58 protein-coding genes and 1 tRNA gene (1 of these 59 running past the window's edge) are annotated in these 54,201 nt (G+C 64.1%); 31 read left to right on the top strand and 28 right to left on the bottom strand.

Going from position 1 to position 54,201, the window contains the following annotated elements:
- Positions 1-761, bottom strand: partial view of a diaminopimelate epimerase gene (dapF, locus tag OEZ71_RS17780; RefSeq protein WP_263741393.1) — the 5' portion only. The gene continues 79 nt to the left of window position 1, outside the view; only the first 761 of its 840 coding nucleotides appear in the window; it begins with the start codon at positions 759-761; its stop codon lies off the left edge, out of view.
- A 97-nt stretch (positions 762-858) separates the two neighbouring features.
- Here dapF and OEZ71_RS17775 point away from each other — a divergent pair.
- Positions 859-934, top strand: a tRNA-Lys gene (locus OEZ71_RS17775).
- A gap of 144 nt (positions 935-1,078) precedes the next feature.
- Here the strand turns inward: OEZ71_RS17775 and OEZ71_RS17770 are convergent.
- Both OEZ71_RS17770 and OEZ71_RS17765 read right to left on the bottom strand, forming a co-directional pair.
- Positions 1,079-1,561 carry a methylated-DNA--[protein]-cysteine S-methyltransferase gene (locus OEZ71_RS17770; RefSeq protein WP_263741392.1) on the bottom strand — a complete coding sequence of 161 codons (483 nt, stop codon included), beginning with the start codon at positions 1,559-1,561 and terminating at the stop codon, positions 1,079-1,081.
- 187 nt (positions 1,562-1,748) lie between these two features.
- Positions 1,749-2,342, bottom strand: coding sequence for an NAD(P)H-dependent oxidoreductase (locus OEZ71_RS17765; protein ID WP_263741391.1), 594 nt, complete (start codon positions 2,340-2,342; stop codon positions 1,749-1,751).
- A gap of 99 nt (positions 2,343-2,441) precedes the next feature.
- Here OEZ71_RS17765 and OEZ71_RS17760 point away from each other — a divergent pair, with 99 nt between their 5' ends.
- Positions 2,442-3,032: a TetR/AcrR family transcriptional regulator gene (locus OEZ71_RS17760; protein ID WP_263741390.1), complete on the top strand. Its 591-nt coding sequence runs from the start codon at positions 2,442-2,444 to the stop codon at positions 3,030-3,032.
- 55 nt (positions 3,033-3,087) lie between these two features.
- Here OEZ71_RS17760 and ileS read toward each other — a convergent pair whose 3' ends face one another.
- Complete coding sequence (ileS, locus tag OEZ71_RS17755; RefSeq protein ID WP_263741389.1) at positions 3,088-5,991, bottom strand: isoleucine--tRNA ligase; 2,904 nt, start codon at positions 5,989-5,991, stop codon at positions 3,088-3,090.
- A gap of 175 nt (positions 5,992-6,166) precedes the next feature.
- Between ileS and OEZ71_RS17750 the strand changes: the two genes are divergently transcribed.
- The gene (locus OEZ71_RS17750) at positions 6,167-6,805 is read left to right on the top strand and encodes an MSMEG_1061 family FMN-dependent PPOX-type flavoprotein (RefSeq protein ID WP_263741388.1); all 639 of its coding nucleotides are present in this window, start codon (positions 6,167-6,169) and stop codon (positions 6,803-6,805) included.
- A 30-nt stretch (positions 6,806-6,835) separates the two neighbouring features.
- Here the strand turns inward: OEZ71_RS17750 and OEZ71_RS17745 are convergent, their stop codons facing one another.
- Positions 6,836-7,708, bottom strand: coding sequence for an NAD(P)-dependent oxidoreductase (locus OEZ71_RS17745; RefSeq protein WP_263741387.1), 873 nt, complete (start codon positions 7,706-7,708; stop codon positions 6,836-6,838).
- A 167-nt stretch (positions 7,709-7,875) separates the two neighbouring features.
- Here OEZ71_RS17745 and OEZ71_RS17740 point away from each other — a divergent pair, with 167 nt between their 5' ends.
- Positions 7,876-8,283: a group III truncated hemoglobin gene (locus OEZ71_RS17740; protein ID WP_263741386.1), complete on the top strand. Its 408-nt coding sequence runs from the start codon at positions 7,876-7,878 to the stop codon at positions 8,281-8,283.
- Between the two features lie 68 nt (positions 8,284-8,351).
- On the opposite strand, the gene OEZ71_RS17735 is transcribed toward OEZ71_RS17740, so the two are convergent.
- The 3 genes from OEZ71_RS17735 to OEZ71_RS17725 all read right to left on the bottom strand — a co-directional run bounded on the left by OEZ71_RS17735 (position 8,352) and on the right by OEZ71_RS17725 (position 9,497).
- Entirely contained in the window at positions 8,352-8,702 is a 351-nt protein-coding gene (locus tag OEZ71_RS17735; protein ID WP_263741385.1) for a cupredoxin domain-containing protein, read from the bottom strand.
- Positions 8,690-9,211, bottom strand: a complete 522-nt coding sequence (locus OEZ71_RS17730; protein WP_263741384.1) for a DUF4142 domain-containing protein — start codon at positions 9,209-9,211, stop codon at positions 8,690-8,692. The genes OEZ71_RS17735 and OEZ71_RS17730 overlap by 13 nt, the downstream gene beginning before the upstream one ends.
- 85 nt (positions 9,212-9,296) lie before the next feature.
- A complete protein-coding gene (locus OEZ71_RS17725; protein ID WP_263741383.1) occupies positions 9,297-9,497 on the bottom strand; it encodes a hypothetical protein in 201 nt (66 codons plus the stop codon).
- Between the two features lie 227 nt (positions 9,498-9,724).
- On the opposite strand from OEZ71_RS17725, the gene OEZ71_RS17720 reads away from it, so the two are divergent.
- Positions 9,725-10,291 carry a TetR/AcrR family transcriptional regulator gene (locus OEZ71_RS17720; RefSeq protein ID WP_263741382.1) on the top strand — a complete coding sequence of 189 codons (567 nt, stop codon included), beginning with the start codon at positions 9,725-9,727 and terminating at the stop codon, positions 10,289-10,291.
- 5 nt (positions 10,292-10,296) lie between these two features.
- Here OEZ71_RS17720 and OEZ71_RS17715 read toward each other — a convergent pair whose 3' ends face one another.
- Positions 10,297-11,223 carry an AraC family transcriptional regulator gene (locus OEZ71_RS17715; RefSeq protein WP_263741381.1) on the bottom strand — a complete coding sequence of 309 codons (927 nt, stop codon included), beginning with the start codon at positions 11,221-11,223 and terminating at the stop codon, positions 10,297-10,299.
- 86 nt (positions 11,224-11,309) lie between these two features.
- The gene (locus OEZ71_RS17710; RefSeq protein ID WP_263741380.1) at positions 11,310-12,260 is read right to left on the bottom strand and encodes a LysR family transcriptional regulator; all 951 of its coding nucleotides are present in this window, start codon (positions 12,258-12,260) and stop codon (positions 11,310-11,312) included.
- Between the two features lie 122 nt (positions 12,261-12,382).
- Here OEZ71_RS17710 and OEZ71_RS17705 point away from each other — a divergent pair, with 122 nt between their 5' ends.
- Complete coding sequence (locus tag OEZ71_RS17705; RefSeq protein ID WP_263741379.1) at positions 12,383-13,618, top strand: urate hydroxylase PuuD; 1,236 nt, start codon at positions 12,383-12,385, stop codon at positions 13,616-13,618.
- A 12-nt stretch (positions 13,619-13,630) separates the two neighbouring features.
- On the opposite strand, the gene OEZ71_RS17700 is transcribed toward OEZ71_RS17705, so the two are convergent.
- On the bottom strand, positions 13,631-14,518 hold the full coding sequence (locus OEZ71_RS17700) for a LysR family transcriptional regulator (protein WP_263741378.1): 888 nt from the start codon (positions 14,516-14,518) through the stop codon (positions 13,631-13,633).
- A gap of 91 nt (positions 14,519-14,609) precedes the next feature.
- Between OEZ71_RS17700 and OEZ71_RS17695 the strand changes: the two genes are divergently transcribed.
- Positions 14,610-14,825, top strand: coding sequence for a hypothetical protein (locus tag OEZ71_RS17695; RefSeq protein ID WP_263741377.1), 216 nt, complete (start codon positions 14,610-14,612; stop codon positions 14,823-14,825).
- A gap of 81 nt (positions 14,826-14,906) precedes the next feature.
- Here OEZ71_RS17695 and OEZ71_RS17690 read toward each other — a convergent pair whose 3' ends face one another.
- From OEZ71_RS17690 to OEZ71_RS17680, 3 genes are read right to left on the bottom strand one after another with little or no spacing between them, the layout of a single operon-like run.
- A complete protein-coding gene (locus tag OEZ71_RS17690) occupies positions 14,907-15,884 on the bottom strand; it encodes an aldose epimerase family protein (protein WP_263741376.1) in 978 nt (325 codons plus the stop codon).
- Positions 15,881-16,681 carry a phytanoyl-CoA dioxygenase family protein gene (locus OEZ71_RS17685; protein ID WP_263741375.1) on the bottom strand — a complete coding sequence of 267 codons (801 nt, stop codon included), beginning with the start codon at positions 16,679-16,681 and terminating at the stop codon, positions 15,881-15,883. The genes OEZ71_RS17690 and OEZ71_RS17685 overlap by 4 nt, the downstream gene beginning before the upstream one ends.
- A gap of 47 nt (positions 16,682-16,728) precedes the next feature.
- A complete protein-coding gene (locus OEZ71_RS17680; protein ID WP_263741374.1) occupies positions 16,729-17,439 on the bottom strand; it encodes a GntR family transcriptional regulator in 711 nt (236 codons plus the stop codon).
- 62 nt (positions 17,440-17,501) lie between these two features.
- Between OEZ71_RS17680 and OEZ71_RS17675 the strand changes: the two genes are divergently transcribed.
- A complete protein-coding gene (locus OEZ71_RS17675; RefSeq protein ID WP_263741373.1) occupies positions 17,502-18,047 on the top strand; it encodes a HutD/Ves family protein in 546 nt (181 codons plus the stop codon).
- Here the strand turns inward: OEZ71_RS17675 and OEZ71_RS17670 are convergent.
- Positions 18,044-19,402, bottom strand: a complete 1,359-nt coding sequence (locus OEZ71_RS17670; RefSeq protein ID WP_263741372.1) for a formimidoylglutamate deiminase — start codon at positions 19,400-19,402, stop codon at positions 18,044-18,046. The two genes, OEZ71_RS17675 and OEZ71_RS17670, sit on opposite strands and share 4 nt — an antisense overlap.
- 84 nt (positions 19,403-19,486) lie before the next feature.
- Here OEZ71_RS17670 and hutI point away from each other — a divergent pair, with 84 nt between their 5' ends.
- The 12 genes from hutI (at position 19,487) to OEZ71_RS17610 (ending at position 31,490) form a co-directional block, all read left to right on the top strand.
- The gene (gene hutI / locus OEZ71_RS17665; RefSeq protein ID WP_412175649.1) at positions 19,487-20,710 is read left to right on the top strand and encodes an imidazolonepropionase; all 1,224 of its coding nucleotides are present in this window, start codon (positions 19,487-19,489) and stop codon (positions 20,708-20,710) included.
- The gene (gene hutH, locus OEZ71_RS17660; protein WP_263741371.1) at positions 20,691-22,229 is read left to right on the top strand and encodes a histidine ammonia-lyase; all 1,539 of its coding nucleotides are present in this window, start codon (positions 20,691-20,693) and stop codon (positions 22,227-22,229) included. The genes hutI and hutH overlap by 20 nt, the downstream gene beginning before the upstream one ends.
- A complete protein-coding gene (gene hutG / locus OEZ71_RS17655; RefSeq protein ID WP_263741370.1) occupies positions 22,226-23,029 on the top strand; it encodes an N-formylglutamate deformylase in 804 nt (267 codons plus the stop codon). Before hutH ends, hutG begins: the two co-directional genes overlap by 4 nt.
- Positions 23,030-23,039: 10 nt before the next feature.
- The gene (gene hutU / locus OEZ71_RS17650) at positions 23,040-24,728 is read left to right on the top strand and encodes a urocanate hydratase (RefSeq protein WP_263741369.1); all 1,689 of its coding nucleotides are present in this window, start codon (positions 23,040-23,042) and stop codon (positions 24,726-24,728) included.
- Positions 24,729-24,927: 199 nt separating this feature from the next.
- Positions 24,928-26,193, top strand: coding sequence for a 3-deoxy-D-manno-octulosonic acid transferase (locus OEZ71_RS17645; RefSeq protein ID WP_263741368.1), 1,266 nt, complete (start codon positions 24,928-24,930; stop codon positions 26,191-26,193).
- Positions 26,178-27,149, top strand: a complete 972-nt coding sequence (locus OEZ71_RS17640; protein WP_263741367.1) for a threonine dehydratase — start codon at positions 26,178-26,180, stop codon at positions 27,147-27,149. Before OEZ71_RS17645 ends, OEZ71_RS17640 begins: the two co-directional genes overlap by 16 nt.
- Before the next feature lie 114 nt (positions 27,150-27,263).
- A complete protein-coding gene (locus OEZ71_RS17635; protein ID WP_263741366.1) occupies positions 27,264-27,740 on the top strand; it encodes an NUDIX hydrolase in 477 nt (158 codons plus the stop codon).
- 50 nt (positions 27,741-27,790) lie between these two features.
- Positions 27,791-28,222, top strand: a complete 432-nt coding sequence (locus OEZ71_RS17630) for a DUF1178 family protein (RefSeq protein WP_263741365.1) — start codon at positions 27,791-27,793, stop codon at positions 28,220-28,222.
- Positions 28,223-28,309: 87 nt separating this feature from the next.
- On the top strand, positions 28,310-28,951 hold the full coding sequence (locus OEZ71_RS17625) for an SDR family oxidoreductase (RefSeq protein WP_263741364.1): 642 nt from the start codon (positions 28,310-28,312) through the stop codon (positions 28,949-28,951).
- 26 nt (positions 28,952-28,977) lie between these two features.
- Positions 28,978-29,352, top strand: coding sequence for a YybH family protein (locus tag OEZ71_RS17620; RefSeq protein ID WP_263741363.1), 375 nt, complete (start codon positions 28,978-28,980; stop codon positions 29,350-29,352).
- A gap of 85 nt (positions 29,353-29,437) precedes the next feature.
- Positions 29,438-30,694 (top strand): aspartate kinase, encoded by a 1,257-nt coding sequence (locus tag OEZ71_RS17615; RefSeq protein ID WP_263741362.1) that lies wholly within the window; start codon positions 29,438-29,440, stop codon positions 30,692-30,694.
- A 106-nt stretch (positions 30,695-30,800) separates the two neighbouring features.
- Positions 30,801-31,490, top strand: coding sequence for an NAD(P)-dependent oxidoreductase (locus OEZ71_RS17610; protein ID WP_263741361.1), 690 nt, complete (start codon positions 30,801-30,803; stop codon positions 31,488-31,490).
- A 131-nt stretch (positions 31,491-31,621) separates the two neighbouring features.
- On the opposite strand, the gene OEZ71_RS17605 is transcribed toward OEZ71_RS17610, so the two are convergent.
- The gene (locus OEZ71_RS17605; RefSeq protein WP_263741360.1) at positions 31,622-32,026 is read right to left on the bottom strand and encodes an ester cyclase; all 405 of its coding nucleotides are present in this window, start codon (positions 32,024-32,026) and stop codon (positions 31,622-31,624) included.
- A gap of 221 nt (positions 32,027-32,247) precedes the next feature.
- Here OEZ71_RS17605 and OEZ71_RS17600 point away from each other — a divergent pair, with 221 nt between their 5' ends.
- Entirely contained in the window at positions 32,248-33,123 is an 876-nt protein-coding gene (locus OEZ71_RS17600) for a LysR family transcriptional regulator (RefSeq protein ID WP_263741359.1), read from the top strand.
- An 87-nt stretch (positions 33,124-33,210) separates the two neighbouring features.
- Positions 33,211-35,457, top strand: coding sequence for a phosphoenolpyruvate--protein phosphotransferase (ptsP, locus tag OEZ71_RS17595; RefSeq protein ID WP_263741358.1), 2,247 nt, complete (start codon positions 33,211-33,213; stop codon positions 35,455-35,457).
- 60 nt (positions 35,458-35,517) lie between these two features.
- Here the strand turns inward: ptsP and OEZ71_RS17590 are convergent, their stop codons facing one another.
- Positions 35,518-35,976 (bottom strand): SPW repeat domain-containing protein, encoded by a 459-nt coding sequence (locus tag OEZ71_RS17590; protein WP_412175648.1) that lies wholly within the window; start codon positions 35,974-35,976, stop codon positions 35,518-35,520.
- Positions 35,977-36,128: 152 nt separating this feature from the next.
- Here OEZ71_RS17590 and OEZ71_RS17585 point away from each other — a divergent pair, with 152 nt between their 5' ends.
- Genes OEZ71_RS17585 through OEZ71_RS17570 form a run of 4 tightly spaced genes read left to right on the top strand, consistent with a single transcriptional unit; the run spans position 36,129 to position 39,776 of the window.
- Positions 36,129-36,773: a CerR family C-terminal domain-containing protein gene (locus OEZ71_RS17585; protein WP_263741357.1), complete on the top strand. Its 645-nt coding sequence runs from the start codon at positions 36,129-36,131 to the stop codon at positions 36,771-36,773.
- Positions 36,770-37,720: an HlyD family secretion protein gene (locus OEZ71_RS17580; protein WP_263741356.1), complete on the top strand. Its 951-nt coding sequence runs from the start codon at positions 36,770-36,772 to the stop codon at positions 37,718-37,720. The genes OEZ71_RS17585 and OEZ71_RS17580 overlap by 4 nt, the downstream gene beginning before the upstream one ends.
- Positions 37,717-38,643, top strand: coding sequence for an ABC transporter ATP-binding protein (locus tag OEZ71_RS17575; protein WP_263741355.1), 927 nt, complete (start codon positions 37,717-37,719; stop codon positions 38,641-38,643). Before OEZ71_RS17580 ends, OEZ71_RS17575 begins: the two co-directional genes overlap by 4 nt.
- A complete protein-coding gene (locus OEZ71_RS17570; RefSeq protein WP_263741354.1) occupies positions 38,640-39,776 on the top strand; it encodes an ABC transporter permease in 1,137 nt (378 codons plus the stop codon). Before OEZ71_RS17575 ends, OEZ71_RS17570 begins: the two co-directional genes overlap by 4 nt.
- A 227-nt stretch (positions 39,777-40,003) precedes the next feature.
- Here the strand turns inward: OEZ71_RS17570 and OEZ71_RS17565 are convergent, their stop codons facing one another.
- The 3 genes from OEZ71_RS17565 to argH are packed head-to-tail and all read right to left on the bottom strand — an operon-like array spanning position 40,004 to position 41,687.
- The gene (locus OEZ71_RS17565) at positions 40,004-40,144 is read right to left on the bottom strand and encodes an argininosuccinate lyase (RefSeq protein WP_263741353.1); all 141 of its coding nucleotides are present in this window, start codon (positions 40,142-40,144) and stop codon (positions 40,004-40,006) included.
- Positions 40,141-40,299 carry a hypothetical protein gene (locus OEZ71_RS17560; RefSeq protein ID WP_263741352.1) on the bottom strand — a complete coding sequence of 53 codons (159 nt, stop codon included), beginning with the start codon at positions 40,297-40,299 and terminating at the stop codon, positions 40,141-40,143. Before OEZ71_RS17560 ends, OEZ71_RS17565 begins: the two co-directional genes overlap by 4 nt.
- The gene (gene argH, locus OEZ71_RS17555) at positions 40,296-41,687 is read right to left on the bottom strand and encodes an argininosuccinate lyase (protein ID WP_263741351.1); all 1,392 of its coding nucleotides are present in this window, start codon (positions 41,685-41,687) and stop codon (positions 40,296-40,298) included. Before argH ends, OEZ71_RS17560 begins: the two co-directional genes overlap by 4 nt.
- A 22-nt stretch (positions 41,688-41,709) precedes the next feature.
- On the opposite strand from argH, the gene OEZ71_RS17550 reads away from it, so the two are divergent.
- Positions 41,710-42,267: a TlpA family protein disulfide reductase gene (locus tag OEZ71_RS17550; RefSeq protein WP_263741350.1), complete on the top strand. Its 558-nt coding sequence runs from the start codon at positions 41,710-41,712 to the stop codon at positions 42,265-42,267.
- An 83-nt stretch (positions 42,268-42,350) separates the two neighbouring features.
- On the opposite strand, the gene OEZ71_RS17545 is transcribed toward OEZ71_RS17550, so the two are convergent.
- Positions 42,351-42,920 carry a DNA-3-methyladenine glycosylase I gene (locus tag OEZ71_RS17545; protein WP_263741349.1) on the bottom strand — a complete coding sequence of 190 codons (570 nt, stop codon included), beginning with the start codon at positions 42,918-42,920 and terminating at the stop codon, positions 42,351-42,353.
- A 97-nt stretch (positions 42,921-43,017) separates the two neighbouring features.
- Here OEZ71_RS17545 and OEZ71_RS17540 point away from each other — a divergent pair, with 97 nt between their 5' ends.
- The 3 genes from OEZ71_RS17540 to phbB all read left to right on the top strand — a co-directional run bounded on the left by OEZ71_RS17540 (position 43,018) and on the right by phbB (position 46,068).
- The gene (locus OEZ71_RS17540; RefSeq protein WP_263741348.1) at positions 43,018-43,857 is read left to right on the top strand and encodes an EAL domain-containing protein; all 840 of its coding nucleotides are present in this window, start codon (positions 43,018-43,020) and stop codon (positions 43,855-43,857) included.
- A 206-nt stretch (positions 43,858-44,063) separates the two neighbouring features.
- Positions 44,064-45,239, top strand: coding sequence for an acetyl-CoA C-acetyltransferase (locus tag OEZ71_RS17535; protein ID WP_263741347.1), 1,176 nt, complete (start codon positions 44,064-44,066; stop codon positions 45,237-45,239).
- A gap of 106 nt (positions 45,240-45,345) precedes the next feature.
- On the top strand, positions 45,346-46,068 hold the full coding sequence (phbB, locus tag OEZ71_RS17530) for an acetoacetyl-CoA reductase (RefSeq protein WP_263741346.1): 723 nt from the start codon (positions 45,346-45,348) through the stop codon (positions 46,066-46,068).
- A 153-nt stretch (positions 46,069-46,221) separates the two neighbouring features.
- Here the strand turns inward: phbB and OEZ71_RS17525 are convergent, their stop codons facing one another.
- The 3 genes from OEZ71_RS17525 to OEZ71_RS17515 all read right to left on the bottom strand — a co-directional run bounded on the left by OEZ71_RS17525 (position 46,222) and on the right by OEZ71_RS17515 (position 47,490).
- Positions 46,222-46,389: a YdcH family protein gene (locus OEZ71_RS17525; RefSeq protein ID WP_263741345.1), complete on the bottom strand. Its 168-nt coding sequence runs from the start codon at positions 46,387-46,389 to the stop codon at positions 46,222-46,224.
- 122 nt (positions 46,390-46,511) lie between these two features.
- Complete coding sequence (locus tag OEZ71_RS17520; RefSeq protein ID WP_263741344.1) at positions 46,512-47,273, bottom strand: tRNA1(Val) (adenine(37)-N6)-methyltransferase; 762 nt, start codon at positions 47,271-47,273, stop codon at positions 46,512-46,514.
- A 1-nt stretch (position 47,274) separates the two neighbouring features.
- Complete coding sequence (locus OEZ71_RS17515; RefSeq protein ID WP_263741343.1) at positions 47,275-47,490, bottom strand: putative signal transducing protein; 216 nt, start codon at positions 47,488-47,490, stop codon at positions 47,275-47,277.
- A gap of 55 nt (positions 47,491-47,545) precedes the next feature.
- Here OEZ71_RS17515 and OEZ71_RS17510 point away from each other — a divergent pair, with 55 nt between their 5' ends.
- Positions 47,546-48,547: a polyprenyl synthetase family protein gene (locus tag OEZ71_RS17510; RefSeq protein WP_263741342.1), complete on the top strand. Its 1,002-nt coding sequence runs from the start codon at positions 47,546-47,548 to the stop codon at positions 48,545-48,547.
- On the opposite strand, the gene OEZ71_RS17505 is transcribed toward OEZ71_RS17510, so the two are convergent.
- From OEZ71_RS17505 to OEZ71_RS17490, 4 genes are all read right to left on the bottom strand, one after another.
- Positions 48,540-49,382 carry a 4-(cytidine 5'-diphospho)-2-C-methyl-D-erythritol kinase gene (locus OEZ71_RS17505; protein WP_263741341.1) on the bottom strand — a complete coding sequence of 281 codons (843 nt, stop codon included), beginning with the start codon at positions 49,380-49,382 and terminating at the stop codon, positions 48,540-48,542. The genes OEZ71_RS17510 and OEZ71_RS17505 overlap by 8 nt on opposite strands.
- Positions 49,372-51,081 carry a tetratricopeptide repeat protein gene (locus OEZ71_RS17500; protein WP_263741340.1) on the bottom strand — a complete coding sequence of 570 codons (1,710 nt, stop codon included), beginning with the start codon at positions 51,079-51,081 and terminating at the stop codon, positions 49,372-49,374. Before OEZ71_RS17500 ends, OEZ71_RS17505 begins: the two co-directional genes overlap by 11 nt.
- A gap of 107 nt (positions 51,082-51,188) precedes the next feature.
- The gene (locus OEZ71_RS17495; protein WP_263741339.1) at positions 51,189-52,838 is read right to left on the bottom strand and encodes an electron transfer flavoprotein-ubiquinone oxidoreductase; all 1,650 of its coding nucleotides are present in this window, start codon (positions 52,836-52,838) and stop codon (positions 51,189-51,191) included.
- A gap of 213 nt (positions 52,839-53,051) precedes the next feature.
- Positions 53,052-54,053 carry a phosphatase PAP2 family protein gene (locus OEZ71_RS17490; protein ID WP_263741338.1) on the bottom strand — a complete coding sequence of 334 codons (1,002 nt, stop codon included), beginning with the start codon at positions 54,051-54,053 and terminating at the stop codon, positions 53,052-53,054.
- Positions 54,054-54,201 lie beyond the last annotated feature (148 nt).

The following is a 54,201-nucleotide window of genomic DNA, read 5'->3' as shown; positions in this document are numbered from 1 at the left end:
TCCTCGCGCCAGTCGATCTCCAGCGTGCCGCCATCGAGATCGAGAACGACATGCCGCCCGGTCAGGCCGCGCAGATGCGCCGCAACGGCCGTGGCGCAGGCGCCGGACCCACAGGCCAGCGTGATCCCCGCACCGCGCTCCCACACCCGCATGCGCAGGCGGTCGGGGCCGGTCAGGCTCGCATATTCGACATTCGTCGCCTTCGGAAACAGCGGATGGTGTTCCATCGCCGCACCGTCTTTCGGCAGATCTACTGCCTCGGCATCGGCGACAAAGAAGACGCAATGCGGGTTGCCCATACCGACAGCCGCCGGATCGCCCGGGATCGGCAGGTGCATCAGGTCGACCTCATACGAAAGCGGCACAGCCTGCCAGTCGAGAATCGGCGCCCCCATATTGACGCTGACCAATCCGTCGGCCCGACGCACGGCACCAAGCGTCCCGCGTTCGGTCACGAAGCTGACGTCATCCCGACCGAGACCCGCCATCACGTGATCGGCCACGCAGCGCGAGGCATTGCCGCAGGCGCCCGCCCGGCTACCATCCGAATTCCAGAAATCGAGCGCGAAATCGGCGCCCTCCGCATCGCGGATTTCGGCCAGTTGGTCGAATCCGACGCCCCGATGGCGGTCGCCAAGTGCCGCAGCCAGCGCGGCCGTAGTCACAGGGGAACGCCCCCGCGAGTCGATGACCACGAAGTCATTGCCGGCGCCGTGCATCTTCCTGAATGCGAGGCCGTCAGAGGGGCGATTATCTTTCATGGCGTGCCATATACGCCCGGGCAAAGGTTTTTGCCAGTGGCGCTTGCTTTTGCTCTTGACCACCATTTGCGAGCTTCCTAAAGAGGCGCCCTGTGATGGGCCCGTAGCTCAGTTGGTAGAGCAACTGACTTTTAATCAGTGGGTCACAGGTTCGAATCCTGTCGGGCTCACCACTTTCTCCGATCAAACATGCCCGGGTCGTTTGATCGACATACGCCGATTGGATGCCGGGCCTGAACCGACAGGCTGCAACAAGCTCTGGCATACCTGCGGAAAGGGCTTCCGGCACGCAAGTTCCGGATTGAAGGGACGTGCAATCAGAGCAGCAGCGACGCAGCCCCTTCGTGCCGGAGCAACGCGACCTTTGTCTCAACCCCTCCCGGAGCGGAAAACCCGCCGAGTCCGGCTGCGCCGAGAATGCGGTGGCAGGGCACGATAATCGGGATCGGATTGGCGCCGCAGGCCTGCCCGATGGCCTGCGCCGGCAGGCCCAGGTCCTTCGCCAGATCGCCATAGGTCCGCGTCTCGCCGATCGGAATTGCGCACATGGCACGCTGGACATCTCCGGTCAGACCCGGGGCAAAGGCGATCGGCAGATCAAAGGTCTTACGCTTGTGGTCGAAATATTCGGCTAGTTGACGGCAGGCCTCATCGAGAAGCGTCGACTGGCCCTCATCCTCCAACTGCCCTCCCCAGTCCAGCCGCGAAAGCGCACCGTCGGTTTCCGTGAGGACCATCCGGCCAAGCGGACTGTCGAATACCTTCCTATGGATCAATCCGCCCTCTCCGTCGGTCCGCATGCTCTGCAGTTCATCGCCGCCAGTACCTTGATCGAAGGCGATGCTCGGCGCGGGCCACGATAGAGCACGACGCGGGCGGAATCGATGGGGGGGAACCGATCCGCTGGGGAAAACTCCCGCACCCTTCTGGGATCGTGCTCCGCGACAACCTGCTGCTGGGTTCGAATTCCGGGAGGAGGCATCGCCCTTAGGCAGCCCGCGCGCCCAGACCTTCCACCGCCCGCGCCCAGCGTCCCACGGCTCCTTCGCCCGGATGGCTCGCACCCGCGAACCAGGTGAACCGCGCCGGGCGAATGCCGACAAACCCAAGGACCTGACCGCGCAGCTGATGGATCAGCGCATTGCGGTATTTCAGCCGCTGGAACCAGCCCGGCGTGTCCGAGGTCACGATGACCCGTGCGCTGCGCCCGTTCAGCAGCGGCGCCGGCATGCCGATCATGTTTGTCACGCGCGTATCGAAGGTGGTGCCCGGCAGGAACGTCCGGTCGATCAGCCCCTTGAGCTTCGCCGGCAGACTGCCCCACCACATCGGCATCGTCAGAACGAAATGATCGGACCATGTCAGGTCCTGCATCACGTCTTCCAGCACCGGCTCCAGCGGCTTCCAGTCCTTGAAATTGCCCTGACCGAAATCGGCATCGAACTCCATGTCGCTCAGATGGGCTATCCTGACCTCATGGCCCGCGGCCTGCGCCGCATTTGCATAGGCCTCGGCGAAGCCGCGCGACAGCGAGGTCGCGGCAGGGTGCCCGTCGAGTATGAAGATCCGTTTCGCTTGCATGATGCTCTCCTTAAATTGACCACGGTCATCTTTATGGAAATAATTGACCGTGGTCAATATTAAATTTGACCACGGTCAGAACTTGCGCTAGACAGCCTCATGGCACGCGCCGTTCAGAAGCGAACCCTTGAGACCCGCGCGCGGCTGATCGCGGCGGCGGAAGGCGTCATTGCCGAGGTCGGGTATGAGGCGATGCGGGTCGAGGAAGTGGTGCTGCGCGCCGGTGTCGCCAAGGGCACGTTCTTTGCCCATTTCCGTGACAAGGAGGCTTTGCTCGAACTCCTGATCGGCGCCCGGATCGACACCGAGTTGGACCGGATCGAGGCGCTGCCCGCACCCGCTGATATCCCCGCGATTGTCCGGGCGCTGATGCCGCTGGTCGCGGTGATGATTTCCGAACGTTATGTCTTTGACCTGATCCTGCGCTATTCCGGCGCGGCAGGTGTGGCCGAGATCGGTCCCATTGCACAGACCTTCGCCCGCACCGATCAGGTTCTGGGAGAATGGCTGGCGCGCGGTCCCTTCCGCAGGGACGTCACGCCCGCGCTGCTCTCATCGGGCGTTCAGGCCTTCCTGATCCATGTGATCGCCCTGCATTTCTGCGCACTCCACCAGAAGCAGACCTTGCAGGAAATGCTGATGGAGCTTTTGCAGGCATGGCTGTTGCCGGGCGGGCGCATAAAGAATTAAGCGGGCCCGACCCGTCGGACCCGCTCGTGTCGCTTGTGGGCCGGTTCCGCTGTACTCAGCCCAGCGCGCTGTCACAGCGGGCGCAGGTGCCCTGATGTACGTGGCTGCCGACATCGGGCAGGATCTTCCAGCAGCGCTGACATTTGTCTCCGTCCGCCGTCTCGAACACGACGCCGACGCCTGGCACTTCGGGCAGGCGGAACGCCTCGCCGGGGGCCGGATCTGCGGTCAGGCTGATGCCCGAGGTGATGCAGATATCGGCGAAGGGGACCGATTGCAGGGCCTTCAGCGTTTCCTCATCCTCGACATGCACCACAGGGGCCGCTTCCAGCGAGGCACCGATGACCTTGGCCGTGCGCTGCACCTCCAGCGCCGCCGTCACCACCCGGCGGACGCGGCGGATCTTCTCCCATTTCTGGGCGAGCGGTTCATCCAGCCAGTCGCCGGGCGTCTCGGGCATATCCTCAAGATGGACCGAGGACGCATCGCCGGGGAAGCGCGACAGCCACACGTCTTCCATCGTGAAGACGAGAATAGGCGCAAGCCATGTCGTCAGCCGGTGGAAGAGAAGGTCCAGCACCGTGCGCGCCGACCGGCGCGTCAGGCTGCCTTCGGCATCGCAGTAAAGCGCATCCTTGCGGATGTCGAAATAGATGGCCGAGAGGTCCACCGTGCAGAAGGTGAAGAGGGTCTGGAACACACCCTGGAAGTCGTATTTCGCGTACCCTTTGCGAACGGTGTGGTCCAACTCGGCCAGCCGGTGCAGCACCCAGCGTTCCAGTTCCGGCATGTCGGCAGGCGCGACCTTTTCAGCGTCGCTGAAACCGGCGAGGTTGCCCAGAAGGAAGCGCATCGTATTGCGCAGGCGGCGATAGCTGTCCGCCGTCCCTTTCAGGATTTCCTTCCCGATGCGCAGGTCGACCGTATAATCCGACTGCGCCACCCAGAGGCGCAGGATATCAGCGCCGTATTCGTCGATGACCTCTTGCGGCGCGACGGTATTGCCCAAGGACTTGGACATCTTCATGCCCTTCTCGTCGAGCGTGAAGCCGTGGGTCAGGACGCCATGATAGGGCGCGCGGCCCTTGGTGCCGCAGGCTTGCAGCATCGAGGAATGGAACCAGCCGCGATGCTGGTCGGTGCCCTCAAGGTAAAGATCGGCAATGCCGTCCTCGGTCCCGTCCGCACGGTCGCGCAGCACGAAGGCGTGGGTGGAGCCTGAATCGAACCACACATCCAGAACGTCGAAGACCTGATCATAGGCCTCGGGGTCGTAGTCGTTACCCAGAACCCGCGCCTTGAACCCGTCCTTGTACCAGACATCCGCGCCCTCTTCCTCGAAGGCCGCGACGATGCGGGCATTGACGGCCGGATCGCGCAGCAGGAAGTCTGCGTCGGTCGGCTTCGCGCCCTTCTTTACGAAGCACGTCAGCGGCACACCCCAGGCGCGCTGGCGCGACAGCACCCAGTCGGGCCGCGCCTCGATCATCGAGTGCAGCCGGTTGCGCCCGGTCTTCGGCGTCCAGGTGACAAGCTCGTCGATCGACTTGAGCGCGCGGGTGCGGATCGTGTCGCCGTAGTCGCCCATGCCGTCGTCGAGCTTTTCGTCGATGGCGACGAACCATTGCGGCGTGTTGCGGTAGATCAGCGGCGCCTTGGAGCGCCAGCTATGGGGATAGCTGTGCTTGACCTTGCCCTTGGCAAAGAGCTTACCCGCCCAAGCGAGGTTCTTGATCACCGAGACATTGGCCGGGCCTTCCTTGCCATCGGCATTGATGATCGCCTCACCGCCGAAGATGGGCAGGTCCTTACGATAGGAGCCATCCTCCATGACGTTGTAGGTCATGGGCAGGCCGTATTTGAGGCCAAGCTGATAGTCGTCGTCGCCATGGCTCGGGGCGGTGTGGACAAAGCCCGTCCCCGCCTCATCGGTGACATGGTCTCCGGGCAGCATGGGGACGTCGTAATCCCATTCGCCGTTGGCGTTTTCGACGCCACGGAGGGGGTGGGCAAGCGTCAGCGCGCCAAGTTCCTCGGCAGTCACGTCGCGGAGTTTCTCGAACTCCTCCACCCGCGCGGACGTGAAGATCGAGGCTGCAAGAGTGTCGGCCACGATGACTTTCTCGCCCGCCTGCGCCGACGCGTTGTCGCTGACTGCCCCGACCTGATAAAGGCCATAGGCGATCTCGGGATTGAATGCGACAGCGCGGTTCTGCGGGATGGTCCACGGGGTCGTGGTCCAGATGACCACCGGCACGCCATTCAAGTCACCTTCTGACACCACCGGAAACCGCACCCAGATCGTGTGGCTGGTATGGTCGTGATACTCGACCTCGGCCTCGGCGAGCGCGGTCTTCTCGACCGGCGACCACATAACGGGTTTGGAGCCCTGATAGAGCGTGCCATTCATCAGGAACTTCAGGAACTCGCCCGCGATGACCGCCTCGGCGTGGTAGTCCATCGTCAGGTACGGGTCGGGCCAGTTGCCGGTCACGCCCAGCCGTTTGAACTCCTCACGCTGGACGTCGATCCAGCCCTCGGCGAATTTGCGGCATTCCTGGCGGAAGGCGACGATGTCCACGTCGTCCTTGTTCAGGCCCTTCGTGCGGTACTGCTCTTCGATCTTCCACTCGATCGGCAGGCCGTGGCAATCCCAGCCCGGCACATAGCGGGCATCCTTGCCCATCATCTGCTGCGAGCGGACGACCATGTCCTTAAGCACTTTGTTCAGCGCGTGGCCGATATGAAGATGACCGTTGGCATAGGGCGGGCCGTCATGCAGCGTGAAGGGTGCGCGGCCCTCTTTTTCGCGCAGCCGGTCATAGATGCCGATCTTTTCCCAGCGGGCCAGCCATTCCGGCTCTCGCTGCGGAAGGCCCGCACGCATCGGAAACTCGGTTTCGGGCAGGAAAACGGTGTTACGGTAGTCGGGGGTCGTGTCTGTCGTATCGGCGCACATTTCTGGCGGTCCTTCGGAAGGTCAATCCTGATCGAGGGGCGGTGCGAAATCTCGAACACCTTTGCCCGGCGTCTCTTCTCAGAGCGCCGGGTTCGTAATTCGTATCCCGTGGTGCAGACACATCATGCGCCCGTGCTATAATTCCCATACGCCCGGAGGTAAAGGAGGTGTCCGCATGGCCCCTTACGAACCCACAGACGTCATCACGAGCGTGGACGAGGTCCGGGCGGTCATCCCCGACGAATTCGCATCGCAGACCGGCAAGATCATCGACCATATCGACCCGCTCGTGCGGGCATGGATCGAGCGTTCACCCTTCGTGACGATCGGCACCCATGACAGCCACGGCCGCGCCGATGTTGCACCCAAGGGGGACCCGGCGGGCTTCGTGAAGGTCGTGGACGAAAAGACACTCGCGATTCCCGACCGGCCGGGAAACCACCGCTTTGACACGTTTCAGAACATCATTGAAACGGGCCGCATCGCGCTGATGTTCATGGTGCCGAACCGTCGGGAGGTGGTGCGGGTCAACGGTTCCGCCCGGATCGTGCGGGACCTTGCCCTGCGCGAAACGATGGCGATCAACGGGCGGGTGCCGGAATTCGCGATCCTCGTCGGGGTGGAGGAGGCGTTCTATCATTGCGGCAAGGCTGTGATCCGCTCGGGTCTGTGGCAACCGGACAAGGCAGTATCGGTAGAAGGGCTTCCGACCTATGCCGAGGCGCTGATTGAACACGCGAAACTGGATCGGTCACTGAACGATATGGAAGCGGCAATGCGTGGCAACGAGGAAAACCGCCTTTACGACGAGTGAAGGCGGCGGTTCGGAATCGGTCGTTGGAGTTCAGTCAGGGCCGTCTTTGTCGAGAACATCAATAACAGCGGTCAGCGCCTTGTCCTCCAGCCCCGCGGCCATGCCCTTGTGAGCCATGTCGACGAAAAGACGCGGCAATTCATCGCGGGCGCCAAGCGCCTCAAAACTCGACAGCACATCCTCCAAGGCCGCGGCATAGGTGCGCATCGTGGCGGGCGGGTCGTCGTACTTTGCGCCCGGCGCGGTTGTCGCGAAGTAGTCGTAATAGGGCTTCATCATGCCCATCGAGATTGGCACCAGATCGGAAAACATCTGCATCGTAATGCCCGCCTTCTTGCAGGCCAGCGCGCCATAGATCATGCCCCACATGAAGCCCTGCCGCACGGTGAAGAGGGCCGCAAACAAAGCCGCGAGCGTGCCCGCCTGATCACCCACATGGACCGACGCACCACCCATGGTCTTGATGATCGGGCCATGCGCTTTCCACTGCGCCTCGGTGCCGACCACCGACAGCACGGTCTCTTCGCCACCGATCATGTGCGGGTATGCGTTGATGATGCCCACCATCCATTCGGCACCCGCGCCTTCAAGGAACCGCGCCAGTTCCTCGGCTTCCTCCGCACCGCCGGTCGACAGTTCGATGATTGTCCTGCCCGGCAGTGCGTTCGAGGCGTTTCGCAACACGTCGATGGTCTGGGGATGCGACTTCACGCAGGTGATGGTGACCGGGCTCGCCGCGATGGCATCGGCAGCGGTTTCGGCGACGACTGCGCCATCCGCCCCAAGCGGCGCCGCCTTTTCCGGGCTTCGGTTCCAGACCGTGACCGACCGGCCCGCCTTCATCTGCGCGCGCGCCAGCGCCGATCCCATCGCCCCCAATCCGATGACCGAAATATCCGTCATGGCTTCCCCCTCCCACATTGGCATCCGCATTTCCCCTTCGGGCATGCTAGCCGGTCATCCTCACATCTCCAAACGGACGGGCCTTGAGCCTCATTCCGGACGGCGCGGCATCGCGTCGCTTGCATCGCCCCTTCCCGTGCCGCAAGGATCGGACGAAAGGAGCCGCGATGACCACTTTGCCCCCGCGTTTCGAGGTGACACCGGAGGAAATCGACCGCGTTGTCGCGACCTTCTATGCGGCGATCCGTGAACATCCCGGGCTCGGCCCCGTCTTTGCCGCCCATGTCACCGACTGGCCCGCGCATGAGGCAAAGATCGCAGGCTTCTGGCGCAACGCGATCCTTTACGAGCGGAGCTATGATGGTAATCCGCTGGAGGTTCATCAGCGGGCCGGCAATGTCCGGCCCGGCATGTTCGATCCCTGGCTCGGGCTCTTCGATTCCGTGCTGAAGCGCGAACTCCGTCCCGAGACGGCGGCGGCATGGTCCGCCCTCGCCCACCGGATCGGGCGCGGCCTGCGTTACGGCGTCGTCGAACGCGAAACCCTGCCGGGCGGCGTCCCGAAGCTGCGGTGACAGTTTCTGGTCTCGGCTTGTCTGGGGCGATCTGATCCCGCCCATTGCCGGGCGGGATATTCCGTAGGTTACGCGGGTTCCACCACAACTTCGGCGATCATGTTCGGATGAAAGCGGCAAAAGACCGCATAGGTTCCGGGTGCGTCGTAGGTGACATCCGAACTTTCACCCTTGGCGATCCGGCCAGTGTCCCATCCGCCTGCCTTGTCAGTCGCCGTATGTGGCGCGATGTCGTGGTTGGTCCAGCGCACCGTATCGCCTGCCCGGATTTCCAGCCGGCACGGAACAAAGGCGAAACCCTCAATCCCGGCCTCGACAAGATGCGGCCCGTCATGGGCCCGCACCACCAGCGGCGCCACCAGCCCGGCCCCCATCAGGAGGCCGAACCGGCGTCGGGTTGCGCCGCTCACGACGCGCATTGCAGACCTGCGACCATGTCTTCGGCATGGCCTTCATGCACCTTGAAGGTGACAAGTGCATCCGAAAGAAGCGCCTTCAGCGGCTCAACCGTCGCCCAGGGAATGAACTTGCCCTCGACCGTCTGGTTGACGACCTGATGATAGCCAAGCTCATTCGCGGCATAGGCGCAGTCGAACTCATTGCCCGAAAGCGCCATGAACTCGGCCCGCTTGGCGGCGGCACCTTCGACCAGCGCGCGGCTCAGGTCGTTATCCTCGGGCGTGACGTTCAGCTCGGTGATCAGCGCCACGGCCGCGTCGTTCACCGCCGTGTGGTCGCGGATCATGGTTTCGGCAAAGGCACGAACCGCGTCGTTTTCCGATACCGCAAGCGCGAGGTGGGCATAGCGGATATCGAGCTGCCCGGCCGTGTAAGCGGTATGGGCAATCTGAAGGTCGTTCATCTGGTCTTGGGCAAAAGCCGGGGTGGCCGCCGCAAGCGCGACGGCAATCATGGTCTGACGGATCATCGTGATCTCCTGAAGTTGGGTTTCTCTGTCACGGGACTTGCTGCAACCCGTGACAGAGAAACCCTGAGCGCCTTGGGACCCTCGATCAAGGGGACGGGGAGAATGCGGGACCCGAGGCAAACACTCCGGGACGATCCGCAAAAGCAGTTGCCGAAGTATGGGGAGAACCGGCCGAAGCCGGGCGCGAAAACAGAATAATGGAGGCCAACGATTCGACGATGACGAACAGGGCGACGACGACGACCACGTCGACGAGACTTTTCCGGAAAAACGATCTGAAGCGCATCATGCACTCTCCAGCGAGAGGGTTGATCAGTTTCCAACCTTTAGAACTTAAGATACAGCTCGGTATCGTTACTGTTAATGATACAGATCTGTATCGAAGTCAACTATTCTCTCTTTTGTGTGTATTTGCCTGAAAATTATTGAATTTTTTCCCATGCCGATAGATTATTAACTGCAAACCTGCCGCCGAACCGGTAGAAACGAATCTGTAGCGATAGAGGGAAAGACGTGAAGCGAAGCGGCATTCGGGCCCACATCCTGTCCGTTGCGGGCGAACTCTTCAACCGCAACGGCTGTCACGCCACAGGGATCGACCAGATCGTGGCGGAGACGGGCGTCGCGAAGACAACGCTTTACCGCCACTTCAAGTCGAAAGAGGACCTGATCGTCGCCGTACTCGACGCATTCGACGAAGAGGAACGGGACGCGCTCCGCACCCGCGCCGAGGCCACCAATGGCACGCCTCAGGACAAGATCCTCGCGACCTTCGACCTCCTTGGCGAATGGATTAAGGCCGACACGTTCTTCGGCTGCCCGTTCGTTGCCGCCGCTGCCGAATATCCCGAAACCGGTGGCGTGATGAACCCGGTTTTCCAGCACGCGGCGACCCACAAACGGCTGGTAGCCGCGTTCTACGAAGACCTTGCCCGCGCGGCAAAGGTAACCAATCCAAAGGATGTCGGCCAGAAACTGCAGATCCTGTTCGAGGGCGCCATGGCCACCGCCCATGTCTCGCGCGACCAGAATGCCGCCGAGAAGGCGAAGGAAATCGCGGCGCTGTTGCTGGCGAACTGAGCCCGTCAGGCGGCCCGGCGGCGATATTCGGTCGGCGCCAACCCAAACTTTCCGGCGAAAGCACGTGTGAATGCGGCGGGTGAGGAATAGCCCGCCTTGCCCGCGATTTCCTGCACTGTGGACTGCGAGCGTTCCAGCAGCGCCAGCGCCTTTTGCAAACGCCAATCGGACAGATAGGTCATAGGCCCGACACCGACGAGTTGGCTGAACCTCTCGGCGAAACGCGAGCGTGACATGGCGACCTCCGAGGCGAGGCTTTCCGCCGTCCAGCCCTTGTCCGGGTCGCGGTGGATCAGTTCCAGCGCCCGGCCGATCTGGCGGTCACGGAACGCCTCCATCAGCCCCATGAGTTCGGGCGACTGGCCGATCCCCGCCCGCAGCACCTCGATGAAAACGATCTCTGACAGGCGGGTGATCGCCGCCTCCGATCCCAGCCGGTCGGCAAAGGCGCGGCGCGCGGCCAGCCGCAGCATCTCATCCAGAAGCGGTTCCCTGAGCCGCATCGCGGCGGTGATAACGATGTGGTCGGGCAGCGCCCGCAGGATCGGGTGATCGGCACGTTCGCGAAAGTTAAAATGGCCGCAAAGCATCTGGGTCGAAGCCGAAGGATCGCCATCGCCCACGCGCAGAACCCCCTGCCCGTCATAGCCCACGGCCTCCAGCACCGTTTCCAGTTCCGGCGCCTGCCGCCCCGGCGCGTCGGCCAGCACATGAGGCCAGCCCTTGGGAATCATGACCAGATCTCCGGGACCGAGCGACAATTCCGCCCCGCAGGCGGTCGTCACGTGCAGTTGCCCCTGCATCACCAGATGGAACCGCGCGGCCGAGCCGAACTCCGGCACCCTGACCGCCCAGGGACCGGTGAAGTCGGTCCGGAAATAAAGGGCACCGCGCAGGTCGAGCGTGTCGAGAATGTCGTCGAGAATGTCCATCGTGCCCTCCGGGATTGTCCCGGTCTTTGGGACAGCACGTAGAGTTCACCGGAGTGAACACGCGGGCAACCGGGTTTTGGGCAGTTTCACGCGGGTTTGACCGAAAGGTCAGGCAGCGTGATCCCCTGCATCGCCTTGGAGAGTTCCTCGCGGCACTTGACGATAATGAAATCGGTGAAGGCGCGGATTTTTGGATCGCGCAACCGGCGATGCTGGGTCAGGCAGGTGAGTTGCACCGGCACTGGTGGCGTGTCCCGCACGACCGGAACCAGCCGCCCGTCCCGCAGATACTCGGCGACCTCGAAGATCGGCTTCATTACGATCCCGCGCCCGTCGAGCGCCCAGCCCGTCAGCACATCGCCATCATCGGTTTCGAACGGCCCCGCCACCTCGAACCTTTTCGGCCCGCCGGGCGCAAGAAGCGTCCACTGGAATTCTGTTGCGCCTGGAAAGCGCAGGTTCAGGCAGTCGTGCTTCTCGGCAATCAGCCGCTCGCCCGTTTCAGGATCGCCCCGCGCAGCGATGTAGGCGGGTGACGCGCAAAGGATACGCGGGCATTCGGCGATCAGCCGCATCTTCAGCGTCGAATCCTCCAGAAGCCCAAGATGAAACGCCATGTCGAGCCCCTCGCCGATCACATCGATCTTGCGGTCCGACAGGCGCAGGCGCACGTCGATCTGGGGATAGGCATCCTTGAACTCGGGCACATGCGGCGCGATGAAGCGCCTCCCGACGCCCAGGGGGGCGGCGACGAACACCGTGCCGCGCAGGTTCTGGGTGGAGGCCATGACCGCCGCTTCGGCATCGTCGATCGCCTCCAGCACCTTGCGCGCGCCTTCGTAGAACAGCCGGCCGTTCTCCGTCGGCTGCAACCGCCGCGTCGTGCGGTTGAACAGCCTGACGCCGAGGTGCTTCTCCAGTTCCGCGATCCGCGCCGAGGCGACAGCGGGCGATGTGCGCTGATCCCGTGCGGCGGCCGACATGGAGCCAAGCTCGAAGACCCGAACGAACATCTTGATATTGTTCACATAGGCCATCGCCGTCCCCTCACCCGACATTATTCGGCAATGATTGAAAGTTCTCAGTTATTCTAAGGATTATCAGGGGAATGCGCTTCGGTATAGCGTCATCTGCACTGAGTCCCTGAGGGAGGAGCGGGATGTACGACTTCATCGTGCTGGCCGACTGGCTGGAATTCGCCGTGCGCTGGCTGCATGTGATCACCGCGATCGCATGGATCGGCTCGTCGTTTTATTTCATCGCGCTCGACCTCGGCCTGCACCGCGACCGCAATCTGGCGAGTGGTGCCGACGGCGAGGAATGGCAGGTTCATGGCGGTGGCTTCTACCATATCCAGAAATACCTCGTCGCGCCCGAGAAGATGCCGGGCGACCTGATCTGGTTCAAATGGGAAAGCTATGCGACCTGGCTTTCGGGCTTCGCGCTTCTCTGCCTCGTCTACTACCTCGGGGCCGACCTTTATCTTGTCGATCCAAACGTGCTCGACATCCCGGTCTGGCAGGCGATCCTCATCTCGCTCGCATCGCTGGCGGTGGGCTGGCTGATCTATGACACGCTTTGCAAGTCGAAACTCGGCGAGAGTCCCACCACGTTAATGGTGCTCCTCTACATCATCCTCGTGGCTCTGGCGTGGTTCTACACGCAGGTCTTTTCAGGCCGCGCGGCACTTCTGCACCTTGGCGCCATCACCGCGACGATCATGTCGGCGAACGTCTTCATGGTGATCATCCCGAACCAGAAGGTCGTGGTCGCAGACCTGATCGCGGGCCGCACACCTGACCCGAAATACGGCAAGATCGCCAAGCTGCGCTCGACCCATAACAACTACCTGACGCTGCCCGTCATCTTCATGATGCTGTCGAACCACTATCCGCTGGCCTTTGCCACGGAAAACAACTGGTTGATCGCCAGCCTCGTCTTCCTGATGGGCGTCACGATCCGACACTGGTTCAACACCCAGCACGCCCGTGCGGGCAGCCCGACCTGGACCTGGATCGCGACGGTGCTGCTCTTCCTTCTCATCGCATGGCTCTCCACCGCGCCCCTCTTCCGTGCGGAGGCCGAGGGCGAGGCGAAGCTCAGCCACACCGCCGAGCGGTTCGCGGCGGCGGGCGATTTCGAAGAGGTCGAAAGCATCGTCCTTGGCCGCTGCTCGATGTGCCACGCCTCCGAGCCCTTCTTCGAGGGCATCCCATGGGCGCCAAAGGGTGTGATCCTCGAAACCCGCGAACAGATCGCCACGCAGGCACGCGAGATCTACCTTCAGGCCGGGGTCAGCCACGCCATGCCGCCCGCCAACGCCTCATTCATCGAGCCCGAGGAACGCGCCAAGATCGTCGCGTGGTATCGCGGCGTCACACGGGGCGATGGCTAGCCGCGGCTGCAATCACTTGAAAATCGACGCATAACGCGGGGCGAAGAACTTGATGAACTTCTTCACTTCCGGGCGTCGGTACGCTTCCGGCGACACCAGCAGAAGGTGATCCTGCGTAAGCGCCTCGACCGGATCGAAGCAGCGGATCAGGTTGTCGTCCGGTTCTGAATGCTTGACGTTCAGAAGGCCCAGTCCCTGTCCATTGGTGACCGCTTCCCGCATAAGAGCGAACTCTGCAAATGCGCCAACGATCTGGTCCGGTGTGATGAACTGCAGCAGCCACGCTTCGTTTGGACGCGGCGTCGGATCGGGCCGATAGACCACGAAGCGATGGCCCTTCAAATCGGCCTCGCTCATCGGCAAACGCCTTTTTGCGGCGTAGGCACGCGATCCGTAAACCGCGTATCGTGCGACGCTTATCTTGCGGCATATTAGATCGGGTTCGGGCGCCTTTGTCGTAAGCCTGAGTGCAACGTCGGCCTCGCCGGCGGCAAGGTCCAGAACTTTCGTCGTCTGGATGAACTCAAATCCGACACCGGGATTGGCCACGGTGAAATCGTAGATTATCCGCTGCATGCGGGGCGAGAAATTGGCTCCCGGCGCTGTGATGCGGATCGGCCGTGACCGCGTCAGATCCGCGGCTTTTTCCTCAAAACCCTCTGCCGCTTTCTCGATGGCCTCAGCCTGCGGCAAAAGTGCCCGCGCCAGTGCTGTCGGGCGAAACCCCCGTGTCTCGCGCTCGAACAGGACCAGTCCCAATTCGCGCTCCAGCGCATCGATGCGCCGCGCGACGGTCGGCTGTGCCGCGCCAAGCTTGCGCGATGCGGCCAATGTCGAGCCCTCGCGATAGACCGCAAGGAAGTAGCGGACGTTCGACCAGTCGCGAAAAGCGTTCTTCATAAATGTAGAACAACACAACGACAGCACCGATACCAGCGAAATAGAGAGCGAGGTAACGTCAGGACAGAACGAGCGCAGGGGAGGACCCGACATGACCACCTTAGCATCGCCACTGTTTGATTTTGCCGGATGGCTGCGGTTTTCCAGCACAGCGCGCCCGGCAACACCGCCCGCAACCGAAGCCGAACAAGACGCCGACCGCGCGCGCCGCGATTTCGTGCTCGAAATGCTCGACCGTCATCCCGAAGCATTCGCGTCCGATCACAGCGTCCAAAGCATGCTGTCGCTTTACCGCGAGCGGTTCTGAAACCGCAGGCGATCGGTTCGCACCTTTCGCTCGGATTGCTCCGAGTCCATTCCCGGCCGCACGGGTGTCCGGCCAGCGCCTTCATCCTCCGGCAAATCGCCATTCGGTGATCTGTTCGCGGGGCTCACCGGGCATCAGTTCAATCGACGGAAAGCCGGGATGGTTCGGCGCATCGGGCCATCCCTGCGCTTCGATGGCCAGACCCTCATAGGCCGCCCGGCCCGGCCGAACGGCATCGCGCCCGTCATAGACCTGCACGCCGGGCTCTGTCGTGGCGAACTGCATCGTCACCCCTGACTGTCCGCGCAGCCAAAGAACCGGCCGCAGGGTCTGCCGGTCGTCAGAAAGGCAGAAACAGGTATCGAGCGCCGGATCGCCTGGCGCAATGTCTCGCGCTGCCCGGAAATCTAATGCCGTCCCGGCAACCGCCGGGATCTCACCAGTCGGCACGACCTCATCCGTCACCGCCAGAACCCGGTCCGCCGCGACCTGAAGCCGGTGGCCCGCCCAGCTTTCCGACCCGTCGAGGTTCCAGTAGCTGTGATTGGCCGCGTTGAAGAGCGTCGGACGATCCGTCCGCGCCGTTACCCGCAGCCGCAGGGAGGAGGGCGTCATGGAATACTCCGCCCGAACCTGGCGATTGCCGGGAAAGCCGCCCTCGCCATGCGCAAGATCAACGGCAAGCGTAACGTGATCTGACGAAAGGCCCTCGACCCGCCAGAGCTTGGCATGCGTACCAGCGGCCCCGGAATGCAGCAGATGCCGCTCCCCCGGCGCACGCTCCAGAACGATCTCGTTTCCCCGAAGCCACGCCCGCCCCGCGCCCAGCCGGTTGGCCACCGGCGCGATCAGCGCGCCGTGCCAGCGCATCGCGCCCTCGTAATCCGCCAGCCGGTCGGAGCCGAGCGTCAGGCTGTAGGGCAGACCGCCGAACCGCAGATCCTGCAGGATCGCGCCATAGGTCAGCACCGCAACCTGTAAGGCACCTACCGACAGTTCAACCCGCTCGACCGCCTCGCCCGACCGGGTAGTGCCGAACGGCGTGCGGGCACCGCTCATGCGCCGGCGCGTTTCAGATAGGGAAACCAGTCCTCGCGCAGCCGGTCGCCCGGCTGCATGTCATGGCCCGGGAAGGGCGGCGAGGTGCGGCCCGGCCGTTCGACATACCGCGCATCGTCGCCAACAAGGCGCAGCGAAAACGCCCGCCGACGCGCCGTCGCGGTATTGCCGCGCGCACCGTGCAGGGTGCGGAAATCGAAGGCTACCGCGTCGCCCGGTTCCATCTGCCATTCCAGCACCCGCATCCCTTCTGCATCGGGGTCCGGCACCGGCATGTAGGCCTCGGGATCGGGATAGAAGTTTTCCTCCGACAGCCATCGCGTCGGCAGCACTTCCTTTTCCCACAGATGCGACCCGGCGACGAGCCGCAATGTCGCCTCCTTCACCGGATCGACCGGGGACCAGAAGCTGACGGTCTGGCGCCCGCCGACGAAATAATAAGGCCCGTCCTGATGCCAGGGGGTGGCCTTGGTCGTGCCCGGTTCCTTGACCAGCACATGGTCGTGAAAGACCTGCACGGTATCCGACCCCATCAGCCGCGCCGCAACCTCTGCTACGTCGGACTTCGCGATCACCTCCTGAAATTCGGGGATGCGCTGCCAGTTGCAGTAGTCGTCGAAGAACCGCCCGCCCTCACCCGGCTTCAGGTTCTCGGCCGCATAGGGGCCGGGTTCAGCCATGTTGCGTTCGATCCCCGCCGCAATCACATCGACCCAGTCGAACCAGAGCCCCTTGACCAGTACCGCCCCGTCGCGCTGATAGGCCGCGACCATCTCATCCGTCACCGTAACCGCCATCGGACCCTCCCATTTTCCGGGCACCCTCGCGCCCTGCCCGGCGATCGTCAATAGCGGGTCGTCATCCGATGACCGCGCGCGAAATACAGGCGCACATGGGTGATCGACTGCCCCTCCCACCACGTCGTGCGCTCCACCGTAAAGACCGGCTCGCCCGGGCTCATCGACAGGTAGTCAGCCGTGCGCGCGTCCGCAGCGGTGGCCAGAAAGCTGATCTCCACCTCCGAAAACGGCACCGCCCTGACCAGCCATTCATTCGGGCCGTCCGCCGAAAAATCCGCATCTTTCGCACGTGGCAGGGCGTCGAGGTTTATCCAGCGGTCCTCGAACTGATAGGGCGCGCCATCGGCAGCGTGCAGACAGGAAAGGTGCAGGACTTTTGCCGTCGCTCCAAGCCCCATCCGCGCGCGCAGCCAGTCCGGCGCGGGAGCCACCTCGCGCCCCAGAAGCGCATAGCGATACCGTGCACCCGTGGCCTCGATCTCTTCCCGCACCAGCGGAATTTCGAACCGGGCCGACCGAAGGGGCGACGGTCTTACGCGTGTTCCCGCCTTGCGGCGACGCTCCAGAAGCCCCTCATCCGTCAGTTCCCGCATCGCCCGGTTCACGGTTGCGCGGGCCACGCCAAACACCTCGGCCAGTTCCACCTCACCCGGCAAGAGCGTCCCCGGCGCCCAGTCGCCCTCGGTGATCCGGCGCAGGATCTCGGCCTTTACCTCGCGGTAGCTCGTCAGATCGGGGCGCGGCGTATCGCTCATGGACAAGGTTTCACTTTTGCTATTTGCTCAAGCATATCGGCTTTTTGCCTGAGGAAAAGATCATGCATATCGTGATCCAGCCGGAAGAGTTCGACCGTCAGCCCTGGAAGAACGGCGGCGGTGTCACGCATGAGATCGCGCGGGTGGAATTCGACGGCCACCTGCACTGGCGTCTGTCGCTGGCCGAGGTCGCCGCCGACGGGCCATTCTCCGCCTTCCCCGGCCTTGCCCGCATCCTCACGGTGATCGAAGGCGCGGGGCTCATTCTCGAAACGCCCGGCGGACCGATTGCCGCCCATTCGCTCGACCCTGTGCTGTTTCCCGGCAGCCTGCCGGTCCATGCCCGGCTGATCGGCGAAAAGGTGCGCGATCTGAACCTCATCTACGACCCGGCGCTGATCGACGGCGCGGTGCGGCTGGTGGATGACACCCACCCGCTGCAGGAAGGTGAAACCGCTGCCCTCTTTTGTCTCTCCGGCCAGTTCGGTCTGCCAGACAATGAGATTGGCCCGGGCGCCGTTGCACTGCTGGACCCGGGATCGCCTGCGCCGAAAGCAGAGCCCGGCGCGACCGGTCTTTACATCTCGCTTCAAGCAGCCTCCGATTAAAGTCCTGCCACCAGTTCCTCGACCGCTCGGCGATAGGCCGGGACCACGCGATCCCGCGCAATGTGCCGACTGCCCCGGACGGCATGCCGCCCCGCCGACCACAGGTCGGTGACAAGCCCGTCCGGCGCGGCAAAGACCAGACCGTCGAGAAGCTGCGCCTCGTTCAGCGCGCAAAGCGCGGGATGCGTGCTGTCGATGGCGACAAGATCGGCCAGATGCCCCGTTGCAATCGCCCCGGCGTCACGTCCCAGAGCCTTTGCGCCGCCCGCCGCCGCGCCGGTATAAAGCGCGGTGCCGACCGAACCCGGACCCATTACCAGCACATTGCGCTGTACGTCCCGTAGACGCTGGGAATATTCCAGCGTCCTCAGTTCCTCGACCAGCGAGATACGGACGTTCGAATCCGAGCCGACCCCGAAGGCCCCGCCCGCCGCCAGCCAGCCCGGCCCGTTGAACGGACCGTCGCCAAGATTGGCCTCGGTGATCGGGCAAAGGCCCGCCACCGTGCCGGACCGCGCAAGCCCTTCGGTTTCGTCCGCCGTCATATGGGTCGCATGGATCGCGCACCAATCCGGCCCCATCGGGGCATTCGTCAGAAGCCATTCCACCGGCCGCGCCCCGAGCCAGTCCGAGATATCGGCTACTTCCTGTGGCTGCTCGGCGACATGGATATGAATGGGTCCCCCCGCCGCCAGCGGCATGACGGCTGCCAGATCGCCGGGTGACGTGGCGCGAAGGGAATGCGGGGCAATGCCGACGCGCGTATCCGCGGGCAGCCCCTTCGCCGCGCTGCGCGCCGCTGCAACCAGCGAAACGAACCGATCCACATTATTGCCGAACCTGAGCTGCCCGCCCGCAAGCGGCCTCTCACCTGCCCCGCCATAGGTATAGAGCACCGGCAGATGGGTGAGCCCGATCCCCGTCTCCTCTGCCGCCGCAAAAATGCGGGTGCTGAGTTCGGCGATATTATCATAGGGCGCGCCACCCGGTTGGTGGTGGACATAATGGAACTCACCCACCGCCGCATAGCCCGCCTCCTGCATCTCCAGGAACACCATCGCCGCGATAGCCTCCACCTGTTCGGGCGTCAGCCGGTCGAGGAAGCGGTACATCAGTTCCCGCCAGGTCCAGAAGCTTTCCCGCCCCGCCGCGCGGTATTCCGTCATTCCCGCCATCGCGCGCTGAAAGCTGTGGGAATGGAGGTTCGACAGTGCGGGCAGCAGCGTGTCGACGCGCACGTCCTCAGCCCCCGGCCGGGCGTCTGTTTCCACCGCCACGATCCGCCCCGCGTCAACTCCCAGCCGCACCCTGTCAGCCCAGCCCCCCGGCAAAAGCGCGCGCGTCGCGAAAATCATATCTGGACTCCATTATGTCTAGACATATAACTCATACTCCCGTACAAAGCATCGAAGCAACCGAATTCTTCCCCGAAGGACAAGATGCGCCAGCCGAACGCTCTTTTCGTGAACTGCCACGCCGCGACGATGGCGGGCGATGCGCCCTATGGGCTGATCGAGGAGGCCGCCATCGCGGTCACGCCCGACGGCATCCTCTGGACCGGGGCGGAAGCCGACATTCCCGCCGCCGTCGCGCATTACCCGCGCCATGACCTTGGTGGGCGGCTGGTGACGCCCGCGCTCATCGACTGTCACACGCATCTTGTGCATGGCGGCAACCGCGCGAATGAATTCGAGATGCGGCTGATGGGCGCGAGCTACGAGGAGGTCGCGAAGGCCGGGGGCGGCATCATCTCCACCGTCCGCGCCACGCGCGAAGCAAGCGAAGAAGACCTGATCGCCGCCGCCCTGCCCCGGATCGACACACTCATTGCCGAGGGCGTATCCACGGTGGAGATCAAGTCCGGCTACGGGCTCGACATCGACACCGAGTTGAAGATGCTCCGCGCCGCGCGCCGCCTTGCCGCGCTGCGCCCGATCGAAGTCCACACGACCTTTCTCGGCGCCCATGCTGTGCCTGCGGAATTCAAGGGTCGCGCCGACGCCTATCTCGATGAGGTCTGCATCCCGGCGCTGAAGGCCGCGCATGAGGAAGAGCTGGTCGATGCGGTTGACGGTTTTTCCGAAGGCATCGCTTTCACCCCGGCCCAGATCGCCCGTGTCTTCGATGCGGCCAAATCGCTCGGCCTGCCGGTCAAGCTCCACGCCGAACAGCTCTCCAATCTCGGCGGTGCGGCGATGGCGGCATCTTATGGCGCGCTGTCGTTGGACCATCTGGAATATCTCGACGAACCGGGCGTTCAGGCCATGGCCAGCGCGGGAAGTGTCGCGGTCATTCTGCCCGGCGCTTTCTACGCGATCCGCGAAAAGCAGGTGCCGCCCGTCGGGTTGTTCCGCAAACACAACGTTCCGATGGCCGTTGCCACCGACCTCAATCCCGGCTCCTCGCCGATGAACTCGCTTCTCTTGGCCATGAACATGGCCTGCACGCTCTTCCGCATGACCCCGGAAGAGGCGCTGGCGGGCACCACGCGCAACGCCGCGACAGCCCTCGGCCTCACTGACCGGGGCGTGATTGCCCCCGAACACCGCGCCGATTTCGCGGTCTGGAACGCAGAACACCCGGCCGAACTCAGCTACCGCTTCGGCTTCAACCCGCTCCACCAGCGCATCATCGGAGGCTGGATTGACATCCCTCTCGCTTAAACCCGGCGCCGTCACGCTGGCCGACCTCGCCCGGCTTTATACCGAAGGGCTTTCCGCAAAGCTCGACCGCGCGGCCAAACCCGCCGTGGAGCGCGCCGCCGCCGCCATCGCCGAGGCCGCCGCCGGGGGTGGTCCCGTCTACGGCGTCAACACAGGCTTCGGAAAGCTCGCCTCGGTGCGGGTCGCCGCGAAAGACACCGCCACGCTTCAGCGCAACCTGATCCTCAGCCATTGCTGCGGTGTCGGTGCACCGATCCCCCGCGCCCATGCGCGTCTGATGATGGCGCTGAAACTCCTTTCGCTCGGTCGCGGCGCGTCTGGCGTGCGTTGGGAGGTGATCGAACTGATCGAGGGGATGCTGGCGAAGGGCGTCACCCCAGCCATCCCCGCGCAAGGCTCGGTCGGCGCATCCGGCGACCTCGCCCCCCTCGCCCACATGACCGCCGTGATGATCGGCGCCGGCGAGGCTGAATTTGGCGGTGAAACCCTGCCCGGTGCCGAGGCCCTTGCCCGCGCGGGCCTCACGCCGGTCGTGCTTGGCCCAAAGGAGGGGTTGGCGCTGATCAACGGCACCCAGTTCTCCACGGCCTTCGCACTTGCGGGCCTCTTCGACGGCTGGCGCGCAGCACAGGCGGCGCTTGTCACCTCCGCACTTTCGACCGACGCCATCATGGGCTCCACCGCCCCCCTGCAACCGGAAATCCACACGCTGCGCGGCCATGCGGGTCAGATCGAATCCGCAGCCTTCCTCCGCGCCCTTCTCGACGGCTCTGAGATCCGTGAAAGCCACCGCGAGGGCGATACCCGCGTGCAGGACCCCTACTGCATCCGCTGCCAGCCGCAAGTCACCGGCGCCGCGATGGACGTGATGCGTCAGGCCGCCCGCACGCTGGAAGTGGAGGCCAATGCCGCCACCGACAACCCGCTGGTCTTGACTGAGGCGGGCCTCATCGTCTCGGGCGGCAACTTCCACGCCGAACCCGTGGGCTTCGCCGCCGACATGATCGCGCTCGCACTGGCCGAGATCGGCGCCATCGCCCAGCGCCGCATCGCCCTGATGGTGGACCCCACGCTTTCGCACGACCTGCCGCCCTTCCTGACCCCCAATCCCGGCCTGAATTCGGGCTACATGATCGCCGAGGTCACGACGGCGGCGCTGATGAGCGAGAACAAGCACCTCGCCCACCCAACAGTGACGGATTCGACCCCCACCAGCGCCAATCAGGAGGATCATGTCAGCATGGCCGCCCACGGCGCCCGCCGCCTTGGCCGCATGGTCGAGAACCTGAACCGCATCCTCGGCGTCGAACTCCTTTGCGCCGCGCAGGGCATCCAATTCCGCGCGCCGCTGCAAACGTCACAGCCCTTGCAGGCTGTCCTTTCCCGCCTCCGGACCGACATCCCGTCCCTTGCCGAGGACCGCTATCTCGCCCCTGATCTGGAAGCAGCCGCCCGCCTCATCGCCACGGGTGAAATCGCCGAGGCCACCGCGATGACCCTGCCCGGGGTCGCGGCATGAACACCTTCGACATCACGAGGGGAGACAGCCCGGTCATCCTCGGCCAGCCCCATGGCGGGACTTGGCTCCCCGACTCTTTGACCGCGCGTCTGAACGACAACGGCCGCAAGCTCGCCGACACCGACTGGCACATCACACGGCTCTATGATGGACTCCTCGACGGCGCGACGGTGGTCCGCTCCAATGTCCACCGCTACGCCATCGACGCCAACCGCGACCCGGCGGGCGTCTCGCTATATCCCGGCCAGAACACGACAGGCCTCTGCCCCGTGACCGATTTCGACGGCAATCCGATCTGGGCCGAGGGACAGGAGCCGTCCGAGGACGAAATCCTCACCCGCCGCGACACCTTCCACGCGCCCTATCACTCGGCTCTGGCCGATGAGATCGAACGGGTGAAGGCGCGCCACGGCGTCGCGATCCTCTACGACTGCCACTCGATCCGCTCGAGCATCCCCTTCCTGTTCGACGGCACGCTGCCGGTCTTCTCCATCGGCACCAATGACGGCCAGACCTGTGCCGCCCGCATCCAGTGCCTGACCGCTGATCCCTGCCTGAACGCAACCGGCATGGACACCGTCATCAACGGCCGCTTCAAGGGTGGCTGGACCACCCGCCACTACGGCAGACCCGAAACCGGCATCCACGCGATCCAGATGGAACTGGCGCAGCGCGCCTACCTCGCCGCCGAAGCGGCACCCTGGGCCTATGACCCCAAAACGGCCGCGCCCACCCGCACGATCCTCGCAAAGATCCTGAAAAACCTCGACCACCTCGCCCGCTCCGGCGCGCTGACCTGAAGGAGGCCACATGCTCGACCTCGACCGCAAGAACACACGCGACGTCTTCCCGCCCACCGGGACTGAACTGAACGCCAAAAGCTGGCTGACGGAGGCCCCCCTCCGGATGCTGATGAACAACTTGCACCCGGATGTCGCCGAGAACCCGCATGAGCTTGTCGTCTATGGCGGCATCGGCCGCGCCGCGCGCTCTTGGGGCGATTTCGATCGCATCGTCGCGAGCCTGAAGACCCTTGAGGCCGACGAAACCCTGCTGGTCCAGTCCGGCCGCCCTGTCGCCGTGGTAAAAACCCATGCCGACGCGCCGCGCGTGCTCATCGCCAACTCGAACCTCGTGCCGCATTGGGCCACCTGGGAGCATTTCAACGAACTCGACCGCAAGGGTCTGATGATGTACGGCCAGATGACGGCCGGATCGTGGATCTATATCGGCACGCAAGGCATCGTTCAGGGCACCTATGAAACCTTCGCCGAGGCCGGCCGCCAGCACTATGGTGGCGACCTGAAAGGCAAGTGGATCCTCACCGCAGGCCTTGGCGGCATGGGCGGGGCGCAGCCATTGGCCGCCGTCTTCGCCGGCGCCTCCTGCCTTGCCGTGGAATGCGACGAAACCCGGATCGACTTCCGTCTGCGCACGAAATACCTCGACGAAAAGGCGCGCACCCTTGACGACGCCCTTGCGCTGATCGACAAATGGACGAAGGCGGGCGAGGCGAAGTCCGTGGGCCTACTCGGCAACGCGGCCGAGATCGTGCCGGAACTCGCCGCCCGCATGAAACAGGGCGGTCCGCGCCCCGATATCGTCACCGACCAGACCTCGGCCCATGACCCGGTTCACGGCTACCTGCCCCTGGGCTGGACCGTCGCCGAATGGCGCGCCGCACAGGAAAGCGATCCGAAACGCGTGGAACGCGAGGCCCGCGCCTCGATGAAGCGCCATGTCGCCGCCATGGTCGAATTCCACGAGGCGGGCGTGCCCACCGTCGACTACGGCAACAACATTCGCCAGGTCGCGAAGGAGGAGGGGTTGGAGAACGCTTTTGCCTTCCCCGGTTTCGTGCCCGCCTATATCCGGCCCCTCTTCTGTAAGGGCATCGGCCCCTTCCGCTGGTGCGCGCTCTCGGGCGACTCGGAGGACATCGCCAAGACCGACGCGGCAATGAAGAAGCTGTTCCCCGAGAACACCCATCTCCACCGCTGGCTCGACATGGCCGCCGAACGCATCGCCTTTCAGGGCCTGCCCGCCCGCATCTGCTGGATCGGCCTCGGCGACCGGCACCGCGCCGGGTTGATGTTCAACGAGATGGTGGCGTCAGGCGAACTGAAGGCCCCCATCGTGATCGGCCGCGACCACCTCGACAGCGGCTCCGTCGCGAGCCCCAACCGCGAGACGGAAGCGATGAAAGACGGCTCCGACGCTGTCTCCGACTGGCCGCTCCTGAACGCGCTCGTCAACACCGCATCCGGCGCTACCTGGGTCAGCCTCCATCACGGTGGCGGCGTCGGCATGGGGTTCAGCCAGCATTCCGGCGTCGTCATCGTCGCCGATGGCACGCCAGAGGCCGCCAACCGCCTCGAACGCGTGCTCTGGAACGACCCAGCTTCCGGCGTCTGGCGCCATGCCGATGCGGGCTATGACATCGCGAAGGACTGCGCGAAGGAACACGGGCTCAAACTCCCGACAATCCTCGGAAACTGATCCCTTTCACTTTCTGTCCGAAAATACTCTGGGGGTCCGGGGGGCAACGCCCCCGGCGGGTCGCCCCGGCGCAAGCCGGGGCGAAACCCGACCTTATCGCCGTTGAGGTTCGGCGAGGCCGTCTCCATGCCCCTCCCCCTTGCCTCGGCACGCCCGTTCTGGTCTGGTCGCCGCCAACCGCAACCGTCCCGATAGCGCCTTGTTTTTCTACCGCCTCCTCGCCCGGATCCTGTTTTCCGCCTATGCGCTCAGGCTGACCGTCTCGGCACGGGGTGACGTGTATACCGAGCGGATGGGTCGACTGACCGCGCGCGAAGGGAGCGGGCCGCTCCTCTGGCTCCATGCCGCATCGAATGGCGAACTGACCTCGGCCCGCTCGGTGATCGACACGCTGCAATCCCGCGCGCCGGGCCTGCGCCTGCTCGTCACCACGAACAGCGAGACGGCCCGGACGCTTGCAAAAAGCTGGGGGCTCGACGCGATCCTCGCACCTCTCGACATGCCCGGCCCCGTGCACCGCTTCCTCGACACGATGCACCCCGCCGCGCTTGTCGTCGTCGAGAACGAGCTCTGGCCCGAACGGCTCACCGCCTGCGCCGAACGCGGCATCCCGGTCTTCGTCATTGGCGCCCGCATGTCGGCCAGCAGCGCCCGGAACTGGGGTCGGGTTCCCGACCTCGCCCGACAGGTCATGGAAAGCATCCGTTTTCTCTCGGCGCAAGACGCGGCCTCCGAGGCGCGGTTCCGCACGCTCGGCCTCCGGCCCGACCGCATCGGTCCCGTCACCAATCTGAAATCCGCCGCGAAGGCCGCAAATGCCGAGACTAGCCTGCCCTTTCCCCGCGCCATGACGCTTCTGGCTGCCTCGACCCACGAAGGCGAGGAGGAAGTCGCGCTCACGGCCTTTGCCAAAGCCCATGCCGAACGTCCTGACCTGCGCCTCATCCTCGCCCCCCGCCATCCCCGCCGCCGGGATCAGGTGGAGCGCCTGATCACCGCGACGGGCCTCTCTCACGCAACCCGGTCGCGGGGTGACGCGCCAGCATCCGCGACGGTCATCTACCATGCCGACACGATGGGCGAGATGGACCTCTGGTACGCCGCCGCAGGCATGACCCTCGTCGGTGGCTCACTCGTCGATCACGGCGGCCACACGCCCTTCGAACCCGCCGCCCATGGATCGGCGATGCTGCATGGGCCGCATACGTCGAATTCCGCGCCGGCCTATGACGCGTTGCGACAGGCGGGCGGGTCGGTCGAGGTGAAGACGGCGGAGGACCTCACGACGGCCATCCTGAGCCTCGCCGACCCCGGCAAACAGGCCCATCTTACCCGCCGCGCGACCGAGGCTCTGGCAGGGCTGGCAACGACAAACGGCCTAGATCACTTCTACATCGAACTCGCCCGCGCCACCGGCCTGCCGGACATCGCGAACTGGCCGGAGGCGCCATGCAATTCACCCTAGCAGACCTCGACGCCGCAGCGGATCTTGTCCACCGCCACATGGCGCCTACGCCGCAATATGCATGGCCACAACTCGCGGCGCGGACCGGGGCCGAGGTCTGGGTCAAGCATGAAAACCACGGTCCCATCGGCGCATTCAAGGTTCGCGGCGCGATCACCTTCATCGACTGGCTGAGACGCACGCATCCCGATTGCCCCGGCATCATTACCGCGACGCGCGGCAATCATGGGCAAGCGCAGGCGCGGGCCGCGACCAGGGCCGGGCTGCGGGCCGTGGTTTACGCGCCCCACGGCAACTCGGTCGAAAAGAACACGGCGATGCGGGCCTTCGGTGCCGACCTGCGCGAATTCGGCGCGGATTTCGACGCGGCAAAAGACGAGGCGATGCGGGTCGCCACGTCTGAGGGCCTCTTTCCCGTGCCGCCCTTCCACCGCGAACTTGTACGCGGCGTCGCGACCTATGGGCTGGAATTCTTCCGCGCCGCCCCGCCGCTCGACGTGGTCTATGTGCCCATCGGCTGCGGGTCAGGCATCTGCGGGGTGATCGCGGCGCGCGACGCGCTGGGGCTCGCGACCGAGGTGATCGGTGTCGTGGCCGAGACTGCCCCCGGCGCGAAGCTTTCCGTCGAAGCGGGCCGCCCGGTCGCCACCAACTCGGCCGCGACCTTTGCCGATGGCATGGCGGTGCGCGTTCCAGTGGCCGAGGCGCTTGCCATCTACGGGCCCGGTGCCGCGCGGATCGTCACGGTCAGCGAGGATGGGATCGCCGAGGCCGTCCGCTCCTACTTCGCCGACACCCACAACGTGGCCGAGGGCGCGGGCGCGGCCGGTCTCGCGGCGCTCATGTCCGAACGCGACCGCATGGCCGGAAAGCGGGTAGGCCTCATCCTTTCGGGCGGCAATATCGACAGCGCGAAATTCGCCTCGGCCCTCTCTGGAGCAACCCCCTCTCCCTGAAACTGGCATATTGCCGCTTTCCATGCTAATTTTGGCCCAGTTCCCTCGACAGAATGGGAATGTATGGCAGGTTTCGACAAAGGGACCGGGGAGCGAACAGGCCCCGGGCAGTCCATGAAAGAACTCGACGACACGACCCAAGCCTCGGGCAAGGCCGCAACCCAATTCGCCGCGCTTTGTTACAAGGTGACGAAAAAGGAAGGCGCAAGGATCCTTCTGATCACCAGCCGCGACACCGGGCGCTGGGTGATCCCGAAGGGCTGGCCGATGAAGGGCAAGACCGACGCCGAGGCGGCCGAGATCGAGGCCTTCGAGGAAGCCGGGGCCAAGGGCTACCTCTGCCCCGACTGTGCGGGGCTTTTCACCTATGACAAGGCGATGGATGATGGCTCAAAGCAACCCGTCGTCGTCTCTGTCTTTCCGATGGAAGTGGACCGGCTCGTCTCCGACTTCCCCGAAAAGGGCCAGCGCAAGCGCAAATGGTTCTCACCGAAAAAGGCCGCAGCCCGCGTCGATGAACCCGAATTGCAGGATATTCTGGCCAGCTTCAATCCGGCGAAATTGAATTGCCCGCGCCCCGGAAAAGCTTGATTTTTCCTGCAAACTGACCACATAGAGCGATGATTCTGTAGGGTGGAATGATGATCCGCTACACGCTCAACTGCGCCGACGGGCATGGCTTTGAAAGCTGGTTCCAGTCGGCCGAGGCCTTTGACCGGCTCCACGCGGCCGGGCATGTGGCCTGTGCGGTCTGCGGGTCTGAAAAGGTAACCAAGACGCTGATGGCGCCGTCGGTCCGGCCCGCCCGCAAGGCAGCGAAGCCCAAGGCCCCCTCGCTCACGAAACCCGCCAACAAGATGGAAGAGGCCGTCGCCCAGATGCGCCGCCAGATCGAGGCGAATTCCGATTATGTCGGTCTGAACTTCGCCGCCGAGGCCCGCGCTATGCATGAAGGCGACGCGCCCGAGCGGTCGATCTATGGCGAGGCGCGGATCGAAGAGGCGAAAAGCCTGATCGAGGATGGCATCCCGGTCGCACCCCTGCCCTTCCTGCCCGCACGCAAGGCGAACTGATAGCAAGGGGGCCGTCTGCCCCCTCGCCCCGGATAATGTCCGGGGCTCACCCCCGAGAGTATTTTCCGACAGAAAGTGGAGGCGACCATGCGTATTCTCATCACCGGCGCGAACCGGGGGATCGGACGGGCGCTTTTCGATGCCTACAGCGCGCGGGGCGACGCGGTCACGGGAACGGCGCGCAAGACTGGCGGGCTCCTGCCGCTGGATGTCACCGATCCGGATTCCGTGCGCGCGATGGCCGATGCGGTCGGACCCGCACCGCTCGACCTTCTCATCTGCAATGCCGGGGTCTATCTCGACAAGGGGCAGCCCCTGCCTTCGGGCTATTCTGCGGACATGTGGGCCGCCACCTTCGCAGCCAATGTCACGGGGGTGTTTCTGACCGTGCAGGCATTGCTGCCAAACCTGCGCACTGCAAAGGGCAGGATCGCCATCCTCTCTTCCATCATGGCCTCCGATACCCGCGCGCCCGGCGGCAGCTACATCTACCGCGCCTCAAAGGCCGCGGCGCTCAATCTCGGCCGCAATCTGGCCGTGGACCTGAAACCCGACGGCATCGCCGTCGGTATCTACCATCCGGGCTGGGTCCGCACGGATATGGGCGGTTCGGGCGCCGATATCGACATGGAAACCTCGGCCAGCGGTCTCATGGCCCGGTTCGATGCGCTGAGCCCGGCCACGACCGGCTGTTTCGAAGATTACGCAGGCCGTGCTATCCCGTTCTGAAACCTTGGGGCAAAGGACGGTGAAGCATGGCATTTCAGGACGAAGCGCAGGCCCTGTTTGACCGCATGGCATCGGCCTATCGCGCCGGTGACGCGGCGGGCTGCGCGGACTGCTTCACCGATGATGCCCGGCTTCTCTCGCCCTATGCGCCCGAGGCCCGGGGGCGGGCCGCCATCGAGGAGCTGCACCGGGACTGGACCGGCGATGGCGGCAACGGCAAGACCCTGACCGTGATCGAGGCGGGCTGCGAAGGCGACACCGGCTGGTGCCTCGTGACTTATTCCGAAGGCGACATGACGGGCGATGGAAAATCACTGAGTATTCTGCGGCGCGGCCCCGATGGCTGGCGTGTCAGCCATTGCTGCCTCGTGGCCGACGACTTGACTTTGGCCGAAGTGTAGCGGGACAACCATCGCCCCTTGCCCTCGCCCCCCTGCCCGAATAAGAAGCGCCGGACTTTGACTCGGGCGCGACAGGGGGGCCGGAATGCCGCTTCTCGTGATGAAATTCGGCGGCACCTCGGTGGCCGATCTCGACCGCATCGCCAATGCCGCCGAAAAGGTCAAACGCGAGGTCGAGCGCGGCTATGACGTGATCGTGATCGTCTCGGCCATGTCCGGCAAGACCAATGAGCTTGTGGGCTGGGTCGAGGAAACCTCGCATCTTTATGACGCACGCGAATACGACGCCGTGGTGGCGAGCGGCGAGAATGTGACCGCCGGCCTCATGGCGCTCCGCCTGCAGGAAATGGGCGTGCCAGCCCGCAGCTGGCAGGGCTGGCAGGTGCCGATCAATACGACCTCTGCCCATTCGGCCGCCCGCTTCGTCTCCATCCCGCGCGAAAACATCGACGCGAAATTCGCCGAGGGCTTCAAGGTCGCCGTGGTCGCGGGCTTTCAGGGCGTCTCGGAAGAGGGGCGCATCACCACGCTCGGACGCGGCGGTTCGGATACCACCGCCGTCGCCTTCGCCGCCGCCTTCGGCGCGGAACGCTGCGACATCTATACCGATGTGGACGGGATCTATACGACCGATCCCCGCATCACCTCGAAAGCCCGCAAGCTGGAAAAGATTGCATTCGAAGAGATGCTGGAACTGGCCTCGCTCGGCGCCAAGGTCCTGCAAACCCGATCGGTCGAACTTGCCATGCGCTTCAAGGTGCGCCTGCGCGTCTTGTCGAGCTTTGAGGATACTGACGACAACTCCGGAACCCTGGTCTGCGACGAGGAGGATATCGTGGAATCAAAAGCCGTTTCTGGCGTCGCCTACAGCCGCGACGAAGCCAAGATCACGCTGGTGACGGTCGAGGACCGCCCCGGCATCGCCGCCGCGATCTTCGGCCCGCTGGCCGAGGCCGGGATCAATGTGGACATGATCGTCCAGAACATTTCCGAGAAGGACTATGAGGGTCACACGATGGCGGTGACCGACATGACCTTCTCCTGCCCCACCAATCAGGTCGCCCGCGCCAAAAAGGCGATGGAAGACGCCCGCGCCGCAGGCACCATCGCCTATGACGATCTTGCGGTCGATACCGAGGTCGCCAAGGTTTCCGTCGTCGGCATCGGCATGCGCTCGCAATCCGGCGTCGCCTCGAAGATGTTTAAGGCGCTGGCCGCCGAGAACATCAACATCAAGGTCATCGCGACATCCGAGATCAAGGTCTCCGTCCTGATCGACCGGAAATACATGGAACTCGCTGTTCAGGCCCTTCACGACGCGTTCGAGCTGGAAAAAGCCTGACCGGCCGTTTGCACCGGCCGGATTACATCTCTAGGCTTGCCCGCGAATGCTCATGCACTGCGCCGGCCGAGCTCGCTTCGCCGGGAGGTATGGCGAAGGAACATCATTGAAACGGGTCTGCATTCTCGGCATTTCTGGCAAGCTCGGCCGCTATATGGTCGAACACGCGTTGGCGCGCGGTTACGAGGTGCAGGGCGTCTGCCGACCGGAAAGCGTTGGCAAGCTCGGCCCGTGGAAAGACCGCATCAGGGTCTTCCCCGGCCGCACGGACGACAGGACCGTCGTCGCCGATGCGGTAAAGGGCTGCGACGGCGTGCTCGTGGTGCTGGTCCCCTGGGGCGTCAGCGGTTATGCGACCAAGACCGCCGAGGCCGCGCTCGATCTCGCGGAGCCCGGCGCGCGGCTGGCCTTTTCCTGCGGCTGGCACATCACGCGCGACGGCAAGGACCGCTACTCGCTCGGCTTCCGCCTGATGCTTGGCATTGTCGCGCCGCTGATGCGTCTCTTCCGCTTCGCCGACATTTCCGACCAGGTCCGCGCCTGCGACACCATCTTTGCCTCGGACCGCGACTGGACCGTTGTGCGCGGCAGCGATCTGGAGGAAGGCCCGAGCGAGGGACTGCCGGTTTGGTCGGAACATGTGGGAGACGCGGTTCTTGCGTCGAACCGGACACGGCGCACGGATTTCGCGCTGTTCATGGTTGCGGCGCTGACAGACCGCTCGTTGATCCGCAAGGCGCCCGCGATCGTGAGTTGCGCATCTCCATCGGGACGGTCGGCTGCGCCTCCCGCATGATCGTCGCAGCAATTCTTCCGAAGGATCTGGCTCGGTCAAACGTCTTTCGATGATCGGTGACCCAGGAAAGGTCGCTTGCCCCCTCGCGGCACATTCGGGACGCGAGGGGGCTGATCCGCAGGAACAAGAGCTCAGAGACCAAGCTGTTCCGCCATTGCGGCCGCGTCGATGACGCCCCAATGCTCCACAATCCGGCCATCCCGCATCCGGAGGATGTCGATCGCCTCGACATTGAAGGTCTTGCCGCTTGCCGGGGACCCCATGAACTCACCAAGTTGCGATCCGCTGAGGAAGAAATGGGTCGTCAGCATGTCGCCTTCGGCCACCGTGCGCTGCACATCGACGCGCAGGTCGGGAAAGGCCGCGATCATCTCTCCGAGGCCTGCGGCGAAGCCCGCCGCATCCGGGCTCTGGCCGGGCCAGGGTGCATGATCGACGAAATCGGCGGTGAACAGGTCCGCCGACCCGGTCAGGTCGTGCCCATTCAAGACGGTTTCAAAGCGCGAGACGAAATCGGTGACTTGTGTATCGGTCATTGTGGCCTCCCCGGCCATTGAGTGAGTTGGAATTGCGATGGGCGCGGCAATCACGCAGGCCGCAAGAAGTCGAGGCATTCGCATCGATTTGACTCCTTTTCTGATTTTTGTGTTTTTTATCAAGCGCTTCATTTCGAAATGCCCTGTAACACAAAGTATGCTGCGAAGGGCCTGTCGGGAAAAGAAGTGATTTCCCCGTTCTGACATGCAAAAATGCAGGCATGAACTGGGATGACCTGAAATACGTTCTGGCGGTGGCGCGTGCAGGTTCTCTAGCGGCGGCGTCGCGAGATCTTGGCGTCGACCCGACAACCGTCGGCCGCCGCATCGTGACGCTCGAAACCGATCTCTCCACGCGGCTCTTCGACCGTATGCGCGACGGTTTCCGGCCGACGGCGGCGGGCGAGATCGCGGTTGCCCGGGCTGAGGAAATCGAGGCGCGCGCGCTTTCGCTCGAAAGCCGGCTCAGCGGCAGTGATGCCCGCGTCGAGGGGCCGGTGCGACTGACCGCGCTCGACGGTCTGATCGACCGGCTCATCCTGCCATCGCTGCCGCAGCTCCTGTCGCGTCACCCGCGTCTCGATGTGACCGTCATGTCCGGCGTCAAGACCTTGCGCCTGTCCCGGCGCGAAGCCGATATCGCGCTGCGGCTGTCCCGGCCGACCGAACCCGACGCGGTGATCCGCACCGTCGGCCCCTTCGCGATGGCCACCTATTGCGCCGCAGACAGTGACTTTGGACCTGTCCCGCCGATCATCTCCATGCCGCAGGAGCCCGATACGGCGGGCTTCACTGGCCAGATCGCCCGGCTGTTCCCGGACAGCCGCGCCGCTCTGCGCGCCAATACCGAAGGGCACATGGTTTCGGCAGCCCGCGCGGGCCTCGGCGTCGCTCTGATCGACTGCTTCATCGGCGACAGCGATCCGGCGCTTCGACGATACCGGCCGGAAGTGATCGGCACGGTGGATCTACTCGCCATCACCCATGTCGATGTCCACAGGACGCCCCGCGTCCGCGCGGTGATCGACTTCCTGACCGACCTGCGCAACGCCAATGCCGAGTTGATCGAAGGGCGCGCGCCGGGAAACCCCACCTGACAGATCCGCGCCTGCATCTCGGTGTTTCGTTTTGCGATCCGCTATGATCTAAGAAGGCCAATAGCCGAGGGGCACCCTGGAGAAAACATGCCCGACCGCACGGAAAGCGAAAGCCGCAAGCTGCTCCGGCGCTTGCGCGACACACTTGCCGAGGCCGGAGCCGGGCAGGAACGGCTGGACCGCATCACCCATCTGATCGCTGATTCGATGCAGTCAGAGGTCTGCTCGATCTACCTTTTCCGCGATGACGAGACGCTGGAACTCTGTGCGACCGAAGGTCTGAACCCCGAATCCGTGCACCAGACGCGGATGCGGCTGGGTGAGGGCCTTGTGGGCCGCGTCGCCAAGACGTCGTCCCCGATCAACACCGCCAATGCACCCGCCGAAAAGGGCTTCCGCTATATGCCCGAGACGGGCGAGGAGATCTATTCCTCCTTCCTCGGCGTGCCGATCCAGCGGCTGGGTGAAAAACTCGGCGTCCTCGTGGTTCAGTCGAAAGAGGCGCGCGCCTTTTCCGATGACGAGGTCTATGCGCTGGAAGTCGTGGCCATGGTGGTGGCCGAGATGACCGAACTTGGCGCCTTCGTCGGCGAGGGCGAAGCGCTGTCAGCCCTGCACCAGCAGCCCGTGATGTACCGGGGCGGCACCGGGCAGGAGGGCGCGGCAGAGGGCCATGTCTGGCTGCATGAACCGCGTGTCGTCATCACCAACCTCGTATCCGACGATCCGGCTGCGGAACTGGAGCGGCTGAAAGAGGCGGTCGACCGGCTGCGTATCTCGGTCGATGCGATGCTGACCATGACCGACGGGCAGGACAAGGAACAAAGCCAGGTTCTGGAAGCCTACCGGATGTTTGCCAATTCACGCGGCTGGATGCGGCGGATGGAGGAAGACATCGCGGCGGGCCTCTCGGCCGAGGCGGCGGTGGAAAAGGAACAGTCGGCGGCCCGCGCACGGCTCGAAACCGTGCCCGATCCTTACCTGCGCGACCGGCTTCACGACCTTGACGACCTCTCGAACCGGCTTCTGCGCATCCTGACGGGCCAGGGCGCCGATACTGGCGCCGAGATGCCCGACGATCCGATCCTTGTGGCCCGCAATATAGGGCCTGCGGAGCTTCTCGATTATGGTCGGCGCCTGAAGGGGATCGTGCTGGAGGAAGGCGCCGTCGGCTCGCATGCCGCCATCGTCGCCCGGGCGCTGGCCATTCCCCTTGTCATCCACGCCGAACGGATCATAACCGAAGCCCTGAACGGCGACCCGATCCTCGTCGACGGCGATCAGGGCATCGTGCACCTGCGCCCCGAGGAAACCGTCGCCGCCGCCTTCCGCGACAAGATAGCGATGCAGGCCAAGGCGCAGACGCGCTACGCATCGCTCCGCGACAAGCCGGCCACCGCGAAATGCGGAACCACGATCTCGCTCCACATGAATGCGGGGCTGATGGCCGACCTGCCGTCGCTCGCCGGATCAGGGGCCGAAGGCGTCGGCCTTTTCCGCACCGAATTGCAGTTCCTGATCCGCAACCATGTGCCGAAGCGGGCGGAACTTGCGGGCATCTATTCCGGCGTCATGGATGCCGCCCATGGCAAGCGCGTCGTCTTCCGCACGCTCGACATCGGCTCGGACAAGGTCCTGCCCTACATGAAGCGGGTGGAAGAACCGAACCCCGCGATGGGCTGGCGCGCGATCCGGGTGGCGCTCGACAAGCCCGGCATCATGCGGATGCAGCTGCAGGCCCTCCTGCGCGCCGCGAACGGGCGGCCGATGTCGATCATGTTCCCCTTCGTCGCCGAATACGAGGAGTTCCGCACCGCCCGCCAGATGCTGAAGGATGAGGTGGAGCGCGAGCGCCGGTTGGGGCACAAGCTGCCGGGCGCCTTGGAAATCGGCGCAATGCTGGAAACCCCGTCGCTCGCCTATGCGCCAAAGGAATTCTTCGAGACGGCAGATTTCATCTCGGTCGGCGGCAATGACCTGAAACAGTTCTTCTTCGCCGCAGACCGCGAAAACGAAACCGTCCGTCGGCGCTATGATATGCTGAACGCGAGCTTCCTGCACTTCCTCTGCCATATCGTTGATCGCTGCGCCGAAACCCGCACCGACCTGTCCTTCTGCGGCGAGGATGCCGGTCGTCCGATCGAGGCGCTGACTCTTGCTGCCATCGGTTTCCGTACGCTCTCCATGCGGCCTGCCTCCATCGGCCCGGTGAAGCATCTGATCCGCCGCGTAAATCTCACCGAACTGCGCGCGGTGATCGAGGCGGAATGCGAGGCGGGCGTGACCAATGTCCGCGCGGGCGTTGTGAACTGGCTTGCGAAACAGGATATCTGATACGCGTCCCGGACCGGTGGACGGACCCGGCCCGGGACACGCAACCGGGTTCTGACGGCTTTATGCCGCGCTCGGACCCGGTTCGGGCTTGTGCAGGCCGATCACCGCGACGACCGCCAGCCCGTTGAGCCAGTAAAACGCCGCGTCCAAGCCGGCGAAGCCGAACAGGAACGGTGCGGCAAGGAAGGTCAGCCCGACCGCGAGGTCGACCGCCATATGCACCCGATAGGGCAGCACCCGGATCAGCCCGGTTTGATGATCAGTGAAGATTGTCAGGATCAGCGCCGCGATGCCGGTCAAGACCGACAGCCAGAGTGCGGCGGGATTGCTCTCGCCGAGCCCCAGCACGACGGGCAGGATCATGAGCGCGGCCGCGACCGGATAGTCGAGCCAGGAATGAATGGTTTTGGTGACGAAGCCGAATGGCATGAGATGGTCCTTTCTGTTGTTGCCGGGCCGGCGGACCGGCGGATGCCAGAAATCTAGGTCTGGCAGGTCGGCGCCAGAATTCCCCGCCATCCGAGACGGTTTGCAGATCGTCCGAAATTTCACCGCAGGGCCGGGACAAAACGGGCGGCACCGGTCGCCCGGGAACCAAGATCACGGAAAACTGTGTTGTACTAAATCAAACGATTGATTAAAATGCCAACCTGACCGACCCTGAAAACCCCATGACCAACGAACCCAAAGCCCCCGAAGGCACTGCCGCCGACCTGATCGCCGCCGGACTGAAACTCTTCGGCCAAAAGGGTTTCGCAGCCACCTCTACGCGCGAGATCGCGGCCGAGGCGCAGGCAAACATCGCTTCCATCGCGTATCATTTCGGCTCCAAGGACGGGCTCAGGCAGGCTTGCGGGGCAGAGGTCGCGCGGCGCATCGGCGCGGTCCTGAATGCCAGTGCCCTGCCCCGGCCCGACACGCCCCAAGCCGCGGCACTGCAGATGGAAATGATCCTGCGCGCCATGGCCCGTTTCGTCATCGCCTCGCGCGAGGCGGAACCGCTGATCCCCTTCATGCTGCGTGAGGTGGGCGAAGGCGGCCCCGTCCTCGACACCGTCTATGCCGCAATGATCGAACCGATGCACCGCCGCTTCTGCGCGCTCTGGGGCATCGCGACCGGGCAGGAGGCGGAAAGCGAGGCGACAAAGCTCACCGTCTTTTCCCTGATCGGACAGGTGCTCTATTTCCGCATCGGCCGCCCGATCGTGACCCGCCGACTCGGCTGGTCTGATCCCGGCGCGGACGAGGCCGCCCGCATCGCCGACATTCTCGCCGCCAATCTCCGGTCCATCCTTGAACGGGAGCGTCTGTCATGAGCGTCATCTGTGCCGTCCCGATCCTCTCGGCCCTGTTTTCCGCCTGTTCGCCGCCACCGCCCTTCGCGACCGGCTATGTGGAGGGCGAATATGTGCTGATCGCCCCGGTCGCCACCGCCCAGATCGAAACCCTCGCCGTGGCACGCGGGGACCGGGTGGCGGCGGGGGACCTGCTCGTCGCGATGGAACGCCGCGACGCCGAGATTGCCCTGTCCGAGGCGACAGCGGCGCTGGCCCAGGCCGAAAGCCAGCTTGCTAACCTGCGCGAGGGACGTCGTCCGGAGGAAATCCGGGTGATCGAGGCCACGCTCGCCTCGGCCCGCGCGCAGGCCGATGAGGCCGACCGCGCCGCCGAACGCTTGCAGAGCCTCGCCAAACGGGGGGCTGCGACGGCAACACAGGCCGACGACGCGGCAACCGCCGCCACGGTCGCCCGCGCCCGGGTGGCCGAGGCCGAGGCCAACCTTGCAGTCGCCCGCCTTCCCGCCCGCGCGCAGGAGATCGCGGCGGCCGAAGCTGCGGTGGACGGCGCGAAAGCCGCCCGCGCCCGTGCGGACTGGAACCTTGGCCAGCGCCGCCTGACCGCCCCTGCCCCGGGCCGGGTCCATGACGTGATCCGCACGCCCGGCGAACTGGCCGGACCTGCGGCGCCGGTCCTGTCGATCCTGCCCGATGGCGCGGTGAAACTCCGGCTCTATGTACCCGCAACGGCAATCGCCACCATCGCCCCCGGTTCCTCCCTCAGCGTCCATTGCGACGGCTGCGGCGACGGGCACACGGCCACGGTGACCTATGTCGCCGACGCGCCCGAATTCACGCCCCCGGTCATCTACTCGCTCGAGAACCGGCAAAAGCTCGTCTACCTGATCGAGGCGCGGCCCGACGCGCCCGACGGGCTGAAACCCGGCCAGATCGTCGATGTCGACCTGTCCGGGGAAGCGGGATGAACGCCGAACCCGCCATCGAGGTCCGGGGCCTGACCAAGCGTTACGGCGGACGGGCGGTGGTGGGTGACGTCTCGCTGACCGTCCGGAAGGGTGAGATCGCGGGATTCCTCGGCCCCAACGGGTCGGGCAAGACGACGACGATCCGCCTCATGTGCGGGCTTCTCACCCCGGATGCGGGCGAAGGCCGCGTCCTTGGCCACGACATCCGCCGCGCGGGCCGCGCGATCAAGCGTGAGGTCGGCTACATGACCCAGCGCTTTTCCTTCTACGAAGACCTGACGATCGAGGAGAACCTGAACTTCGTCGCGGGTCTTTACGGTCTTCGGCCCGCGCGCAGACATGTCTCCGACACGCTGGCCGATCTCGGCCTGACCGCGCGGCGGCATCAACTGGCCGGGTCGCTCTCGGGCGGCTGGAAGCAGCGCCTCGCGCTCGCCGCCTGCATCATGCACGCGCCGAAACTGCTGATGCTGGATGAGCCCACCGCCGGGGTCGACCCCAAGGCGCGGCGCGAGTTCTGGGACGAGATCCACCGGCTGGCGGCGGAGGGTCTGACCGTGCTCGTCTCCACCCACTACATGGACGAGGCCGAGCGCTGCCACCGGATCAACTATATCTCTTACGGCAAGCTCGTGGCCAAGGGCACCGTGGCCGAAGTGGTCCGCAATGCCGGGCTGACGACCGTGATCCTGGAGGGCGATGACCTGACTGCGGCCGCACGGCGGCTGGAGGGCGCGGCGGGCGTCGACCAGATCGCCCCTTTCGGCGCGACGTTGCATGTCGTCGGCCGCGACGGCGCGGCACTCAGGCAATCGGTGGAGCGGGTGGCGGCAGAGACCGGGACGACCATGCACCCGGCCGAGACCAGCCTTGAGGATGTGTTCATCCAGCTCATGGGCGGAGCGAAGGACAATATGGGATGAGCCGCTTCTTCTCGCTTCGCCGCCTCGCCGCGCTTCTCGCCAAGGAACTGATCCAGATGCGCCGCGACCGCATCACCTTCGCGATGATGCTGGGCATCCCGCTGATCCAGCTCATCCTCTTCGGCTTCGCAATCAACTCCGACCCGAAGGGACTGCCCGCCGCACTCGTCGCGCCCACGCAGGACCGCTATACCCGCGCCATGGTCTCGGCGCTGGAACTGACCGGTTATTACCGCTTCACCCATCCCGCCGCCTCTGCCGCCGAGGCGGAAGCCCTGATCACGAAGGGCGATGTCGCCTTCGTCGTTACGGTTCCTTCCGATTTCGGCCGCCGGGTGGAACGCGGCGATCACCCGACGATCCTGATCGAGGCCGATGCGACCGATCCGTCCGTCGCCTCCGGCGCCATCTCCACCCTCGGCATCGTCGCGGCCGAGGCATTGCTGCGCGAAAGCGGGGCAGAGGCACAGGCCGCGGAAACAGAAGCGACCCGGCTGCAGGTGACGGTCCACAAGCGTTACAACCCGGAAGGCATCACCCAGTACAATATCGTGCCGGGCCTCCTTGGCGTCATCCTGCAGATGACAATGGTGATGATGACCTCGATGGCGCTGACGCGCGAGGTGGAACGTGGCACGATGGAAAACCTGCTCTCCATGCCGGCAACACCCATCGAGATCATGCTGGGCAAGGTCCTGCCCTATCTCGGTGTCGGCGCGGTGCAGGTCGCGGTGGTGCTCGTCGCGGCGAAACTGATCTTCGACGTGCCCTTTGTCGGCGCATTGCCGCTGCTTCTGCTGGGCGTCTTCATCTTCGTCGCCGCGCTCGTCATTCTCGGTTACCTCATCTCCACCGCCTCGCGAACCCAGATGCAGGCGATGCAGCTTACCTTCTTCTTCTTCCTGCCTTCGCTGCTGCTCTCGGGCTTCATGTTCCCCTATCGCGGCATGCCCTACTGGGCGCAGACCCTGGGTGAGATCTTCCCGCTCACCCATTTCCTGCGGCTGATCCGGGCGGTGATGCTGAAAGGGTCGGACTATGCGGGCGTCGCGCAACCCATGGCGGCGCTGGCGGTCTTTGTGGGCGCCTTTGCGACACTCGCGCTTCTCCGGTTCCGTCGTACGCTGGATTGAGGGGGCGTGATCCAGTTGAGCGCGCTGCGCGCGCGAGCCTTCTGGCACTTCGTGCGATTTGCCGCCGGCGGGAGGTATTTTAGAACAGAAGAAGCAGGACAGCCCTTGGGCTTCTCCTGTTCTAAAACACCTCCCCGCGGAGCGGAATCCGAACCCCATTCGCCTTGCGAATGGGGTGAGATATGTCTTGCGCGCGGGGCACCCGCGCGCTCAATCTGGTCACAGGGTCAGAGGTTGCCGCCGACGCCGACCTTGACCTGCCCCGAGACCGTGACGCCGGTTTCGGCAGGCGGGGTCGGTTCGCCATCCGCGCCGCAGGCAGCGAGGGTGGCGGCTATGAGAAGGCTCAGGCAGATGCGCATGATCATTGGCTCAGTGTAAGGCCGATACCGGCGATGGAGGTGGACAGCGAAGGCGTCGCCCGGACCCCGTCCGGCGTGATGCGCGCGCCGACATGGGCACGCGGTTGCGCGCAGGCGGAGAGAAGGGCGGCTGCGGCCAGAAGGACAGGCACGAACCTCATGCCAGCCGCGCCTTCCAGTCAGCAATCCGGGCGCGGACCTGATCGGGGGCGGTACCGCCGAAGCTCTGGCGCGAGGCGACGGAATTGTGGACGCCGAGGACCGAATAGACTTCGTCCGTGATCCCCGCATGGGCGGACTGCATTTCAGCCAGATTCAGGTCGGGCAGGTCGCAGCCCTTCTTCTCGGCCATGGCGACAAGGCTGCCGGTGATGTGGTGGGCGTCGCGGAAGGGCAGGCCCAGCGCGCGCACGAGCCAGTCGGCAAGGTCGGTCGCGGTCGAAAAGCCCGAGGATGCGGCCTTTTCAAGATTGGCGCGATTGGCGCTCATGTCGCGCACCATGCCTTCCATTGCCGCAAGCGCCAGCATCAGGTTGTCGGCCGCGTCGAAGACCTGTTCCTTGTCTTCCTGCATGTCCTTGGAATAGGTCAGCGGCAGGCCCTTCATCACCATCATCAGCCCGACATTCGCCCCCATGATCCGCCCGACCTTGGCCCGGATCAGCTCGGCCGCATCGGGATTCTTTTTCTGCGGCATGATCGAGGAGCCGGTGGAGAAGCGGTCGGAAAGCGCCACGAAGCGGAACTGGGCCGAGGACCAGATCACCAGTTCCTCGGCGAAGCGGGAAAGATGCATGGCGGTTATCGCAGCAGCGGCGAGGAATTCGAGCGCGAAGTCGCGGTCGCTGACGGCATCGAGCGAATTGGCCGCGGGCCGGTCGAAGCCGAGCGCCGCTGCCGTCGCAAACCGGTCGATCGGGAAGGAGGTGCCCGCAAGTGCGGCCGCGCCGAGCGGGCATTCGTTCATGCGTTTCCTTGCATCGGTGAACCGACCGATATCGCGTGAAAACATCTCCACATAGGCCAGCATATGGTGGCCCCAGGTCACCGGCTGCGCGGTCTGAAGATGGGTGAAGCCCGGCATGACCCAATCGGCCCCGGCCTCTGCCTGACCGACAAGTGCCATACACAAAGCCGACAATTTGCCGACCGCCTCATCGCAGCGGTCGCGCACCCAGAGCCGGAAGTCGGTCGCGACCTGATCGTTGCGGCTCCGCGCGGTATGAAGCCGCCCGGCCGGTTCACCGATGATCTCTTTCAGCCGCGCCTCGACATTCATGTGGATGTCTTCAAGTGCTGTCGAAAATGCGAAGTTTCCGGTCTCGATCTCTGACAAGACCGTGAGCAGGCCTTCCCGAATGGCCTTTGCATCTTTATCGCTTATGATGCCCTGCGCGGCGAGCATCGCCGCATGGGCACGGGACCCCGCGATGTCCTGGGCGTAAAGCCGCTGGTCGAAGCTGATCGAGGCATTGATCGCCTCCATGATCGCGTCGGGCCCATCGGCGAAACGCCCGCCCCACATCGCATTCTGGGTCTTGTCGGTCATGGTCACGCCCCCGGAGGCTTATATGCGTTTCATCTCTGCCGCCGTCCTCTACACGGCCCTTGCCCTTGGTGCAAATGCCGCCTTGGCGGGTACGGCGGAACTGGAAGCATTGCGCGAAGGTTCGATGAAAAAACTGGCCTTCGCGGCGGAACCAACGGCGGTCCCGACCACGACTTTTACCGACGTGACGGGCGCTGAACATTCGCTGGCGGATTGGCAGGGCAAATACGTGCTGGTGAATTTCTGGGCGACCTGGTGCGCGCCCTGCCGCAAGGAACTGCCCGCGCTCGACGCGCTGAACCGCGATTTCGGTGGCGATGATTTCGAGGTCGTGACCATCGCCACGGGCCGAAATCTGGTGCCCGCCATCGAGCGGCTGTTCGCCGAAGTGGGCGTGGAAAGCCTGCCGATCCTTCTCGACCCGAAGCTGGCGCTGTCGCGCGAGATGGGGGTTCTGGGCCTGCCGGTCAGCGTGATCCTAGACCCCGAGGGCCGCGAGATCGCGCGCATGTCGGGTGACGCCGAATGGAACAGCGACAGCGCCCGCGCGATCATCGGGGCGCTTTTGAAGCCCGAATAGGGTTTCGGCCTCGTCTCAGCCTTGGCCGACCAGCCCGGTGGTTTTACCCCCAGACCCCAAACGTATTTCCGAACAGAAGAAGATCAGGCGAGCCGCGCCACCCGGTCATGCGCCGGACAGGTGACGAGGTGGTCGTTGACCATGCCGACGGCCTGCATGAACGCATAGGTGATAACCGGTCCGCAGAAGCGAAACCCTTGTCTTTTCAGGTCCTTCGAGATTTGCTCGGACAAGGGCGTACTGGCGGGAACCTCGGCGAGGGTCCGGAACCGGTTCTGGAGCGGCTTGCCATCCATGTAGCGCCAGAAAAATTGGTCGAAACCCTCGTTCTCGGCGATTTTCAGATAGGCCCGCGCATTGCCGATCGTCGCCTCGATCTTCGCACGCGACCGGATTATGCCGGGATCGCCGAGAAGCCGGGTCACGTCCGCCTCGTCCCACCGCGCGATGACCTCGGGACGGAACCCGTCAAAGGCGGCGCGGAAATTGTCACGCTTCTTCAGGATCGTGATCCAGCTCAGCCCGGCCTGAAACCCGTCTAGGATGAGTTTTTCCCAAAGCGCCCGCGCATCGTATTCGGGTACGCCCCATTCGTGATCGTGGTAATCGGTGTAGATCGGGTCATCACCGCACCAGCTGCAACGTTCTTCCATCGGCGCTTTTCCTCCCGGCAACACACAAGACCGCATCCGTTTACCGCTTCTTAGCGCGTTCGTTCCAATCTGTCCCGGGACCGAGAGGAGATTTCCGATGCCGGAGAGGGGCAGACCGAAACACGATCCAAGAGACCCCGCGCAGGAAAGCCCGCTCAACGCCGCGATCGGGCTGCGCGACCGCGAGACGATGTCGATGGTCCGCCGCGCGGTTGAAAAACGCGACGTGATACTGGCGTTCCAGCCGGTGATTCAGGCCACGCATCCCGACAGGCCGGCGTTCTACGAAGGTCTGATCCGGCTGTTGGACGACACCGGGCGGATCATTCCGGCCAAGGATTTCATCGAGACGATCGAAACGCAGGAGCTTGGCCGCATCATCGATTGCCTCGCGCTCGATATGGGGCTGAATTCGCTGAAACGCGATCCGACGCTCCGGCTTGCCATCAACATGTCGGCGCGGTCCATCGCCTATCCGCGCTGGATGCGGACGCTGCGCAACGGGCTCAGGGGCGATGCGACCGTGGCAGAGCGGCTGATCCTGGAAATCACCGAAAGCTCGGCCATGGTCATGCCCGACATTGTCTCTGTCTTCATGTCGGACCTTCAGGCCGAGGGGATCGCCTTCGCGCTTGACGATTTTGGTGCCGGTTTTACCTCGTTCAGGTATCTACGGGAGTTTTATTTCGACATCCTGAAAATCGACGGGCAGTTCATCCGGGGTGTTGCCGACAACCCCGACAATCAGGTCCTGACGCAGGCGCTTCTCTCCATCGCGCATCATTTCGACATGTTCGCGGTAGCCGAATCGGTCGAAACGGCGCGCGACGCCGCGTGGCTGAGCGCCATCGGCATGGACTGTCTTCAGGGTTACTATTTCGGCGCGCCCACGGTCGTTCCGCCGTGGAAGATGCCGCAGGCGCAAAAGAGCGCCTGACATTGGACCTGGCGCATACCATGCGGGTTCCGGGCCGGTAAAACGGACGGGGCAAGCGGGCACGATCCACCTGCGCAATGGCCGCGCGAAATAATCTTTCAAAACGCCTTGACCTTCGGGAAACAATCGTGATGCTGCAGAGCAGCGTCCGAAGTGCTATTCAGGCCTTCGTCAGGATGAGAATCGCCCAGAATGAGGACCGAGGCATGACCAATGTAGTAATCGTCTCTGCCGCACGCACCGCTGTCGGCAGCTTCAACGGCGCTTTTGCCAATACGCCCGCCCATGATCTGGGCGCCGCCGTACTGGAGGCCGTCGTGGCCCGCGCAGGCATCGACAAATCGGAAGTATCGGAGACGATCCTCGGTCAGGTCCTGACCGGCGGTCAGGGCCAGAACCCCGCCCGTCAGGCGCATATCAATGCCGGTCTGCCGATCGAAAGCTCGGCCTGGTCGATCAACCAGGTCTGCGGGTCCGGTCTGCGCACCGTGGCGCTGGCCGCCCAGCATATCCAGCTGGGTGACGCGGCCATCGTCGCGGCCGGCGGGCAGGAAAACATGTCTCTCTCCCCTCATGTCGCGCATCTGCGCGCGGGCCAGAAAATGGGCGACATGAAGTTCATCGACTCGATGATCAAGGACGGTCTGTGGGACGCGTTCAACGGCTATCACATGGGCACCACGGCCGAGAATGTCGCCGAGAAATGGCAGATCAGCCGCGAGATGCAGGACGAATTCGCGCTTGCCTCGCAAAACAAGGCCGAAGCAGCGCAAAAGGCAGGCAAGTTCGCCGATGAAATCGCGGCCTTCACCGTGAAGACCCGCAAGGGCGACATCATCGTCGATCAGGACGAATACATCCGTCACGGCGCCACGCTGGAGAGCATGCAGAAGCTGCGACCGGCCTTCTCCAAGGAGGGCAGCGTCACGGCGGGCAATGCGTCCGGCATCAACGACGGCGCCGCCGCCGTCCTTCTGATGTCGGCCGATGAGGCGGAAAAGCGCGGCCTGACCCCGCTTGCCCGCATCGCCTCCTACGCGACCGCCGGGCTTGACCCCTCGATCATGGGCGTCGGCCCGATCCATGCCAGCCGCAAGGCGCTGGAAAAGGCGGGCTGGAAGGCCAGCGACCTCGATCTGGTCGAGGCGAACGAGGCCTTCGCGGCACAGGCCTGCGCGGTGAACAAGGACATGGGCTGGGATCCGGCAAAGGTGAACGTCAACGGCGGCGCCATCGCAATCGGTCATCCGATCGGCGCTTCGGGCGCGCGCATCCTCAACACTCTGCTCTTCGAAATGAAGCGTTCGGGTGCGAAGAAGGGCCTTGCCACGCTCTGCATCGGCGGTGGCATGGGCGTCGCCATGTGCCTGGAACGCCCCTGAGCCCAACTTTTTCTGCAAATGCGAAAAACGCGGGCGCAATAATGTTGCGCCCGCGAATTCGTTTCGGTAACAGGATTTCAACGTCATTCGCTCAACAGGAGGAAACATGTCGAGAGTAGCACTGGTCACCGGCGGATCCCGCGGCATTGGCGCCGCGATCTCTACCGCCCTGAAGAACGCGGGCTATAAGGTTGCGGCCAACTACGCCGGCAACGACGAAGCCGCAGCCGCTTTCACCAAGGAAACCGGCATCCCGACCTACAAATGGAACGTGGCCGATTACGAGGCGTCCAAGGCGGGGATCGCGAAGGTCGAAGCCGATCTGGGACCCATCGAGGTCGTGGTCGCCAATGCCGGCATCACCCGCGACGCACCGTTCCACAAGATGAGCCCCGAGCAGTGGCAGCAGGTCATCGACACCAACCTGACCGGTGTCTTCAACACCATCCACCCGGTCTGGCCGGGCATGCGTGAGCGTAAATTCGGCCGCGTCATCGTCATTTCTTCGGTGAACGGACAAAAGGGCCAGTTCGCGCAGGTCAACTATGCCGCGACCAAGGCAGGCGACATCGGCATCGTGCGCAGCCTCGCGCAGGAAGGCGCCCGCGCCGGGATCACCGCGAACGCCGTCTGCCCCGGCTATATCGCCACCGAGATGGTGATGGCCGTGCCGGAAAAGGTGCGTGAATCGATCATCGCGCAGATCCCGGCAGGCCGTCTTGGCGAACCGGAAGAGATTGCGCGCTGCGTGGCCTTCCTCGCCTCGGATGACGCGCAGTTCATCAATGGCTCGACCATCTCGGCCAACGGCGCACAGTTCTTCGGCTGACCACTCTGGCAGTATGTCAATAAACGAAAAAGCCGACCCTTCGGGGTCGGCTTCTTCATTATTAGCAACATGCAGTGAATGGAATTAAAGCGCCCCCGACGGTCTTGCACGAACAATGCAGACCGTTTGCCAGAATGATTTTCGCTCAGTCGTTCAGTGCTGGCTAAGCCGCGCGATTTCTTCCTTGAGACGCAGTTTCTGCTTTTTCATGTCGGCGATGGCGAGGTCGTCGTAACCCGGATGGCGCTGCGCCTCTTCCACGGCTTCCGACAGATTCTGGTGCTTTTTCTGAAGCTCCTGCAGGTGCGAACCAAGCGACATAGATGTCTCCTCTCCTGTGGACTCTGTCACAATCCCATCACAATCGGTGAGTCGTGTCACGCCCGAAGGGAAAAGAATTTGATGAAAAGGCCGGGCGGGCGGCGAAACTCTGCCATCGGAGGTCAGCGTGGCAGGTCGAGCCCCGCACCGTCGCGCAAAATCGCCCGTGCCGCGAGGGTCAGATCGTCACCGTCGTACTGATGTTCAGCGCCCTCATGCAGGATGAAGGGTGGCAGCAGGCGGAACGCCCCGCGCGCGCCCTTGCGGGCCCTAAGGATCACCCGTCCGGCAGGTCGTCCGATGCGCGGCGCGACGGGCAGGACCGAAATCTCCCCGACCCTGTTATCCAGCGCCCGCAAGAGGTCGGGCAGGCGTTCGGCCGCCTGAATGACTGTCAGATGCCCGCCGGGCCGCAGACGGCGGGTCGCGGCATCCATCCATGTGGCAATCGGTGTCGCCTCCCGCTGCGCGCGCTCGCGCCCGGCATCGGCGGCGGGCGTCCCGTCCCGGGTTGCGAAATAGGGAGGGTTCGCAATGACATGGTCGAAGCTAAGCGCGCGCAGGCCAGGCGGCGGCGCGCCAAGATCGCCCTCAAATACAGTGACGCTCTGCCCGTTGGCTTCGGCATTGCGCCGCGCCAGCGCGGCATAGCCCAGCTGCAGTTCCAGACCCGTCAGATCCAACCCCGCGACCCGTGCGCCAAGACAAAGGCTCGCCACGCCCGCGCCACAGCCCAGTTCCAGAACGCTTTGCCCCATCCGCGCCGGAACTGCGGCCGCCATCAGAACCGGGTCCATCGCCGCACGATATCCCGCCACTGGCTGCCAGATCCGCAGCCGCCCGCCCAGAAAGCCGTCACAGGTCAGCTCGGCCTCGGCGAACATCTCAGCCGCCCGCCTCGATCCCGTTTTCCTTCAGGATCGACCTGGCCAGAAACAGATCCCGGTCCCCCACCATCAACCGGCGCGGCAAAATGCCTATGGACCCTTCCAGTACGCTCATGTGGACGTCCATCTGAAAGCTCGTTATACCCTCATCGTCAAGAAGAGCGGTCACGAATGCGATCAGTGTCGGGTCATTGGTTCTAAGAAGCTCTTTCATATTCCAAGACTTAAACGACATGGCCTAAGCTTTGTCGAGAGAACAAGAGATAAGGATGAGTCTGGACCGGACCGTGCAAAAACCGATCGACGCGCTCGCCGCCTATCTGGTCGGCGACATGGATGCCGTGAATACGCTGATCCGGACACGCATGGCGTCGGAACATGCCCCACGTATCCCCGAGGTGACCGCCCATCTGGTGGAGGCCGGCGGCAAGCGGCTGCGGCCAATGCTGACGCTCGCGGCGGCGCGGATGCTGGGCTATCAGGGCGAGCATCATGTCCGGCTCGCCGCAACGGTGGAGTTCATCCATACCGCAACGCTCCTGCATGACGACGTGGTCGATGAAAGCGCGCAACGGCGTGGGCGGCCGACGGCGAATCTCCTGTGGGACAACAAGTCCTCGGTTCTGGTTGGCGACTACCTCTTTTCCCGGTCCTTCCAGCTGATGGTCGAAACCGGCTCGCTCCGTGTCCTCGACATCCTGTCGAACGCCTCGGCCACGATTGCCGAGGGCGAGGTATTGCAGCTTTCCGCGGCGCAGGACCTGCGCACCGATGAAGGCATCTACATGAAAGTGATCCGCGGCAAGACGGCGGCGCTTTTCTCGGCGGCGACCGAGGTCGGCGGCGTCATTGCGGGCGCGCCCGAGGAACAGGTGAAGGCGCTCTTCACCTATGGCGACGCGCTCGGCATCGCCTTCCAGATCGTCGATGACCTTCTCGATTACGGCGGCACGAGCAGCGTCATCGGCAAGAATACCGGCGACGATTTCCGCGAACGCAAGCTGACCATGCCGGTGATCAAGGCGGTGGCGCAGGCCTCGGCCGAGGAACGCGACTTCTGGCGCCGGGTGATCGAAAAAGGCGACCAGCGCGACGGTGATCTGGAACACGCCATGTCGCTGATGGCGCGCCACGGCACGATGGAGGCGACGCGGGAAGAGGCCTTGCGCTGGGCGGCAGAGGCCAAGACTGCGCTGGATGCACTGCCCGCGCACGACCTGCGCGACATGCTGCGTGACCTTGCGGATTACGTCGTCGCCCGCGTCAAGTAATCACGACAGTTTCGCGGATCCACCAGCCCGGATGGGCCTCGCGCAACCGCCGGGCCGCGTCCCGGGCCGCATCCTGACCGTCAAAAATCCCGAAACAGGTCGCACCGGACCCTGACATCCGCGCCAGCAGGCACCCCTCCCTCGTGAGGTACCGGAGCACCTCGCCAATCACCGGAACCTTCGCGATGGCCGGGGCCTCCAGGTCGTTGCGCTGGCGCTTCAGCCACGCGATGAGACCGGGGATCGTGCCGAACCCGTCTCTGACCTCTTCCAGCGGCGGATTGTCCTTGCGGGACAGCGCCTTGAAAACCTCGGGCGTCGACACGGCCACACGCGGATTGACCAGCACCATGGCAAGGGGACCCGGCAGGCCGACGAAGGGATCGAGCTGTTCGCCGATGCCGCGCATCCGCTGCGGAGAGGGGCCGTTCAGGCAGACCGGCACGTCGGCCCCGAGTGCGAGCGCCGCTTCTCTGGTCGGTACGGTTTCGCCCCAAAGCTGCGCCAGCGCCTTCAATGTCGCCGCCGCATCTGCCGAGCCGCCGCCAATGCCAGAAGACACCGGCAGGTCCTTGATCAGCGTGATCGCCGCGCCCCGGTCCGACGCGAATACCCGTGCAGCCCGAAAGACCAGATTGTCGTCACCGGCGGTCAGTCCTGCCGCTTCCGATCCCACAATGTGAAGCCGGAGTGTGTCGTCCTGCGACGCCCGGATTTCGTCACCTACCCCGGCAAAGACTACGAGACTGTCGAGCAGATGGTAGCCGTCCGCCCTCTGGCCGGTCACATGCAGCGCAAGGTTCACCTTGGCCGGGGCAAAGACCTCAATTGCCATTCTTGGTGACAGCGAGCGGCTCGGAGCCCTCTTCTTTCAGAACGACATCCAGACCGACTTCCAGCTTTCGCCGGATACGCGCGGCCTCTTCCTCGGTATCGGGTTCGAATGACAGCGCCCGCTTCCACTGGAACTCGGCCTCGCGCTTGCGGTCGACAGCCCAGTAGACATCGCCGAGATGGTCGTTGACGACCGGATCGACCGGCATCAGTTCGACGGCCTTTTCCATATGCCCGACCGCCTCGTCATAGCGACCGAGGCGATAGAGCGCCCAGCCGAGACTGTCGACGATGGCGCCATCATCGGGGCGTGCGGCGACGGCGCGTTCGATCATCGACAGCGCCTCGTCGTAATTCTCCTTCCGCTCCAGATAGGAATAGCCGAGGTAGTTCAGCACCGAAGGCTGGTCGGGGTTCAGCTCCAACGCCTTGCGGAAATCGGCCTCGGCCTTGTCCCAGTTCTTCTGGCGCTCATTGGCAATGGCGCGGGTATAGTAGACGATCCACTGCCCGCGCTCCTCGCCGGTCAGGGCGCCGATGGCCTTGTCGTAGGCATCGGCGGCCTCACCATAGCGTTCCTGACGCCGGTAGGTATCGCCCAAAGCAGACCAGATGTCGGGCCGGTCGGCATGATCCTTCGCAAGCTGTTTCAGCACCTCGATCGCGGCATCGACGCGGTCACCGGCGATCAGCGCATCCGCCCGGCCAAGTTCGGCCGACAGGAAGGCCGGGTTTTCGCGCGGAATGCGGTCGAAGGCTTCGGTCGCAAGTTCGTATTGCCCCTGCGCCTCAAGGATCTCGGCGCAAAGCAGAATCGCATCGGCATCATCTGGGGCGACGTACTCGGCCATGCGGGCATAGGCGAGCGTGATGTGGTCGGTCGATTCGACCTGAAGCGCCGAGGCCACCGTGTAGAAGACCTCTGCCACGCCACCGGCTGCACCGGAGACAAGCGTGAAGGGCAGCGTTTCGCCAGCGGCAAGACGCGCCCTGAGATCGGCGATGGTCGCCTCGCCACCCTCACCGAAGGTCGCGTCGATCAGTTCGATCGCATCGGTGTTGCGCTCCAGCTGGCTCAGGACCTGCGAATGGGCGATGACACCGCGCTTGGTGGCGCGCAAGGGGCCACCCTCCTCGCCGGAAAAGATGTGGTCAGCGCCCTCGAAATCACCAACCGAAGCCAAGGCCAACGCCTTGTGATAAAGCCCGAATATCCGTGTGCCCTGACCGTTGGCCACCTCGTCGAAAGCGACCGTCGCCTCTGACATCCGGCCCATACCGACAAGCGCCCAGGCGCGATAAAGACCGTCAACCAGCGGGCCGGAGCTGCGGCCCGATTCGAGCGCGGCCACGGCCGCCTCGAACTCGCCCTTGCGGGCAAAGTCGGCCAGAACCACGAGGTCAGCGAACTGGCTTTTCGCCCCAAGTTTGCTCATCGCCTCGACGCTCGGCAGCGCCTTTTCAACCGTGCCCCGGCCGATCTGGGCGACCACCGCGTTTTCCAGCAATGCCGGGTTGGTCGGATCGGAGACCAGCGCCCTGATGAAGAAGTCGGCAGCCGTTCGGTAATCCGATTCCCGGCTCGCAAGCCGCCCGGCCAGATAGGGCCCGGCCAGTCCGTCGCGCGCGACCACGGGCGCCGTTGTGCCAAGACTAAGGCCGAGGGCAAGGATCAGGGACAGCGGGCGCAGATGGGTCACGAAAGGCTCCTGAGCGGGGGCATCGCCTGAACCTAGTGCGGCCAACCGCCCAAAGCAATGCGGGGCGCCGCTGCCGACGCCCCGCAAGATATTTTATGCCGGGATTGTTACATATTCGGATAGTTCGGCCCGTCGCCGCCCTGCGGCGTCGTCCAGTTGATGTTCTGGCTCGGGTCCTTGATGTCGCAGGTCTTGCAGTGGACGCAGTTCTGGAAGTTGATCTGGAAGCGCGGGCCGCCCTCGCCGTCCACCACCTCATAGACGCCCGCCGGACAATACCGCTGCGCCGGTTCGTCGTATTTCGGCAGGTTGACCGAGACCGGCACCGACGGGTCCTTGAGCTTCAGATGTGCCGGCTGGCTTTCTTCATGGTTGGTAAAGCTGAAAGACACATTGGTCAGCCGGTCAAAGGACAGGACGCCGTCGGGCCGTGGATAGTCGATCTTGGGGAACTTGGACGCTTCGCCGGTTGCGGCGGCATCGGTCTTGCCATGCTTCAGCGTGCCGAAGAGCGACAGCCCGAAGAGGTTGTTCGTCCACATATCGAACCCGCCGAGGACGAGCGAGGGGATCATCCCCCATTTCGACCACATCGGCTTGACGTTGCGAACCTTCTTCAGATCCTTGGCGATGGGGCCGGACCGCAGGTCAGTTTCGTACGCCGCCAGTTCATCGCCCTGTCGGCCGGCCGCGATGGCCGCATGGGCAGCCTCCGCCGCAGCCTTACCCGAAAGCATCGCATTGTGATTGCCCTTGATGCGCGGCACGTTCACCAGACCCGCCGAGCAGCCCAGCAGGGCAACGCCCGGCGCCACGACCTTCGGGATCGACTGCCAGCCGCCCTCGCTGATCGCGCGCGCGCCATAGGCCACGCGCTTGCCGCCCTTCAGAAGCTCAGCAACCATCGGGTGGTGCTTGAAGCGCTGGAATTCCATGTACGGATAGAGGTGCGGATTCTGGTAGTTCAGGTGCACCACGAAGCCGACATAGACCTGATTGTTCTCAAGGTGGTAGATGAACGACCCGCCACCGGCATTGCCGCCAAGGGGCCAGCCCATCGTATGGGTGACGGTGCCTTCCTTGTGTTTGGCCGGGTCGATCTCCCAGATTTCCTTCATGCCAAGGCCGAACTTCTGCGGGCAGTGGCCTTTCGACAGGTCGTATTTCGCGATCACTTCCTTGGCGAGTGAACCGCGCACGCCTTCGCAGATGAAGACGTATTTGCCGTGCAGTTCCATGCCCGGCTCATAGTTCGGGCCCGGCGTGCCGTCTGCGTTCAGCCCCATGACGCCCGCGACAACACCCTTCACTTCACCGTTGTCACCATAGACAAGTTCAGAGGCCGCGAAGCCGGGGAAAATCTCCACGCCGAGGCCCTCGGCCTGCTCGGCCATCCAGCGGCAGACATTGGCCATGGAGACGATGTATTTGCCGTGGTTGTTCATCAGGGGCGGCATCGGCCAGTTCGGGATGCGGACCTGACCTGCGGGGCCGAGGATGTAGAAGTTGTCCTGCTTGACCTCGGTCCTGATCGGCGCGCCCTTCTCTTTCCAGTCAGGGATCAGCGCGTCGAGGCCGGCCGTGTCCAGAACCGCGCCCGACAGGATATGGGCGCCGACCTCGGACCCCTTTTCCAGCACGACGACATTCAGGTCGGCGTCAAGCTGCTTCAGGCGGATCGCGGCAGAAAGGCCTGCGGGGCCCGCACCGACGATCACAACGTCATATTCCATCGATTCCCGTTCGATCTCGGCCATCGTCTCTCCCTTTCGCCGCACCTGCTCGCGCCCGCTTTCAACGCGCAAGATCGTTAGCCTACCGGGCGGCCGGACGCAATAATGACGCCACGCGCCAAACCGGCGCGGCGGCCTGCCCTGTTTTCGGGGCGGACAATAGGTGGCACTTGGCGGAAATGAGGCGTCAGAAACGGCAAAAATTGGAACAATGCCGCCACGCGCGGCAGTGCGCTTCTATTGGGTCGTGACGGGCATCTCGTTCTGCGTGGCACGCAATCCCGGCAAGGTCAGCTCTGTAAGGGTCACGCGGCGCAGCACGAACCACATGCCGACCATGAACAGGATCGAGAAATATCCATCTACGGCATAGTGGTAGCCTGTGTAGATCGAAAGGAAGAGAGTGATGGCCAGGAAAACGAGACCGGGCAATAGCAGCCAGCGGCTGCGTTCGGCCATGTAAAGCGCGGTCAACGCCGCAATCCCGACATGCACGCTCGGGAAAGCGGAGATGCCCAATCCCACACCCCCCCCTGTTTCGGCATATGCGTTCCAGAGTAAGTGTTGAATGCGTCCGATAGCACTATTGGCAACGCCCGAATTGGCAAGTGCCGCGTGTAGGCCCGCGAAACGGTCCCCGCCCAGTAGGGCGTCGTAATAAACGGGTCCGACTGACGATCCAGCAAGGGCAATGACATTGCCAAGGACCAGCCAGCAGGCCAAATACAGCGAGACAAACCTTTTCGTCCTCGCGTCGTCGCGGTCTGTCACTGCAATGATCAGGATCAGCGCGATCGCCGGAGTGCCCCAGACCCAGAGGTAAACAGGCAGCAAACTGTCAATGGGAAGATAGTGGCCGACCCAATGGGCAAGTTCCCAAGGCCCGTATCCGCCATGCAGCCACCGGTCAAAATTGGCAAGCGATGGATCGGCATAGAAAGGAACGATCATGGGAAATGTCGATTTGAGAAAGGCGAATCCAATCTGCAGGAATATGCTGCCGAGAATCGCATATATGGCCAGACGGATGTTCGAAACGACACGGCACCGACCGATGATGAATGGGACGATTAAGAACAGGGGCAGCAAGATTATCGAAGCGGCAAGGAGCCATGATGCGTACTGTACCGTGGCGTCACCGGCCAGAGCGATCAAATCCACGGTCAGATCGCGCACGATTGCCGTGATCGCGAAGCTGATAGACACATAGACCATGACGATACGAAAAAACCGCTTCACCTTCTTGCCCGCGCGCTCTCGGCGTATTCCTGCATCCGGTCAAAGATCATCTCGTGCGGCTATTGACCTCTGGCCGCATCCCGGATTTACAAGCTTGTGTCGCGAATAAACGAGGCAATTTTGGGGCCATTGCTGGCGTACGGGCACA

Origin of the sequence: Albidovulum litorale (genome assembly GCF_025751495.1) — a bacterium.
GTDB classification, from domain to species: domain Bacteria; phylum Pseudomonadota; class Alphaproteobacteria; order Rhodobacterales; family Rhodobacteraceae; genus Albidovulum; species Albidovulum litorale.
This window is presented reverse-complemented; position numbering and strand designations above follow the sequence as displayed.

Excerpts from the sequence above, each read along its gene's own strand:
- OEZ71_RS17770 (WP_263741392.1), bottom strand. The coding sequence starts at position 1,561 with ATGCGGACCGACGGAGAGGGCGGATTGATCCATAGGAAGGTATTCGAC.
- OEZ71_RS17765 (WP_263741391.1), bottom strand. The coding sequence starts at position 2,342 with ATGCAAGCGAAACGGATCTTCATACTCGACGGGCACCCTGCCGCGACC.
- OEZ71_RS17760 (WP_263741390.1), top strand. The coding sequence starts at position 2,442 with ATGGCACGCGCCGTTCAGAAGCGAACCCTTGAGACCCGCGCGCGGCTG.
- ileS (WP_263741389.1), bottom strand. The coding sequence starts at position 5,991 with ATGTGCGCCGATACGACAGACACGACCCCCGACTACCGTAACACCGTT.
- OEZ71_RS17750 (WP_263741388.1), top strand. The coding sequence starts at position 6,167 with ATGGCCCCTTACGAACCCACAGACGTCATCACGAGCGTGGACGAGGTC.
- OEZ71_RS17745 (WP_263741387.1), bottom strand. The coding sequence starts at position 7,708 with ATGACGGATATTTCGGTCATCGGATTGGGGGCGATGGGATCGGCGCTG.
- OEZ71_RS17740 (WP_263741386.1), top strand. The coding sequence starts at position 7,876 with ATGACCACTTTGCCCCCGCGTTTCGAGGTGACACCGGAGGAAATCGAC.
- OEZ71_RS17735 (WP_263741385.1), bottom strand. The coding sequence starts at position 8,702 with ATGCGCGTCGTGAGCGGCGCAACCCGACGCCGGTTCGGCCTCCTGATG.
- OEZ71_RS17730 (WP_263741384.1), bottom strand. The coding sequence starts at position 9,211 with ATGATCCGTCAGACCATGATTGCCGTCGCGCTTGCGGCGGCCACCCCG.
- OEZ71_RS17725 (WP_263741383.1), bottom strand. The coding sequence starts at position 9,497 with ATGCGCTTCAGATCGTTTTTCCGGAAAAGTCTCGTCGACGTGGTCGTC.
- OEZ71_RS17715 (WP_263741381.1), bottom strand. The coding sequence starts at position 11,223 with ATGGACATTCTCGACGACATTCTCGACACGCTCGACCTGCGCGGTGCC.
- OEZ71_RS17710 (WP_263741380.1), bottom strand. The coding sequence starts at position 12,260 with ATGGCCTATGTGAACAATATCAAGATGTTCGTTCGGGTCTTCGAGCTT.
- OEZ71_RS17705 (WP_263741379.1), top strand. The coding sequence starts at position 12,383 with ATGTACGACTTCATCGTGCTGGCCGACTGGCTGGAATTCGCCGTGCGC.
- OEZ71_RS17700 (WP_263741378.1), bottom strand. The coding sequence starts at position 14,518 with ATGAAGAACGCTTTTCGCGACTGGTCGAACGTCCGCTACTTCCTTGCG.
- OEZ71_RS17695 (WP_263741377.1), top strand. The coding sequence starts at position 14,610 with ATGACCACCTTAGCATCGCCACTGTTTGATTTTGCCGGATGGCTGCGG.
- OEZ71_RS17690 (WP_263741376.1), bottom strand. The coding sequence starts at position 15,884 with ATGAGCGGTGCCCGCACGCCGTTCGGCACTACCCGGTCGGGCGAGGCG.
- OEZ71_RS17685 (WP_263741375.1), bottom strand. The coding sequence starts at position 16,681 with ATGGCGGTTACGGTGACGGATGAGATGGTCGCGGCCTATCAGCGCGAC.
- OEZ71_RS17680 (WP_263741374.1), bottom strand. The coding sequence starts at position 17,439 with ATGAGCGATACGCCGCGCCCCGATCTGACGAGCTACCGCGAGGTAAAG.
- OEZ71_RS17675 (WP_263741373.1), top strand. The coding sequence starts at position 17,502 with ATGCATATCGTGATCCAGCCGGAAGAGTTCGACCGTCAGCCCTGGAAG.
- OEZ71_RS17670 (WP_263741372.1), bottom strand. The coding sequence starts at position 19,402 with ATGATTTTCGCGACGCGCGCGCTTTTGCCGGGGGGCTGGGCTGACAGG.
- hutI (WP_412175649.1), top strand. The coding sequence starts at position 19,487 with ATGCGCCAGCCGAACGCTCTTTTCGTGAACTGCCACGCCGCGACGATG.
- hutG (WP_263741370.1), top strand. The coding sequence starts at position 22,226 with ATGAACACCTTCGACATCACGAGGGGAGACAGCCCGGTCATCCTCGGC.
- hutU (WP_263741369.1), top strand. The coding sequence starts at position 23,040 with ATGCTCGACCTCGACCGCAAGAACACACGCGACGTCTTCCCGCCCACC.
- OEZ71_RS17640 (WP_263741367.1), top strand. The coding sequence starts at position 26,178 with ATGCAATTCACCCTAGCAGACCTCGACGCCGCAGCGGATCTTGTCCAC.
- OEZ71_RS17635 (WP_263741366.1), top strand. The coding sequence starts at position 27,264 with ATGAAAGAACTCGACGACACGACCCAAGCCTCGGGCAAGGCCGCAACC.
- OEZ71_RS17630 (WP_263741365.1), top strand. The coding sequence starts at position 27,791 with ATGATCCGCTACACGCTCAACTGCGCCGACGGGCATGGCTTTGAAAGC.
- OEZ71_RS17625 (WP_263741364.1), top strand. The coding sequence starts at position 28,310 with ATGCGTATTCTCATCACCGGCGCGAACCGGGGGATCGGACGGGCGCTT.
- OEZ71_RS17620 (WP_263741363.1), top strand. The coding sequence starts at position 28,978 with ATGGCATTTCAGGACGAAGCGCAGGCCCTGTTTGACCGCATGGCATCG.
- OEZ71_RS17615 (WP_263741362.1), top strand. The coding sequence starts at position 29,438 with ATGCCGCTTCTCGTGATGAAATTCGGCGGCACCTCGGTGGCCGATCTC.
- OEZ71_RS17605 (WP_263741360.1), bottom strand. The coding sequence starts at position 32,026 with ATGACCGATACACAAGTCACCGATTTCGTCTCGCGCTTTGAAACCGTC.
- OEZ71_RS17600 (WP_263741359.1), top strand. The coding sequence starts at position 32,248 with ATGAACTGGGATGACCTGAAATACGTTCTGGCGGTGGCGCGTGCAGGT.
- ptsP (WP_263741358.1), top strand. The coding sequence starts at position 33,211 with ATGCCCGACCGCACGGAAAGCGAAAGCCGCAAGCTGCTCCGGCGCTTG.
- OEZ71_RS17590 (WP_412175648.1), bottom strand. The coding sequence starts at position 35,976 with ATGGCGGGGAATTCTGGCGCCGACCTGCCAGACCTAGATTTCTGGCAT.
- OEZ71_RS17585 (WP_263741357.1), top strand. The coding sequence starts at position 36,129 with ATGACCAACGAACCCAAAGCCCCCGAAGGCACTGCCGCCGACCTGATC.
- OEZ71_RS17580 (WP_263741356.1), top strand. The coding sequence starts at position 36,770 with ATGAGCGTCATCTGTGCCGTCCCGATCCTCTCGGCCCTGTTTTCCGCC.
- OEZ71_RS17575 (WP_263741355.1), top strand. The coding sequence starts at position 37,717 with ATGAACGCCGAACCCGCCATCGAGGTCCGGGGCCTGACCAAGCGTTAC.
- OEZ71_RS17570 (WP_263741354.1), top strand. The coding sequence starts at position 38,640 with ATGAGCCGCTTCTTCTCGCTTCGCCGCCTCGCCGCGCTTCTCGCCAAG.
- OEZ71_RS17565 (WP_263741353.1), bottom strand. The coding sequence starts at position 40,144 with ATGATCATGCGCATCTGCCTGAGCCTTCTCATAGCCGCCACCCTCGCT.
- OEZ71_RS17560 (WP_263741352.1), bottom strand. The coding sequence starts at position 40,299 with ATGAGGTTCGTGCCTGTCCTTCTGGCCGCAGCCGCCCTTCTCTCCGCC.
- argH (WP_263741351.1), bottom strand. The coding sequence starts at position 41,687 with ATGACCGACAAGACCCAGAATGCGATGTGGGGCGGGCGTTTCGCCGAT.
- OEZ71_RS17550 (WP_263741350.1), top strand. The coding sequence starts at position 41,710 with ATGCGTTTCATCTCTGCCGCCGTCCTCTACACGGCCCTTGCCCTTGGT.
- OEZ71_RS17545 (WP_263741349.1), bottom strand. The coding sequence starts at position 42,920 with ATGGAAGAACGTTGCAGCTGGTGCGGTGATGACCCGATCTACACCGAT.
- OEZ71_RS17540 (WP_263741348.1), top strand. The coding sequence starts at position 43,018 with ATGCCGGAGAGGGGCAGACCGAAACACGATCCAAGAGACCCCGCGCAG.
- OEZ71_RS17535 (WP_263741347.1), top strand. The coding sequence starts at position 44,064 with ATGACCAATGTAGTAATCGTCTCTGCCGCACGCACCGCTGTCGGCAGC.
- phbB (WP_263741346.1), top strand. The coding sequence starts at position 45,346 with ATGTCGAGAGTAGCACTGGTCACCGGCGGATCCCGCGGCATTGGCGCC.
- OEZ71_RS17525 (WP_263741345.1), bottom strand. The coding sequence starts at position 46,389 with ATGTCGCTTGGTTCGCACCTGCAGGAGCTTCAGAAAAAGCACCAGAAT.
- OEZ71_RS17520 (WP_263741344.1), bottom strand. The coding sequence starts at position 47,273 with ATGTTCGCCGAGGCCGAGCTGACCTGTGACGGCTTTCTGGGCGGGCGG.
- OEZ71_RS17515 (WP_263741343.1), bottom strand. The coding sequence starts at position 47,490 with ATGAAAGAGCTTCTTAGAACCAATGACCCGACACTGATCGCATTCGTG.
- OEZ71_RS17510 (WP_263741342.1), top strand. The coding sequence starts at position 47,546 with ATGAGTCTGGACCGGACCGTGCAAAAACCGATCGACGCGCTCGCCGCC.
- OEZ71_RS17505 (WP_263741341.1), bottom strand. The coding sequence starts at position 49,382 with ATGGCAATTGAGGTCTTTGCCCCGGCCAAGGTGAACCTTGCGCTGCAT.
- OEZ71_RS17495 (WP_263741339.1), bottom strand. The coding sequence starts at position 52,838 with ATGGCCGAGATCGAACGGGAATCGATGGAATATGACGTTGTGATCGTC.